Origin of the sequence: Pseudomonas sp. Z4-20 (assembly GCF_051131955.1) — a bacterium.
In the GTDB taxonomy this organism is placed as follows: domain Bacteria; phylum Pseudomonadota; class Gammaproteobacteria; order Pseudomonadales; family Pseudomonadaceae; genus Aquipseudomonas; species Aquipseudomonas marvdashtae.
In genome coordinates, this window is the sequence record NZ_CP071641.1 from 561,281 (window position 1) to 618,951 (window position 57,671).

49 protein-coding genes, 1 tRNA gene and 2 pseudogenes (2 of these 52 running past the window's edge) are annotated in these 57,671 nt (G+C 60.1%); 23 read left to right on the forward strand and 29 right to left on the reverse strand.

Annotation, left to right across the window (positions count from 1 at the left end; genetic code table 11):
* From J3P82_RS02680 to rpsU, 8 genes are all read right to left on the reverse strand, one after another.
* Positions 1-493, reverse strand: partial view of a flavin monoamine oxidase family protein gene (locus J3P82_RS02680; protein ID WP_434560548.1) — the start only. It extends 1,190 nt beyond the left edge of the window; the window shows 493 of its 1,683 coding nt (coding positions 1-493); its start codon is at positions 491-493; the stop codon falls past the left edge of the window.
* A 166-nt stretch (positions 494-659) separates the two neighbouring features.
* Complete coding sequence (locus J3P82_RS02685; protein WP_434560550.1) at positions 660-1,121, reverse strand: Lrp/AsnC family transcriptional regulator; 462 nt, start codon at positions 1,119-1,121, stop codon at positions 660-662.
* Between the two features lie 44 nt (positions 1,122-1,165).
* Positions 1,166-3,604: a sulfite exporter TauE/SafE family protein gene (locus J3P82_RS02690; RefSeq protein WP_434563672.1), complete on the reverse strand. Its 2,439-nt coding sequence runs from the start codon at positions 3,602-3,604 to the stop codon at positions 1,166-1,168.
* A 112-nt stretch (positions 3,605-3,716) separates the two neighbouring features.
* Positions 3,717-3,793: transfer RNA gene (locus tag J3P82_RS02695), tRNA-Ile, on the reverse strand.
* 15 nt (positions 3,794-3,808) lie between these two features.
* Positions 3,809-7,552 carry an EAL domain-containing protein gene (locus tag J3P82_RS02700; protein WP_434560552.1) on the reverse strand — a complete coding sequence of 1,248 codons (3,744 nt, stop codon included), beginning with the start codon at positions 7,550-7,552 and terminating at the stop codon, positions 3,809-3,811.
* A gap of 124 nt (positions 7,553-7,676) precedes the next feature.
* Positions 7,677-9,524, reverse strand: a complete 1,848-nt coding sequence (rpoD, locus tag J3P82_RS02705; RefSeq protein ID WP_434560554.1) for an RNA polymerase sigma factor RpoD — start codon at positions 9,522-9,524, stop codon at positions 7,677-7,679.
* Between the two features lie 67 nt (positions 9,525-9,591).
* Positions 9,592-11,550, reverse strand: a complete 1,959-nt coding sequence (dnaG, locus tag J3P82_RS02710; RefSeq protein ID WP_434560556.1) for a DNA primase — start codon at positions 11,548-11,550, stop codon at positions 9,592-9,594.
* Positions 11,551-12,029: 479 nt separating this feature from the next.
* The gene (rpsU, locus tag J3P82_RS02715; protein WP_002551877.1) at positions 12,030-12,245 is read right to left on the reverse strand and encodes a 30S ribosomal protein S21; all 216 of its coding nucleotides are present in this window, start codon (positions 12,243-12,245) and stop codon (positions 12,030-12,032) included.
* 199 nt (positions 12,246-12,444) lie between these two features.
* Between rpsU and tsaD the strand changes: the two genes are divergently transcribed.
* Positions 12,445-13,470 carry a tRNA (adenosine(37)-N6)-threonylcarbamoyltransferase complex transferase subunit TsaD gene (tsaD, locus tag J3P82_RS02720; RefSeq protein WP_434560558.1) on the forward strand — a complete coding sequence of 342 codons (1,026 nt, stop codon included), beginning with the start codon at positions 12,445-12,447 and terminating at the stop codon, positions 13,468-13,470.
* 8 nt (positions 13,471-13,478) lie between these two features.
* On the opposite strand, the gene plsY is transcribed toward tsaD, so the two are convergent.
* Positions 13,479-14,048 (reverse strand): glycerol-3-phosphate 1-O-acyltransferase PlsY, encoded by a 570-nt coding sequence (gene plsY / locus J3P82_RS02725; protein ID WP_434560560.1) that lies wholly within the window; start codon positions 14,046-14,048, stop codon positions 13,479-13,481.
* Positions 14,049-14,122: 74 nt separating this feature from the next.
* On the opposite strand from plsY, the gene folB reads away from it, so the two are divergent.
* Together folB and folK are read left to right on the forward strand one after the other, a co-directional pair.
* Positions 14,123-14,476 carry a dihydroneopterin aldolase gene (folB, locus tag J3P82_RS02730; protein WP_434560562.1) on the forward strand — a complete coding sequence of 118 codons (354 nt, stop codon included), beginning with the start codon at positions 14,123-14,125 and terminating at the stop codon, positions 14,474-14,476.
* A complete protein-coding gene (folK, locus tag J3P82_RS02735; RefSeq protein WP_434560564.1) occupies positions 14,467-14,985 on the forward strand; it encodes a 2-amino-4-hydroxy-6-hydroxymethyldihydropteridine diphosphokinase in 519 nt (172 codons plus the stop codon). The genes folB and folK overlap by 10 nt, the downstream gene beginning before the upstream one ends.
* Positions 14,986-15,026: 41 nt before the next feature.
* On the opposite strand, the gene J3P82_RS02740 is transcribed toward folK, so the two are convergent.
* From J3P82_RS02740 to J3P82_RS02790, 11 genes are all read right to left on the reverse strand, one after another.
* Complete coding sequence (locus J3P82_RS02740; protein ID WP_434560566.1) at positions 15,027-16,253, reverse strand: multifunctional CCA addition/repair protein; 1,227 nt, start codon at positions 16,251-16,253, stop codon at positions 15,027-15,029.
* Between the two features lie 65 nt (positions 16,254-16,318).
* Positions 16,319-17,884, reverse strand: coding sequence for a SpoVR family protein (locus J3P82_RS02745; RefSeq protein WP_434560568.1), 1,566 nt, complete (start codon positions 17,882-17,884; stop codon positions 16,319-16,321).
* Positions 17,881-19,152, reverse strand: a complete 1,272-nt coding sequence (locus J3P82_RS02750; protein WP_186614303.1) for a YeaH/YhbH family protein — start codon at positions 19,150-19,152, stop codon at positions 17,881-17,883. Before J3P82_RS02750 ends, J3P82_RS02745 begins: the two co-directional genes overlap by 4 nt.
* A 117-nt stretch (positions 19,153-19,269) precedes the next feature.
* Positions 19,270-21,192 (reverse strand): PrkA family serine protein kinase, encoded by a 1,923-nt coding sequence (locus J3P82_RS02755; protein WP_434560570.1) that lies wholly within the window; start codon positions 21,190-21,192, stop codon positions 19,270-19,272.
* Between the two features lie 299 nt (positions 21,193-21,491).
* Positions 21,492-21,821 (reverse strand): thiosulfate sulfurtransferase GlpE, encoded by a 330-nt coding sequence (gene glpE / locus J3P82_RS02760; protein ID WP_434560572.1) that lies wholly within the window; start codon positions 21,819-21,821, stop codon positions 21,492-21,494.
* Between the two features lie 33 nt (positions 21,822-21,854).
* The gene (locus J3P82_RS02765; RefSeq protein WP_434560574.1) at positions 21,855-22,730 is read right to left on the reverse strand and encodes a symmetrical bis(5'-nucleosyl)-tetraphosphatase; all 876 of its coding nucleotides are present in this window, start codon (positions 22,728-22,730) and stop codon (positions 21,855-21,857) included.
* Positions 22,730-23,110, reverse strand: a complete 381-nt coding sequence (apaG, locus tag J3P82_RS02770; protein ID WP_434560576.1) for a Co2+/Mg2+ efflux protein ApaG — start codon at positions 23,108-23,110, stop codon at positions 22,730-22,732. Before apaG ends, J3P82_RS02765 begins: the two co-directional genes overlap by 1 nt.
* A gap of 108 nt (positions 23,111-23,218) precedes the next feature.
* Positions 23,219-24,037: a 16S rRNA (adenine(1518)-N(6)/adenine(1519)-N(6))-dimethyltransferase RsmA gene (rsmA, locus tag J3P82_RS02775; RefSeq protein WP_186614315.1), complete on the reverse strand. Its 819-nt coding sequence runs from the start codon at positions 24,035-24,037 to the stop codon at positions 23,219-23,221.
* A complete protein-coding gene (gene pdxA / locus J3P82_RS02780; protein WP_434560578.1) occupies positions 24,034-25,023 on the reverse strand; it encodes a 4-hydroxythreonine-4-phosphate dehydrogenase PdxA in 990 nt (329 codons plus the stop codon). The genes rsmA and pdxA overlap by 4 nt, the downstream gene beginning before the upstream one ends.
* Positions 25,020-26,336 carry a peptidylprolyl isomerase SurA gene (surA, locus tag J3P82_RS02785; protein ID WP_434560580.1) on the reverse strand — a complete coding sequence of 439 codons (1,317 nt, stop codon included), beginning with the start codon at positions 26,334-26,336 and terminating at the stop codon, positions 25,020-25,022. The genes pdxA and surA overlap by 4 nt, the downstream gene beginning before the upstream one ends.
* Positions 26,317-29,115, reverse strand: coding sequence for an LPS-assembly protein LptD (locus J3P82_RS02790; protein WP_434560582.1), 2,799 nt, complete (start codon positions 29,113-29,115; stop codon positions 26,317-26,319). The genes surA and J3P82_RS02790 overlap by 20 nt, the downstream gene beginning before the upstream one ends.
* A 130-nt stretch (positions 29,116-29,245) precedes the next feature.
* On the opposite strand from J3P82_RS02790, the gene J3P82_RS02795 reads away from it, so the two are divergent.
* The 3 genes from J3P82_RS02795 to J3P82_RS02805 are packed head-to-tail and all read left to right on the forward strand — an operon-like array spanning position 29,246 to position 31,708.
* Positions 29,246-30,271: an aminoglycoside phosphotransferase family protein gene (locus J3P82_RS02795; RefSeq protein ID WP_434560584.1), complete on the forward strand. Its 1,026-nt coding sequence runs from the start codon at positions 29,246-29,248 to the stop codon at positions 30,269-30,271.
* Entirely contained in the window at positions 30,268-30,939 is a 672-nt protein-coding gene (gene murU / locus J3P82_RS02800) for an N-acetylmuramate alpha-1-phosphate uridylyltransferase MurU (protein WP_434560586.1), read from the forward strand. The genes J3P82_RS02795 and murU overlap by 4 nt, the downstream gene beginning before the upstream one ends.
* Before the next feature lies 1 nt (position 30,940).
* Entirely contained in the window at positions 30,941-31,708 is a 768-nt protein-coding gene (locus J3P82_RS02805) for a TerB family tellurite resistance protein (RefSeq protein WP_434560588.1), read from the forward strand.
* Positions 31,709-31,731: 23 nt separating this feature from the next.
* Here the strand turns inward: J3P82_RS02805 and J3P82_RS02810 are convergent, their stop codons facing one another.
* The gene (locus J3P82_RS02810; protein WP_434560590.1) at positions 31,732-32,727 is read right to left on the reverse strand and encodes an alpha/beta hydrolase family protein; all 996 of its coding nucleotides are present in this window, start codon (positions 32,725-32,727) and stop codon (positions 31,732-31,734) included.
* A gap of 74 nt (positions 32,728-32,801) precedes the next feature.
* On the opposite strand from J3P82_RS02810, the gene J3P82_RS02815 reads away from it, so the two are divergent.
* From J3P82_RS02815 to trpE, 10 genes are all read left to right on the forward strand, one after another.
* Positions 32,802-35,198 carry a PAS domain-containing sensor histidine kinase gene (locus J3P82_RS02815; RefSeq protein ID WP_434560592.1) on the forward strand — a complete coding sequence of 799 codons (2,397 nt, stop codon included), beginning with the start codon at positions 32,802-32,804 and terminating at the stop codon, positions 35,196-35,198.
* A 69-nt stretch (positions 35,199-35,267) separates the two neighbouring features.
* On the forward strand, positions 35,268-35,897 hold the full coding sequence (locus tag J3P82_RS02820; protein WP_434560594.1) for a response regulator: 630 nt from the start codon (positions 35,268-35,270) through the stop codon (positions 35,895-35,897).
* Between the two features lie 257 nt (positions 35,898-36,154).
* Positions 36,155-37,279, forward strand: a complete 1,125-nt coding sequence (locus tag J3P82_RS02825) for an ABC transporter ATP-binding protein (RefSeq protein ID WP_186614335.1) — start codon at positions 36,155-36,157, stop codon at positions 37,277-37,279.
* A 49-nt stretch (positions 37,280-37,328) separates the two neighbouring features.
* On the forward strand, positions 37,329-38,372 hold the full coding sequence (locus J3P82_RS02830; RefSeq protein WP_003206153.1) for an ABC transporter substrate-binding protein: 1,044 nt from the start codon (positions 37,329-37,331) through the stop codon (positions 38,370-38,372).
* A gap of 121 nt (positions 38,373-38,493) precedes the next feature.
* Positions 38,494-39,741, forward strand: a complete 1,248-nt coding sequence (locus tag J3P82_RS02835; protein WP_434560596.1) for an ABC transporter permease — start codon at positions 38,494-38,496, stop codon at positions 39,739-39,741.
* A 12-nt stretch (positions 39,742-39,753) separates the two neighbouring features.
* Positions 39,754-40,578 carry an ABC transporter permease gene (locus J3P82_RS02840; RefSeq protein ID WP_434560598.1) on the forward strand — a complete coding sequence of 275 codons (825 nt, stop codon included), beginning with the start codon at positions 39,754-39,756 and terminating at the stop codon, positions 40,576-40,578.
* 126 nt (positions 40,579-40,704) lie between these two features.
* Positions 40,705-41,853: an iron-containing alcohol dehydrogenase gene (locus J3P82_RS02845; RefSeq protein WP_434560600.1), complete on the forward strand. Its 1,149-nt coding sequence runs from the start codon at positions 40,705-40,707 to the stop codon at positions 41,851-41,853.
* A gap of 78 nt (positions 41,854-41,931) precedes the next feature.
* Positions 41,932-42,606 carry a ribulose-phosphate 3-epimerase gene (gene rpe, locus J3P82_RS02850; protein ID WP_434560602.1) on the forward strand — a complete coding sequence of 225 codons (675 nt, stop codon included), beginning with the start codon at positions 41,932-41,934 and terminating at the stop codon, positions 42,604-42,606.
* Positions 42,603-43,421 carry a phosphoglycolate phosphatase gene (locus J3P82_RS02855; RefSeq protein ID WP_434560604.1) on the forward strand — a complete coding sequence of 273 codons (819 nt, stop codon included), beginning with the start codon at positions 42,603-42,605 and terminating at the stop codon, positions 43,419-43,421. The genes rpe and J3P82_RS02855 overlap by 4 nt, the downstream gene beginning before the upstream one ends.
* Before the next feature lie 70 nt (positions 43,422-43,491).
* Positions 43,492-44,973, forward strand: a complete 1,482-nt coding sequence (gene trpE, locus J3P82_RS02860; protein WP_434560606.1) for an anthranilate synthase component I — start codon at positions 43,492-43,494, stop codon at positions 44,971-44,973.
* 83 nt (positions 44,974-45,056) lie between these two features.
* Here the strand turns inward: trpE and estP are convergent, their stop codons facing one another.
* Positions 45,057-46,964: an esterase EstP gene (gene estP / locus J3P82_RS02865; RefSeq protein WP_434560608.1), complete on the reverse strand. Its 1,908-nt coding sequence runs from the start codon at positions 46,962-46,964 to the stop codon at positions 45,057-45,059.
* Positions 46,965-47,373: 409 nt separating this feature from the next.
* Here estP and J3P82_RS02870 point away from each other — a divergent pair, with 409 nt between their 5' ends.
* Genes J3P82_RS02870 through J3P82_RS02885 form a run of 4 tightly spaced genes read left to right on the forward strand, consistent with a single transcriptional unit; the run spans position 47,374 to position 50,558 of the window.
* Positions 47,374-47,967: an aminodeoxychorismate/anthranilate synthase component II gene (locus J3P82_RS02870; RefSeq protein ID WP_434560610.1), complete on the forward strand. Its 594-nt coding sequence runs from the start codon at positions 47,374-47,376 to the stop codon at positions 47,965-47,967.
* A 9-nt stretch (positions 47,968-47,976) separates the two neighbouring features.
* On the forward strand, positions 47,977-49,026 hold the full coding sequence (gene trpD, locus J3P82_RS02875; protein WP_434560612.1) for an anthranilate phosphoribosyltransferase: 1,050 nt from the start codon (positions 47,977-47,979) through the stop codon (positions 49,024-49,026).
* The gene (gene trpC, locus J3P82_RS02880; RefSeq protein WP_434560614.1) at positions 49,023-49,859 is read left to right on the forward strand and encodes an indole-3-glycerol phosphate synthase TrpC; all 837 of its coding nucleotides are present in this window, start codon (positions 49,023-49,025) and stop codon (positions 49,857-49,859) included. Before trpD ends, trpC begins: the two co-directional genes overlap by 4 nt.
* Positions 49,860-49,865: 6 nt before the next feature.
* Positions 49,866-50,558, forward strand: a complete 693-nt coding sequence (locus J3P82_RS02885; protein ID WP_434560616.1) for a lipoate--protein ligase family protein — start codon at positions 49,866-49,868, stop codon at positions 50,556-50,558.
* On the opposite strand, the gene crp is transcribed toward J3P82_RS02885, so the two are convergent.
* Complete coding sequence (gene crp / locus J3P82_RS02890; protein ID WP_434560618.1) at positions 50,555-51,199, reverse strand: cAMP-activated global transcriptional regulator CRP; 645 nt, start codon at positions 51,197-51,199, stop codon at positions 50,555-50,557. The two genes, J3P82_RS02885 and crp, sit on opposite strands and share 4 nt — an antisense overlap.
* Before the next feature lie 232 nt (positions 51,200-51,431).
* Between crp and J3P82_RS02895 the strand changes: the two genes are divergently transcribed.
* Positions 51,432-51,854, forward strand: a complete 423-nt coding sequence (locus J3P82_RS02895) for an OsmC family protein (RefSeq protein ID WP_059407363.1) — start codon at positions 51,432-51,434, stop codon at positions 51,852-51,854.
* 237 nt (positions 51,855-52,091) lie between these two features.
* On the forward strand, positions 52,092-52,886 hold the full coding sequence (gene speD / locus J3P82_RS02900; RefSeq protein ID WP_039590886.1) for an adenosylmethionine decarboxylase: 795 nt from the start codon (positions 52,092-52,094) through the stop codon (positions 52,884-52,886).
* A 99-nt stretch (positions 52,887-52,985) separates the two neighbouring features.
* On the opposite strand, the gene coq7 is transcribed toward speD, so the two are convergent.
* The 6 genes and pseudogenes from coq7 to hemJ form a co-directional block, all read right to left on the reverse strand.
* Entirely contained in the window at positions 52,986-53,633 is a 648-nt protein-coding gene (gene coq7, locus J3P82_RS02905) for a 2-polyprenyl-3-methyl-6-methoxy-1,4-benzoquinone monooxygenase (protein WP_186614362.1), read from the reverse strand.
* A 75-nt stretch (positions 53,634-53,708) separates the two neighbouring features.
* Positions 53,709-53,798 (reverse strand): annotated as a pseudogene (locus J3P82_RS02910) (HIT domain-containing protein); the annotation flags it as partial.
* Positions 53,799-53,838: 40 nt separating this feature from the next.
* Positions 53,839-54,627 carry an SDR family NAD(P)-dependent oxidoreductase gene (locus J3P82_RS02915; RefSeq protein WP_434560620.1) on the reverse strand — a complete coding sequence of 263 codons (789 nt, stop codon included), beginning with the start codon at positions 54,625-54,627 and terminating at the stop codon, positions 53,839-53,841.
* 62 nt (positions 54,628-54,689) lie between these two features.
* Positions 54,690-55,652 (reverse strand): DUF805 domain-containing protein, encoded by a 963-nt coding sequence (locus J3P82_RS02920; protein ID WP_434560622.1) that lies wholly within the window; start codon positions 55,650-55,652, stop codon positions 54,690-54,692.
* A 44-nt stretch (positions 55,653-55,696) separates the two neighbouring features.
* A pseudogene (locus J3P82_RS02925) lies at positions 55,697-56,645 on the reverse strand (NAD(P)H-dependent flavin oxidoreductase).
* A gap of 33 nt (positions 56,646-56,678) precedes the next feature.
* The gene (gene hemJ, locus J3P82_RS02930) at positions 56,679-57,110 is read right to left on the reverse strand and encodes a protoporphyrinogen oxidase HemJ (protein WP_186614369.1); all 432 of its coding nucleotides are present in this window, start codon (positions 57,108-57,110) and stop codon (positions 56,679-56,681) included.
* Between the two features lie 133 nt (positions 57,111-57,243).
* Between hemJ and argC the strand changes: the two genes are divergently transcribed.
* Positions 57,244-57,671, forward strand: the start of a protein-coding gene (gene argC / locus J3P82_RS02935; RefSeq protein WP_047702261.1) for an N-acetyl-gamma-glutamyl-phosphate reductase. Its footprint extends 607 nt past the window's final position; only the first 428 of its 1,035 coding nucleotides appear in the window; its start codon is at positions 57,244-57,246; its stop codon lies beyond the right edge, outside the window.

Below are 57,671 nucleotides of genomic sequence, written 5' to 3' on the forward strand. Positions count from 1 at the left end.
CGGCCCAGGCATCGGCGACTTCCTGGAACAGCGCGGGGAGGTCAGCCATGCGTTCGGCGTAATAGGTCTGGCCTTCCAAATCGATCACAGTGCTGCCCGAGGCCGAGGTCAGCGGGTTGGGGAAGGGTTTTGTCTCCAGGCCCAGCTTGTCGACGTAGTGATAAAACGCCGTGGACGACACCGGGAAACGCATACCACCCAGCTCGGCTACGATGCCGTCGGCGCCGTTGAACGCCTGGGAACGCAGGCGCCCGCCCAGCTTCGAGGCCTCATAGACCACAGGCTTGAGGCCCATTTTCATCAACTCATAAGCCGCCACCAGGCCAGCGATGCCGGCCCCGACAATCGCCACTTCGGCCCCGTGGTAGTGCTCGGGAATAGCGCCGAGGCCGGCCGGGTGTTCGATCCAATCGTCAAAGGCGAACGGAAAATCCGGTCCAAAAATGGTGATGGGCTTCTTGCCATCTGCGGGGTGGCGATTGTTCTTGTTCATGGCTGACCTTGATGGGCGGCTCGACGCGGCGTGAGCGTCTGAGTATAGGAAAGATGCCAGCCATTCTAGAGAGGGTGAAACACGTTAATAAGACGCAATGTGTCGTTGTTTTTAGCGGGTTTACGTCATTATGACGTCGCGGTGATCGTTAATGACGAATCAGGCTTCAGACCGGCTGGCCCCGATCAATCTTGCTGCTGAGAATGATCGATGTGGTGGTCTTATCAACCCCGTCCACGCCGCCGATCTGGTCAAGCAACTGATCCAGTTGCTCCGGCGAGTCCGTGCGCAGCCACGCCACGTAATCGAATTCGCCGCTGACCGCACACAATTGCTGGACTTGAGCCATGGCGCTCAAGCGTCGCAGCACTTCCTTGCCGGAGCGCGGTTGAACCTTGATTCCAACGTAAGCCTGCAAGCCGCCATCGATCACTCGTTGCCCCAGGCGCACGCCATACCCGGTGATCACGTTGGTTTTTTCCAGCCGCGCCAGCCGTGACGTCACCGTCGTTCGGGCAATGCCCAATTGTCGGGCGAGCATGGCGACGCTTTCGCGAGCATTGATTTGCAGCGCCGCGATCAACTGGCGATCGATTTCGTCGAGGACGAGGGGGCGGGTGTCAGTCACGGTCGGCTCCGGCGCTAGCATCAAAGTCGGGCATGTTACAGGCTCTAGCGCTCGAAATAGCCAATGGCAGGTAAAGCCAGCGCTTGCCAGGCCGCTGCCCGCTGCGTTTGCGAAGCGTTGAGCCAGAAACCGTCCTGGCAGACCAGCTGTTCGATGGGCGCTTGCAGCAAAACGTCCAGCGAGAACGCCTGCACCGAGCCCGGGTCTTCAGTGTCTTGCGCTTCCCATTCCCGCTCGAAACAGCGTATTCGCAGCTGACTTTCATCAAAGCCCTCGAACAACGGTCGATTGCCCAGCCATTGCGGATGAACCCGCACCGTGCGGTCCTGGACATCAAGCAGCAGCAGTTGCCAGCCCCGGTAGCTTCCACACTGTTCTGTCACGTCGGTTGCCATGCGGGTCAGGGCCAGGTAACGGCCATCCGCCGACCAGATCATCGAGGGCGCCAGGTCAACCAGCGCGCAACCTGACGCCGTCAGCAGATGCCCTCCAAGACGGGGCGTACCGGCACGCACCCAACTGTCGGCGTATTCCGTCTCGCTGCCGAACAGCCAGGCGGCATCCTGATGATTTGGCGCGGGCTGAATGAAGTCGCCGTCGGCGGTGGCCGCTTGCGGGCGATCGACCAGGCGCCACGGGGCGACGAGGTTCAATTGGCAATCTTTCGGCTGCAACTGCATCGTCTCGTAAAAAAGCCGGGTTCGCTCGTCAGGACGAAAGAAAGACGAGTCGTTGCCGATCGCTGGCGCGGCGACGCTGAAGCGCTGCAACGGAGTGGTTTCCACGTCGTTATCAAGACGACCTGCGATCACCGCCAGACTCAACCGTCCATCACGAAAATCGAGTATTCGCTCTACCCACATCGCGGGACCCTGCAGAAGACGCCGGCCCTGCACGTCCGCGACCACCCCATGGGTGGCGATCTTCGACGACTCTTCAAAAGGCAGCAGCGCCAGGTAGCGCCCGCAATCAGAGACCCGGTGATCCAGGAACCAGCTCCCCGGCAAGGTCCATTCTCCGATCTGGCAGCGATAACCACCCAGCCCTTCGCGATTGTCGCAAAGCCAGGTCAGGCGAGCCCTTACTCCGTCCAGCAAAGGTTGCGTCTCGATGGACGAGTCGCCTCGCCGCCCCTGGCTGTCCAACGGCATCACAATGGCCATGCGGGTCAGTTTGAATTCGGCGACCTGCACCCGACCTTGGGCGTCATGACCGGTCTGGGCCTCGGTATCGCTGTGGATACTGTCCAGGCGGTAGCCATACCGGCCGGAACCCGGGCGCGGATAGTCGAGGTACGCGCCGATACGCACATGGCTTGCATCGAGGCTCAACACGTCATGCCAGTAGAAAGAAGGCTCGGCGGCGGCGCTTACCCAAGGTGAGGGCAGGGCGCGCCAGCCGCTGTCCAGTTGCCATAGCCAATACTGGTCGCCCTCTGCATCGTTGGCCTGCTCGCGGGCCAGGCACACCAAGGTGCGGTGATCGGTGCCCCATATCAACGGCGCATCGCCGTCCATCGCCAGCCCGGACGGTTGCCCGTTGACGCTGACGGCATAGCGCGGCGAGTACAACGGCTCCAGCGGTTGGTCCAGATCGCGAAAGGTCGAGGGCAACAAGATGTGGCCCTCTAGGCAGTGTCGCCCATCGGCAGAGGATCGCGCGAAGGTGTGCGCGATATTGTCCGGATGCCAGCCAGGCTCCAGCCAAAGGTCCGCGACGGGAATCAGGTCAGTCACCTCGGCGGTTTGTAGCAGCTCATCCAACCGGGCCTGGCGCACGCTGTTGTCCACCAGTGGGCTATGGCGGCCGCTCAACTGCTCGAGGTCCATGACGTCCAGCTCCCAGAACTCGCTGTCGGCACAGCGGTATACCTTGCGTTGCTGGCGGTCGAGGACCACCAGCCCCCATTCCTGCCGGGACGGCACGGGCGCTGCAAAGTAACGGCCGTCATTGGAAAACACCGCCGAAGCACCGAGCCCTTGCAAAAGCACGCCATCGGGAAACAGATAGTCGCAACAGACAGGGCCGCCCATGGCGATTTCGCCGTGGTTGAACACCCGGATCGGCTCGCCCTCGGGCGTCAGCTGCGGCTCGTTTCCACCCCAGGCGCTCGGACCATTCTTGGGCGCCGACGCTGGCGCCAATCCGAGGCGCCGCTCCCAGCTACTGACGCAAGCGAGCCCGGCCACGATGCCGACAATCGCCACCAAAATCCCCCACCATTCAGGCAACGCTCGACCCAGGCTGAAACCCAGGCCAAACACTGCCCCGACTGTCAGCCGGGCAACGCCTCGTCCCACCGCAGAGAAACCCAGTCGCGCAGCGAGTCCCATCATCAATCCGAGGAACACCACCGCCAGCAAAGCCAGCGGGGGCGGCAGTATCGTGACAAAAAAGGCTGGCACCACCAGGATGCTGAGTTGCCAGAACAGCTCGAGGAACAGTCGGGAAAGGCTGGGGCTGGCGATGATGGGCGTCTCGATGGGGGGCGGGAATTTTCGATTGTAAGTGAGGGGAAGCAAAAAAGACGATGGCGTGGCCTGGATTTTCCACGCCCTGGAACGACAAAAGCCGCGCAATGCGCGGCTTTCGAATTGGTGGGCCCACACGGACTCGAACCGTGGACCAAAGGATTATGAGTCCTCTGCTCTAACCAACTGAGCTATAGGCCCTCAGTAGGCCGCGGATTATAGCGACGGTTTCTCGGCTGTGCTATCCGAATAATCCGATACGGTCACATGCAGAAACGTAGCGGCGAACTCTTCGGCGCACAGGGGCAGGCTGACGATGTAGCCCTGGATTTGTTCGCAGCCTTCCTCAGCGAGGAATTGCTGTTGGGCCAAGGTTTCGACGCCTTCGGCGATGATGGTGAATTGCATGCTCCGGCCCAGGGCGATAATTGCCCGGACGATGGCCGCATCGTGAGGGTCATCGGGCAGGCCGCGGACGAAGGACTGGTCGATCTTGAGGATGTCCAGTGGCAAGCGCTTGAGGTAGCTGAGGGAGGAATAACCCGTGCCGAAGTCGTCTATGGCCAGTTGCACGCCAAGTTTTTTCAGTTGGTGCAGCACCGCCAAGGCTTCCTCGGCCTGGCTCATGATGAAGTTTTCAGTAATCTCCAGTTGCAATAAGCCAGGCTCAAGATGGTTTTCCCGCAATAGCTGCTCGATGCGGCCCAACAGATTGGGTTGGCGCAGTTGGACCCCCGCCAAATTTACGGACAGCGGGCCGAGACTGTCGTGGCTGCTGTTCCACTCATGAAGTTGCCGGCAAGCGGTTTCGAGCACCCAGTCGCCGATCTGCAGGATCATGCCGTTTTCTTCGGCCAGCGGAATGAAATGCTCAGGCGGTACATCGCCAAACGTTGGATGAGTCCAGCGAATAAGCGCTTCGGCGCCCACCAGCCGGTTGTCGATGAGGCTGATCTTCGGCTGGAAAGACAATGACAACTCGTTGCGCTCTATCGCTCGTCGCAGTTCGTGTTCCAACGCCACGCGCTCACTGGCTTGGGCGGTGAGGTCGCGGGTGTAGCTTTCCACCCGGTTGCGGCCCTTGGCCTTGGAACGGTACATCGCCGCGTCGGCATTCTTGACCAGCGTGGCGACGTCGCAGCCGTCCTGCGGATACAAGCTGGTGCCGATGCTGGCGCTGATGAAAAACTCATGTTCACCCGCCTGGAAAGGCGCGCCAAAACAGCTAAGGAGTTTTTGGGCGATATGCTCGGCATCGCTGGGCTGTTGCAGGCCGGGCAGCAGGATGATGAATTCATCGCCACCCAGGCGCGCGACGGTGTCGATATCCCGTAGCTGCTCACGCAGGCGCACGGCAATGCCCTTGAGCAGCAGGTCGCCGACCGGGTGTCCGAGACTGTCGTTGATGTGCTTGAAACGATCCAGGTCAAGGAACAATACCGCGCCCTGGCCGCCGTTCTCCTGCTGGTTGTTGAGCGCTGTCAGCAAACGACTTTCGAACAAGGTGCGATTCGGCAGGCCGGTAAGCGGGTCGTGATGCGCTTGGTAATCGAGCCGCGCCTGGGCGTGTTTGAGGCTGGAGATGTCGGCAAAAACCGCGACGAAGTGGGTGATGTGCTGTTCCTGGTTGCGCACGGCGCTGATGGTCAGCCAACTGGGATACAGCTCGCCGTTCTTGCGTCGGTTGGATATTTCTCCCTGCCAGTGGCCCTCGGCCGTCAGTTGGTGCCACATCGCGGCGTAAAACGCGCTGTCATGCAGGCCGGACGCCAGCAAACGAGGCGTATGGCCCAGGGCTTCGGTTTCGCTATAGCCGGTGATTTCGGTGAAGGCTCGGTTCACCGCGCTGATGTGCTGTTGCGTGTCGGTGATCAATACGCCCTCGGCGGTGCTCTCGAACACCGTGGCGGCCTGTTGCAGTTTTTCCTGCATGAAGTGGCGTTCGGTGATATCCCGGGCGATGGTCAGCATGCAGTCTTCGTTGCCGATGGGCAGGGGGCGACTGGACACTTCGCAGAGCCGGATCTGCCCGTCGTTGCGGCGGATATGGCAGCTGAAATCCCTCACGAAACCGTCTCGCTGCAACAGGTCGAGCATCTGTTTGCGTTCGTTGAGATCGACCCAGATGCCCAGGTCGAGGGTGGAACGGTCGACCGACAATGCGCTGTTGAAGCCGGTAATGCGGCTGAAGCCGTCGTTGACTTCAATCAGCAGCCCGTCGCTCTGCCGGGACAGCAACAGGCCATCGGGCGAAGCATGGAAAGCCTTGGCGAACTTCTCTTCGGAGGTTTGCAGCTGCTGTTGGGTTTCCTTGAGCTGGCTGATGTCTCGCACGACCACGACCAGGGCGGGCGTCGTGTCGAGATCGAAGGGTTCGGCGGAAATCAGCCCGGTGAAGACTTGGCCATTATTTCGCCGGAAGGGCATTTCAAGGTTGCGAATGCTCCCGGCCTGCAAGCGCAGCAGCAGACCAGGGCCAACGCCCTGTATACCCCAGATGTCCAGGTTGGTGGCGCTTTTGCCCACGACTTGCGCGGCAGTCAGGCCGATCTGTTCTTCAAAGGCTTTGTTGACTTCCAGCAGGCAGCCGTCATGCAGCCGTGCAATCACCAGGATGTCCGGGCATTGGCGAAACACCGAGGCGAACTTTTGCTCGGAAAGGCGCAGCGCTTCCTCGGTGTGCTTGGCTTCGCTGATGTCGATCATCAATCCGCGCATCAACGGCTCGTGGCCATGCTTGATCAGGCTGACGATGTCCCGTACCCACAAACAGCGACCGTCAGCGGTGATCACCCGGTAATCGATGCAATGGTCGCGACCGGCGAGCACTTCGTGATCGCAATAGGTCTGGGCGCGGATGAGATCGGCCGGATGAATGATGTTGCGCCAGAAGCCCGGAATGAGCCAATGGGCGAGGGGATAGCCGAGCAGCTCTTCGGCATGGGGCGACACATAGCTGTAGGTAAAGTCGCTGACCCTGGCTTCCCAAGCAATAGCCGAAAGGCTCTCGACCAATCCGCGATAATGGTATTCGCTGCTGCGCAGCTCTTGTTCGAGATCGACGCGTCGGGCGATTTCCGAGCTAAGGCGGCGATTGATGCGAATCACCACGGCCAGAATACCGACCAGCAGCAGTAGTCCTGGCAGGCCGTAGACCAGCAGGTCCGACCAGAACCGCCGATAATCGCGTACGTTGCCGATCCATTTTTCCTGGATCTCAGCGATTTCGGCTGGCGACATATCCGCCATGACCTTGTCCAGGATGCCCACCAGTATGCTGTTTTCCTGCGGGACGGCCATCGCCAGCTGATAACGATAAGGCGTTTCCCCGCTCACGTAGAGTCCGTCGAGCTTGAGTTGGCGCAGGCTCCAGACACTGGATGCCAAGTCGCCCACCACGGCATCCACTTTGTCGGTCGCCAACGCCTGCAAGGCCGAGCTGACGTTGGGCAGCGCAACCAGGTTCAGGTCGGGATGATGGTTACGCAACAGTTCATGGGGGGCATAGTTTTCCACCACGGCGATTTTCAACCCGTAAAGATCTTCCAGTCTGCGCGGTTGGGCGCCGCCGTGATGGGCAAGGATGACAATCGGAAAATCAAGGTAAGGGCGCGTGAATGCCAAGTAGTTCTGGCGTTCGGGGGTGGACATGATGCCGGGCAGCAGATCGATCTTGCCCTGCGCAACCTGTTCCAGAACCACGGTCCAACTGACAGGTTCGATGGGCGTAAGCGTAACGGCCAGCTGCTCGCGGATGATTTCAACATAATCGGCAGCCAAGCCCTGGTAGCGGCCTTGGTCGTCACGAAATTCGAACGGCGGCCATGAGGCGTCGACACCCAGGCGCAGGTCGGGATGGTCCTTGAGCCAGCGGCGTTCTTCATCGGTAAGCGTCAACGCGCCGGCCGTTGCGGTCCAGGTCATCAGTGACAGCAAAAGCGCGGCCGTCAGTCTGGGCATCTACGGTCTCGTCATGGCTTGGGGAGGATGTTTCGAGTGTAGACGGGCAATAGGGAGGGGGTGGCAGCGAAGGACGTTTTATCTGCACATAACAAAACCCCCGGCAGGGCCGGGGGTTTGAAGGTCACTCGTCGAGGAACGAACGCAAGTGTTCGCTTCGCGTCGGGTGGCGCAGTTTGCGCAACGCCTTGGCTTCGATCTGACGAATCCGTTCACGCGTCACGTCGAACTGCTTACCGACTTCCTCAAGGGTGTGGTCGGTATTCATGTCGATGCCGAAGCGCATGCGCAGTACCTTGGCTTCACGTGCTGTGAGGCCGGAGAGTACTTCGCGAGTCGCTTCCTTGAGACTCTCGACGGTGGCGACGTCGATCGGCGACTGCATGGTGGAGTCTTCGATGAAGTCGCCCAGATGGGAGTCTTCGTCATCACCGATCGGGGTTTCCATGGAGATCGGCTCTTTGGCGATCTTCAATACCTTGCGGATCTTGTCCTCAGGCATTTCCATGCGTTCGCCCAGCTCTTCCGGGGTCGGTTCACGACCCATTTCCTGCAACATCTGCCGGGAAATGCGGTTGAGCTTGTTGATCGTCTCGATCATGTGCACCGGGATACGGATGGTGCGGGCCTGGTCGGCGATCGAGCGAGTGATCGCCTGACGGATCCACCAGGTGGCATAGGTCGAGAACTTGTAGCCGCGACGGTATTCGAACTTGTCCACCGCCTTCATCAGACCGATGTTGCCTTCCTGGATCAGGTCGAGGAATTGCAGGCCGCGGTTGGTGTACTTCTTGGCGATGGAGATCACCAGGCGCAAGTTCGCTTCGACCATCTCTTTCTTCGCGCGGCGGGCCTTGGCCTCGCCGATCGACATGCGACGGTTGATGTCCTTGATCTCGGCGATGCTCAGGCCGGTCTCGGCCTCCAGCGCGCTCAACTTCTGCTGGCAACGGATGATGTCCGGCTGCAGGCGAGCAATGGCTTCGGCGTATTTGCTCTTGCCTTTGGCCAGTGCGTCGGTCCAGCTTTCGTCGATTTCATGGCCCGGGAACTGGCGCAGGAAGTCGGCACGCGGCATACGGGCATCACGAACGCAAAGCTGCATGATCGCGCGCTCTTGCTGACGCAAGCGATCCAAGGCACTGCGAACGCGCTCGACCAGGCCTTCGAACTGCTTGGGCACCAGCTTGATCGGCATGAACAGCTCGGCCAGCGCCAACAGCTCGGCGATCGCCTGCTTGTTGGAGCGGCCATGCTTTTTCAGCGCCTTGCGGGTGATTTCCATCTGGTCGGCCACGGCGCCGAAACGCTGCGCAGCGATGACCGGATCCGGACCGCTTTCGGCTTCTTCTTCGTCGTCGCTGGCTTCGGCTTCGTCGTCATCGGTCTCGTCGTCGGCCTTGACGGCTTTCGGGTCGATCGGTGGCGGAACCTCGGCGGCAGGCGGCGCGATGCCGTCGTCCGGGTCGATATAGCCGCTCAGAACGTCGGACAGGCGACCACCTTCGGTGGTGACGCGGGTGTACTCGGAGAGAATATGGTCGACCGTGCCAGGGAAGTGCGCGATTGCGCCCATCACTTCGCGGATGCCTTCTTCAATACGCTTGGCGATTTCGATTTCGCCTTCACGCGTGAGGAGCTCTACCGTACCCATTTCGCGCATGTACATGCGCACGGGGTCCGTGGTGCGACCAATGTCGGTCTCGACCGCTGCCAACGCTGCGGCCGCTTCTTCAGCGGCCGCCTCGTCGGTATCGGCGTCGGCCAGCATAAGGGCATCCTTATCTGGAGCAACCTCGAATACGTTGATCCCCATGTCATTGATCATGCGGATGATGTCTTCCACCTGTTCCGGATCTGAAATATCCTCCGGCAGGTGGTCGTTGACCTCCGCGTAAGTCAGGTAGCCCTGCTCACGACCCAATAGGATCAACTCTTTGATACGAGACTGCTGTTGCGCTTTTCCGGACATAACACCCTATCCACTGAAGGTCTTGGCGGGCAAAAAACAAGCCGAGGATTATACCTGAGCTGTGACCTCACGCGCCAGTTGAGGTCGGGTTTGATGCGCAAACATTGCGGCTGAGTAAATCACGCAGTTGATTTTTCTCTTCGCTGGTCAGCTCGCTTTGGCGAGCCTTGCGCAGAAGTTGTTCCAGGTTTCGCTCGCGTTGGCGGGCGGACAAGCTAGTAATGGTGTCGAAAAACTGTTGTTCAAGGTTCTCTCCGTCTATCAGCCATTCCTTTTCGGCCAGCGCCTTCAACAGGCGCCCCTGCTCGGTACCATGCCACCGTGCGATCAACTGGAATGAGTTTAGCTTGGGGTTCTTCTGCACAGCTTCAAGGAGTGCGATCAGCAATTGTGTGTTGCTGTGGTCCTCGGCGGCGAAGTGTCCGGCGTCCTCGACTTTTTCAGCCAGTTGCGGGTGGTGGAGCAAAGTGCGCAGGGCGGCCAGTGTTGGTGGTTCGACGGCGGCCGGCACGCGCGGGGCACGTGGCTGGTCGCGATCGCCCCGCTTGCCATTCTTGTCCCAGGGTTTCTTGTCCCATTTCTTGCCGCCGCTGCCGGGCTTCTTGGGCGTCCAATCCTGGGCGGGCGCGTAGTCCTGCTGAGGTTGATGATAGTCGGCGAAATCTGGCATCGCGTCGTAATCGACGCCCGGATCGTAGGCTGGCGGCGCCTCTTGGGGGGCGTTGTGGACCAGCTGGTTCATCGCTTCGCTGTTGAGGCCGGTGATTTCGGTCAGCCGCTGACGCATCAGCGTCCGAAGGTTGGCGCCGGGGACTTTATCGATCAGCGGTGCCGCCAGGGTCGCCATGTGGGCCTTGCCTTCTAGCGAGCGCGGGTCGGCTTCCTCGGTCAGTTGTTGGAAAAAGTAATCGGCCAGCGGTTGCGCATGTTGGTTGATTCGCGCCCGGAACGCATCGGTGCCTTCGGAGCGCACCAGGGTGTCCGGGTCTTCGCCCTCGGGCAGGAACAAGAAGCGCGCGCGTCGTCCGTCCTGCAGGCAAGGTAGCGTCGCTTCCAGTGCACGCCAGGCGGCATTGCGGCCGGCCTGGTCGCCGTCGAAGCAGAACAGCACGCTGGGCACGACCCGAAACAGGCGCTTCATATGCTCTTCGCTGGTGGCCGTGCCCAGGGTCGCGACAGCGTTGCGCAGGCCTTGTTGAGCCAGGGCGATGACGTCCATGTAGCCCTCGACGACGATGATCTCGTCGAGGTTGCGGTTGTTCTTGCGTGCCTCATAGAGGCCGTAGAGTTCCTGGCCTTTATGAAAAACCGGGGTTTCCGGGGAGTTCAGGTACTTGGGCTTGTCGTCGCCCAGCACACGGCCGCCAAAGGCGATGATTCGTCCGCGTGAATCGCGGATCGGGAACATCACTCGGTCGCGGAAGCGGTCGTAGCGCTTGCCGGTCTCGGCGTTTTCAATCAGCAGGCCGGCGTCGATCATGGCGCGCTGTTGCAAGGTGTCGCTGCTCAGATGTTTGTAGAGATTGTCCCAGCCGGGCGGGGCGAAGCCGAGGCCGAAGTCCCGGGCGATCTCGCCGGTCAGGCCGCGGCCCTTGAGGTAATCCACTGCTGCCTTGCGGGCCGGATGGCTTTTGAGTGCCTGGCGGTAAAAATCGGCTGCCGCCGTCAGCAGCGGGTAGAGCGGTGAGTCGGTGGGTTGGCGCGGCTTTTGCTGCCGGCCGCTTTCCTCACGGGGTATTTCCATGCCTGCGGCTTTGGCCAATTCTTCGACGGCCTGGGGGAAGTCCAGGTTGTCGTGGTCCATGATGAAGCCGAGAGCGTTGCCGCCAGCGCCGCAGCCAAAGCAGTAATAAAACTGTTTGTCCGGGCTGACACTGAAGGACGGGGTTTTTTCTTTGTGAAACGGGCAGCAGGCTGTGTAGTTCTTGCCTGCTTTCTTCATTTGCAGGCGAGAACTGACCACATCGACGATGTCGGTGCGGTTCAGGAGGTCGTCAATAAAGCTCTGGGGAATTAGCCCGGCCATGGCGTTCTCATCATCACTGCGCGAAATAAGGTCCGAAACAGCAGGGCGTCATCGGTTCCTGGGTCTGAGGCACGGTAAGGCGTTGGCTCGACCGGGTCGTCTGCATCATTGCTGTCGGGAAGTGTATCTGCCGATTATCCACTGACGTTAATGGCTATCAGTATTCGACCATGTGAATGTGTTGCGCTGAGTCCGGTAACGGCCGATCTGGCCTCGGATAGCTCATCAAGCGGGCACGCAAGCAGGTGCCTTGGGCTGATCGTCGTTAGAGGAATCAGGGTGTGCTCGTCAGTAGCCTTGGAAGGCTCGTCAGAAAAGACGTGCACCGCTGGCAAAAGAGCCAGGTCTGACGCGGTGAAGCGGGTTGTCTAGGTCGCGTCTGCGGCTTTGACGAGTAAAGCATCAAGCGGTTTCCGCAAATGCCATAAGCCCGGCTTGAGGGCCGGGCTAGGCAGAAGCTTGCTACGGACGTCTGTGTATTAGTACAGACGTACGGCGCGGCGCTGTTCGCGCTGAACTTTCTTGGCGTGACGCTTAACAGCGGCTGCTGCTTTGCGCTTACGCTCAGAAGTCGGCTTCTCGTAGAATTCGCGGCTACGAACTTCAGCCAGAACACCGGCTTTTTCGCAGGAGCGCTTGAAACGACGCAGAGCTACGTCGAAGGGTTCGTTCTCTTTTACTTTGACGGCTGGCATCCAGAGCTACCTTCATTCATTACCGGGGTCAACATCCTCGCGGCAAAAGAGCACTTGAAGACGTCGGTTTTTAAGGGTTGCGGATGTTAACCCCTCATCGCTCGGAATGCAAAGCCTCTGATCGAAAACCGCTGGTCGGGGCACAACGCGGCGACTATTATGCGCGCCTTCGAATTCAGCCTCTACAAGGCGCAAACCCATGCTAGTACTGGGATTAGAAACGTCCTGCGACGAAACCGGCGTCGCACTCTACGACAGTGAGCGCGGCCTGCTGGCCGATGCGCTGTTCAGCCAGATCGACTTGCATCGAGCCTACGGTGGCGTGGTGCCTGAGCTTGCCTCCCGCGACCACGTCAAGCGCATGCTGCCCTTGATCCGCCAGGTCTTGACCGAGGCGGGCTGCGTGCCGACGGAGATTGACGCCATCGCCTATACCGCCGGCCCCGGCCTGGTCGGCGCGCTGCTGGTTGGCGCGTCCTGCGCCCAGGCGCTGGCGTTTGCCTGGGGCATTCCGGCGCTGGGTGTACATCACATGGAAGGTCATTTGCTGGCGCCGATGCTGGAGCCTCAACCGCCGGAGTTTCCGTTCGTCGCTTTGTTGGTGTCAGGCGGTCACACGCAGTTGGTCCGTGTGGATGGAATCGGCCAATACGCGCTCATGGGCGAATCGCTCGACGATGCCGCCGGTGAAGCTTTCGACAAGACTGCGAAGATGATGGGCCTCAATTACCCTGGCGGACCGGAGATCGCACGGCTGGCAACCCAGGGGCTAGAAGGACGTTTCGTATTTCCACGTCCGATGTGTGATCGACCCGGCCTGGACTTCAGCTTCAGCGGCCTGAAAACCTTTGCGCTCAATACATGGCAGCAGTGCGTCAACGCCGGGGACGACAGTGAACAAGCCCGTTGCGACATCTCCCTGGCGTTCCAGCAGGCCGTGGTAGAGACTTTGACCATCAAGTGCAAGCGCGCCTTGAAACAGGCCGGGCTCAAGCGCCTGGTGATTGCCGGCGGCGTGAGTGCGAACAAGGCTTTGCGGCTATCCCTGGAAAAAATGCTCGGCGACATGAAGGGCGACGTTTACTACGCCCGGCCGGAGTTCTGCACGGATAACGGCGCGATGATCGCCTTTGCCGGTTGCCAGCGGCTGCAGGCGGGCCAACATGAAAGCTTAGCGATCAGTGTGCAGGCACGTTGGCCCATGGAGCAGTTGTCACCGCTGTGAAGCACCGTTTAGAAATGCCGTTCGCGCCCGGCGAACAGGTCGCGTAGATTGCTCCGATGACGCCAGACGATCAACGCAACCAGCGCCGTCATTGGCAGCAAGGCCGCCGGTTCCTGCCACGCCAGTAGCGGCAGGGTCAACGGCGTTGTGATCAGCGCGGCCAGGGAGCTGGTGCGGGTCAGATAGAAAGTCAGCAGCCAAGTGAGAACGGCAAGCAGTGCGGCGGGGGGATACAGGCCCAGCAGCATGCCGGCAGCGGTGGCGACACCCTTGCCGCCGCGAAAGCGAAAGTACAGTGGAAACAAATGGCCAATGACCGCGCAGACGCCGATCCAGGCCTGCTGCTGCAACGAGAGTCCTGCAAGGCTGGCGACCAGTACCGGGAACAAGCCTTTGCAGAGATCGCCCAGCAGGGTCAGGACGGCAAGTTTACGTCCGGCCAGGCGCAGCATGTTGGTGGCGCCGGCATTGCCTGAGCCACTCATTCGCGGATCCGGACGACCGGTCAGGCGGCTGAGCAAAATGGCGAAGGACAGTGAGCCGAGCAGGTAGGCGAGGATCGCCAGTAACCAAAACATGCTAACCATTCCGGGCGAGGACGCCCTGATTCTAACGGGGCAATGCGCCCTTGTCGTGCTGCGGAGAAAAGTGCTTGGACAGAGTGTTTATCGAAGGCCTGGAAGTCGACACGGTTATCGGTGCCTACGACTGGGAGCGAGGCATCCGACAGTGTTTGCGGCTTGACCTGAGCTTCGCCTGGGACAACCGCCCGGCTGCCGCGGGCGACGACCTGACCCTGGCGCTCGACTATGCCAGCGTGTCCTCGCGTATCCAGGCATTTGCCGAGCAGGCGCAGTTCCAACTGGTCGAGACGTTTGCCGAACGACTGGCCCAGGCGCTCATGGAAGAGTTCCAGATCACCTGGCTGCGCCTGAAAGTGATCAAGCCAGGCGCCGTACCGGCGGCCAACGGCGTTGGCGTGGAGATCGAGCGCGGATGTCGCTGACACAGGTTTTTCTCGGGCTCGGCAGCAATATCGAGCGTGAAACCCATTTGTGCGCGGGGCTTGAAGCGCTGGCCGGTTTTCTCGTGGATATGCGCTGTTCGGCCGTGTTCGAAAGTCAGCCAGTGGGTATCAAGAGCGGGCCGTTCTTCAATTTCGTCGTGTCGGCGTTCACCGACCTTCCGCTAATGGGGCTGGACCGTCGCCTCAAGTTCATCGAGGCCGACAATGGTCGTTACGCGCCGGATCGCAAGGGCTTGCCACTGGATATCGACGTGCTGCTGTATGGCGAGCAGGTCGGCAATTTCGATGGATTGATCCTGCCGCGCGCCGAAATTCTCAAGAACGCTTTTGTCTTGTGGCCTTTGTCATTGATCGCACCGGATCGGATTCATCCTGGCGTAGGTAAAAGCTTTGCCACCCTTTGGGATGAATCGCAGATTGACCAAGTGCTTGCGCCGGTGGCTTTCCAATGGCGAGGCCAACAGCTTACGCCAGGCCATCTGCTGTGAGGTGCCGTCCGTCATTGCGAGCGAGCTGACTCGAAAACCCGTCAGCTCACTGCTTCCTTGTAGACCTTCAACGCCCTCAGGCGCTCCCGCTTGATCGCCTCGCCCAACTGCGGCCCTTCGAAGCCTTTCTCCAGCAGTGGCTGCACTGCCACGCCTCGAGCCGCCGTTGCTGCACCTCGCAAATAATCCGCCTGTGGGTAACTTCGATCCTCCAAGCCCTTGCGCCCACGAGCATCCATCTCGCAGGCCGCGATGAATTCCTCGAAGCGCTGAGGCCGGCGGTACACATCAAAACTTTGCAGCAGCTCCAGCAGCGTAGACGCCTTCAGTTCGAGCGCGCGATGGCCATGGGTGTGATATTGGCCCACCAGCAATGCTAATTCCTGACAGTCGCGAGGCGCCTTGAAGCGCGCGTTGACGGATTTGATCAACTTCAGGCCCTTGTGCTCATGGGCAATGTGTCGTGGCCATTCATGCTCCGGGGTCAGGCCTTTGCCCAGGTCATGCAGCAGGCAAGCCCAGCGCACAGTCAACGGTTGTTGATGCAGGGCTGATTGTTCCAGCACGCTCAGCGTGTGAGCGCCGGTATCGATTTCCGGGTGGTGAGCTTCAGGTTGTGGCACGCCGAACAGTGCGTCGACCTCCGGCATCAAGATGCTCAGGGCGTTGCAGTCGCGCAAGACCTGAATGAACACTTGTGGTTGATTTTCCATCAGCGCGCGGGAAATTTCTTTCCAGCTGCGTTCCGCCGTCAACGCCTCCAGTTCGCCGGAATCACTGAGCTGGCGCATCAGTTCAAGCGTCTCGTCCGCCACCTTGAAACCCAGCGGGGCATAACGCGCAGCGAAGCGGGCAACGCGCAGCACTCGGAGGGGATCCTCTGCGAACGCGGGGGAAACGTGGCGCAGCAGGCGTGCTTCGAGGTCGCGTTGGCCGTGGTAGGGATCGGTGAGATTGCCTTGATCGTCTTCGGCCATCGCGTTGATCGTCAGGTCCCTGCGGATCAGGTCTTCTTCAAGCGTCACTTCAGGGCTGGCATGAAACACGAAGCCGCCGTAGCCCCTGCCGCTCTTGCGCTCCGTGCGGGCGAGGGCATATTCCTCGCCAGTCTCTGGATCGAGAAACACCGGGAAATCAGCCCCTACAGGGCGGAACCCCTTGGCAAGCATTTCCTCGGCGGTGGCGCCCACCACGACCCGGTCGATGTCGGTGACGGGAATGCCCAGCAGGCGATCGCGAACAGCGCCGCCGACTTTGTAGATCTGCATAAAAAACCTCCGTTGAGCCGACAGGATAAACCTTTACGTCGGCCGTTCGGAGGCGAAAGCGGAGTTCAGAGGTGAATAACGGCCAAGTCCAGGCGCCCATAGTCTCCTTCGGCTTGTTCGTTTCGCGGTGGTACATGGTGGGTTCTCATCACTTGATCGCCCTGCAAGGTTTCCAGATGAATGTCGAATCCCCAAAGACGATGCAGGTGCTTGAGTACTTCATCAGTCGATTCACCCAACGGTTTACGGTTGTGCTGTTGATGACGCAGCGTCAGGGACCGATCCCCGCGACGATCAATGCTATAGATCTGCACGTTGGGCTCGCGGTTGCCCAGGTTGTATTGCGCCGCCAAAGTCTCTCGGATGGTGCGATAACCGCCCTCATCGTGGATGGCGGGCACCAGCAGGTCGTCCTTCTGGTCATCGTCAAGGATGCTGAACAGCTTGAGGTCGCGGATTACCTTGGGTGAAAGATACTGCAGGATGAAACTCTCGTCCTTGAAGCTGCTCATGGCGAACTTGATGGTAGACAACCAATCCGAGCCGGCGATTTCCGGGAACCAGTGGCGATCCTCGTCGGTTGGGTTTTCGCACATGCGCCGGATATCGCGGTACATGGCAAAGCCCAACGCGTAAGGATTGATACCGCTGTAATACGGACTGTCGAAGCCTGGCTGGAACACCACGCTGGTATGGGACGTGAGGAACTCCATCATGAAGCCATCGGTGACCAGGCCCTCGTCATAGAGGTCGTTCATCAATGTGTAGTGCCAGAACGTCGCCCATCCCTCGTTCATGACCTGGGTTTGGCGTTGCGGATAGAAATACTGGGCGATCTTGCGCACGATGCGCACGATTTCCCGCTGCCAGGGTTCCAACAGCGGCGCGTGTTTTTCAATGAAATACAGGATATTTTCCTGGGGCTCGGCCGGGAAGCGCGCGTTGTCTTTCTCGCTGTACTTGTCGGCGCCTTTGGGAATGGTCCGCCACAGATCATTGATCTGCTTTTGCAGATGCTCCTCACGGTCCTTCTGACGGCGGCGTTCTTCCTCGGCGGAAATCGGATATGGCCGCTTGTAGCGGTCCACCCCGTAATTCATCAGGGCATGGCAGGAATCCAACAGGTCTTCCACCGCATCGATCCCGTGGCGCTCTTCGCATTGCATGATGTACTGCTTGGCGAACACCAGGTAATCGATGATCGAGCTGGCATCGGTCCAGGTGCGGAACAGGTAGTTGCCCTTGAAGAAGCTATTGTGGCCATAGCACGCGTGAGCCACTACCAGCGCTTGCATGCAGATGGTGTTTTCCTCCATCAGGTACGCGATGCACGGGTCGGAATTGATCACGATTTCATAGGCCAGCCCCATCTGGCCGCGACTGTAGGATTTCTCCGTGCTGAGAAAATGCTTGCCGTAGGACCAGTGGTGGTAACCCAGCGGCATCCCGACGGATGCATAGGCGTCCATCATTTGCTCGGCGGTGATCACTTCGATCTGGTTTGGGTAGGTGTCCAATGCATAGCGGTCCGCGATACGGCTGATTTCGCGGTCGTAGGCCTGGATCAGCTCGAATGTCCACTCGGAGCCGGTGGAAATAGGCTGGCGCTTCTGCTCTTTTTTGGCGGTCATGTCACTAACCTGCGCTGGAAGAGTTCACGGAAGACCGGGTAGATATCCCCGGCCGAGACCAGCTGCTGCTGGGCAAACGTATCGGAAAAGGCTTCGGCGATGCGTTCGTATTCGTACCACAGGGCCTGATGTTCGCGTGGGGTAATTTCCACGTAGGTGTAGTACTGGACGAACGGCATGATCTGGTTGATGAGAATGTCCCGGCAGATGGGCGAGTCATCGTTCCAGTTGTCACCGTCGGACGCCTGCGCCGCGTAGATGTTCCATTCGTTGGCCGGGTAGCGTTCAGCCATGATTTCCTGCATCAGCTTCAAGGCGCTGGAAACGATGGTGCCGCCGGTTTCCCTGGAATAAAAGAACTCTTCTTCGTCGACCTCCCGGGCGCTGGTGTGATGGCGGATGAACACCACGTCGATCTTGTCGTAGTTTCTTTTCAGGAACAGGTACAACAAGATGAAGAACCGCTTTGCGATGTCCTTGGTGGCCTGGGTCATGGAGCCGGACACGTCCATCAAGCAGAACATTACCGCCTTGGAGCTGGGATTCGGTTGCTTTACCAGCAGGTTGTATTTGAGGTCGAAGGTGTCGAGGAACGGTACGCGATGGATGCGGGCGCTGAGTTTCTCGATTTCCGCTTCCAGGTTTTGAATGTCGCCGAAATTGTCGGGTTCTTCTCTTTTAAGGCGGGCCAGTTCCTCCTTGGCCTCGCGCAGTTTTGCCCGGCTGCTGCCCGACAGCGCGATGCGTCGGGCATGGGCCGAGCGAAGGGTGCGGATTATATTGATACGCGATGGATTGCCTTCGTTGCTGATACCGGCACGCACCGTCTTGAAGGTGTCGGTGCCAGTCAGGTTGCGCTTGACCAGGTTAGGCAGCTCCAGGTCCTCGAACATGAACTCAAGGAATTCCTCCTGGGTGATCTGGAACACGAACTCGTCCATGCCTTCGCCAGAGTTGCCGGCCTTGCCAGGCCCCTTGCCACCGCCTCCACCTGGTGGCCGGGGAATGTGCTCGCCGCTGGTGAATTCCTTGTTTCCAGGATGCACGACAGTCTGTTTGCCACCGCGACCATGGTGAAGCACCGGCTCGTCGATGTCGCGGCCGGGGATGCTGATCTGTTCGCCGTGTTCCATGTCCGTAATGGAGCGCCGGCTGACCGCCTCTTCGACGGCTTTCTTGATGTGGTCACGGTAGCGCCGCAGAAAACGCTGGCGGTTTACCGTGCTCTTGTTCTTGCCATTCAGGCGTCGGTCGATCACATAGCTCATGGGGACCCTCCGGGCAGCTGCAAGTTGTGAGCTGCAAGCTGCAAGTAGAAGCAGTTACCCAGCTCCGGGGTTCACGCGCTTTCTTCTTGCAGCTTGTTGCTTGCGGCTTGTAGCTGGCTATTGTGATTTACGGACCCGCAGGTACCACTCGGAGAGCAGCCGTACCTGTTTGTCGGTGTAGCCACGTTCGACCATGCGTGTGACGAAGTCGTTGTGTTTTTGCTGGTCCTCCTTGCTGGCCTTGGCGTTGAAGCTGATGACAGGCAGCAGGTCTTCGGTGTTGGAGAACATTTTCTTCTCGATGACCACCCGCAGCTTCTCGTAGCTGAGCCACGTCGGGTTCTTGCCGTTGTTGTTGGCCCGGGCACGCAGCACGAAGTTGACGATCTCGTTGCGGAAATCCTTCGGATTGCTGATGCCGGCCGGTTTCTCGATTTTTTCCAGCTCTTCGTTGAGTGCTACGCGATTGAGGATTTCGCCGGTTTCCGGGTCCCGATATTCCTGGTCCTGGATCCAGAAATCCGCGTACAGCACATAACGATCGAAAATGTTCTGACCGTACTCGCTGTAGGACTCCAGGTAGGCCGTCTGGATTTCCTTGCCGATGAACTCGATGTAGCGGGGCGCCAGGTATTCCTTGAGGAAGCGCAGGTAGCGTTCGCGGGTTTCCGCCTGGAACTGTTCCTGCTCGATCTGCTGTTCGAGCACGTACAACAGGTGGACCGGGTTGGCGGCGATTTCATGGGGATCGAAGTTGAAGACCTTGGACAGGATCTTGAACGCAAAACGCGTCGACAGACCATTCATCCCTTCATCCACGCCGGCGTTGTCGCGGTACTCCTGAATCGACTTGGCCTTTGGATCGGTATCCTTGAGATTTTCGCCGTCGTACACGCGCATTTTTGAATAAATGTTGGAGTTTTCCGGCTCCTTGAGACGCGACAATACGGTGAACTGGGCAAGCATTTTCAGCGTGTCGGGCGCGCAATGGGCCTTGGACAGCGAGCTGTTGAACAGCAGCTTGTCGTAGATTTTTACCTCATCGGATACTCGCAGGCAGTACGGCACCTTGACGATGTAGATCCGGTCGATGAAGGCTTCGTTGTTCTTGTTGTTGCGGAAAGTGTGCCATTCCGATTCGTTGGAGTGAGCCAGCAATATGCCGGTGAACGGAATAGCCCCCAGGCCCTCGGTACTGTTGTAGTTGCCTTCCTGGGTGGCGGTTAGCAGTGGGTGCAGCACCTTGATGGGCGCCTTGAACATTTCGACGAATTCCATCAGGCCTTGGTTGGCCCTGCACAGTGCGCCGGAATAGCTATAGGCGTCGGCGTCGTTCTGCGGGAATTCCTCCAGCTTGCGAATATCGACTTTACCCACCAAGGCCGATATGTCCTGGTTGTTTTCATCCCCGGGTTCGGTCTTGGCCACCGCGATCTGATTGAGGATCGATGGATAGAGCTTGACCACGCGGAACTGGCTGATGTCACCGCCGAATTCGGCCAAGCGCTTGGTGGCCCATGGCGACATGATGGTATTGAGGTAACGACGAGGAATGCCGAAGTCCTCTTCGAGAATCTCGCCGTCTTCGGTGGCATTGAACAGCCCCAGCGGGGATTCGAAGACTGGCGAGCCCTTGATGGCGTAGAAGGGCACCTTCTCGATCAGTTGCTTGAGTTTTTCGGCCAGGGACGATTTACCACCGCCCACGGGGCCGAGCAGATAAAGGATTTGTTTCTTCTCTTCCAGGCCTTGGGCGGCATGGCGGAAATAGGACACGATCTGTTCGATGCATTCTTCCATCCCATGGAAGTCCGCAAAGGCCGGATAGCGGCGGATCACTTTGTTGGAAAAAATCCGCGAGAGCCTCGAGTTGGTCGAGGTGTCCAGCAGTTCCGGTTCTCCGATGGCCAGCAACAAACGCTCCGCGGCCGATGCGTAGGCACTGCGGTCCTGCTTGCAGAGTTCGAGGTATTCCTGCAGCGAGTACTCCTCCTGCCGCGTGGACTCGAAACGTTGCTGGAAGTGGCTAAAAATACTCATGACGTCACCTCGCTCGATACGTGGAGCCGGTGTCGGATCAATCAGTCGATGCTGGACAGCCGCTGGGAGCCCAGTTGCCGTTTACCCCCCAGAATGCTTTCAAGAATGCACACTCCTGAAAGCTGACTCCCGATGACCCGCGCGCCGGTGTACCGGCTCTCCCCTGTTTTGGATGGCCTGAGGCTAAGGATAGTTCGGAATCGGAGAGGTAAAGGTTGAATACGTAATTAGTTATGGCAGACCGTTCGTCTGCCATCGCCCAAGCCCACGGTTCTCGTGGGCTTGGCTGTCATAAAAAATTATTCGTGAGTGCTTTGCGCTGTTTCGTCAGGATAAGCCGTGCGCCACAGCTCAAAGCCGCCGTCCAGGCTGTAGACATCGCTGAAGCCCTGGCTGACCAGGTAACCCGCTGCGCTCTGGCTGGAGTTGCCGTGGTAGCAAACCACAACGGTAGGCGCATCGAGATCGGCGGCACGGATGAAATCGGCAATGGAATGGTTGTCCAGGTGTTTCGACCCCGGAATATGGTTCAGGGCGTAAGTCTGCGGGTCGCGCACATCGACGACGACAGCACCCTGTTCACGCAGGGCCTGGGCTTGTTCGGGAGGGATGCGTTTGAAATCGGTCATACAGGACTCCTGTGGCCTTAAGTGCAAAGCCGATCAAACGGCGGTGCCGGCCGGCAATAATGCAGTGAACGGTTGTTGAGGTTTGGCGTGGCCGTCGTCGGCGCAATCGCAGCGCAGCAACTCGCCGGTGTCGACATTCATCAGCGTCATCGCGCTGCCCCAGACGCAGCCCGTATCGAGGGCAAAGACCCCTGGTTCGTCGCTTTGGCCTTCAAGCGCGGCCCAATGGCCGAAGATGATCTTCAGGTTACGGGTCTTGCGCTCCTTGTGCTTGAACCAGGGCGCATAGCCGGGCGGAGCGGTTTCGATACCTTCCTTGCCCTTGAGATCAAGCTTGCCATCACGGGTGCAGAAGCGCATCCGGGTGAAATAATTGGTAATGACCCTGAGGCGGGCGGCGCCGGTGAGGTCGTTGTCCCACTTCACCGGTTCGTTGCCGTACATGCCATCCAGGTAGGGGCCGAACAGGTTGTCATCGCGCAACGCCTGCTCCACTTCGCCTGCGCACTTGAGCGCCTTGCGCAAAGACCATTGGGGCGGAATGCCGGCATGGACCAGCGCCAGGTTGCGCGCCTCGTCGTAGTGCATGAGCTTCTGCTGGCGTAGCCATTCGAGCAGCTCGACGCAATCAGGCGCGTCGAGGATTTCCTTCAGGGTATCGGACTTTTTCAGGCGCTCGATGTTCTGCCAGGCCGCCAGCAGGTGCAGGTCATGGTTACCCAGCACGCAAACCAGCGAATCGCGGATGCCGTAGAGGAAGCGCAAGGTTTCAAGCGATTGCGGCCCCCGGTTGACCAGGTCGCCCACGAGCCACAGGGTGTCTTCACGTGGGTCGAAGGCGACCCGCTCCAGCAAGCACTTGAGCGGGTCGAGGCATCCTTGCAGGTCACCGACCGCATACGTCGCCATCAGTGCAACGCTCCAGGCACCGCCAGGCGAAAGGGCTGGATGATGGCGTCGAAGTGTTTACCGTCTTCGGCCAGCATCTGGTAGGTGCCCTGCATGGTACCGACCTGGGTGGTCATCACGGTGCCGCTGCTGTAGCTGTGGCTCTGACCCGCGTCGATCAACGGTTGCTGGCCGACCACGCCTTCACCGCGTACTTCTTCGACATGACCGTCGCCATCGGTAATGACCCAATGCCGCGACAGCAACCTGGCCGGTAACGAGCCGTCGTTGCGCACGGTGATGGTGTAGGCGAAGGCGAAACGGTTGTGCTCGGGTTGCGACTGTTCTGCCAGAAAGCGGGTGGCGACGCTGACGTCGACCTTATAACGAGGATCGGACATGCAAAAAGGCCTTAGAAGCGGGACGCGGGCGTAACTGAAGAGGTCAGTCTAGGCCAAGTATCGGGTAGTAGACCAGACCGGCGTACTGCCCGATAGCGTCATGGCTTGTCAGCTGGCATCGGCCTTGGGCGCTACCTGTTCGCTGAGCGTGTCGGCCAAGCGTACGAACGCCGCCAGGTCCAATTGCTCGGGGCGCAAGCTGCCGTCGACGCCGGAGGCTTCGATCTCGGTGCTGCTGAGCAACAGCTTCAAGGTGTTGCGCAAGGTTTTGCGACGCTGATTGAAGGCTTCGCGCACAACGCGCTCCAGCAGGCGATGGTCCTTGGCTGGGTGCGGCAGGACCGCATGGGGCACCAGGCGGACGATGGCGGAGTCGACTTTCGGCGGCGGGTTGAACGCGCCAGGCCCCACGTTGAACAGGTGATCGACCCGGCAATGGTACTGGACCATGATCGACAAGCGACCCCAGTCGCCTCCGCCAGGACCGGCGGCGAGTCGCTCGACCACTTCTTTCTGCAGCATGAAGTGCATGTCTCGGATCAGGCCGGCATTGTTCAGCAGGTGGAAAATCAGCGGCGTGGAAATGTTGTACGGCAGGTTGCCGACGACTCGAAGACTGCCCGGCGCTGCATTCAGGCTGTTGAAGTCGAACTTGAGCGCGTCGCCCTGATGCAGGTTGAAATTGCTCTTGCCGGCGAACTGCTGGTTAAGGATCGGGACCAGGTCCTTGTCCAGCTCCACCACGTCCAGTTGCGCGCCGCTGTCGAGCAGACCTTCGGTCAACGCGCCCTGGCCCGGCCCGATCTCGAGCAATCGGTCATCGGGCTTGGCATTGATGGAGCGCAGGATGCGATCGATCACGCCTGCGTCATGCAGGAAGTTCTGGCCGAAGCGCTTGCGCGCGCGGTGTTGGTATTGCTCGGTCATAAATGGGTCTCGGCCATCTGGTAGGCGGTTTCCAGCGCGACTTGCAGGCTGCCGGTGTCGATCTTGCCGCTGCCGGCCAGGTCCAAGGCAGTGCCGTGATCCACTGACGTGCGGATGATCGGCAGGCCCAGGGTCACGTTGACCGCCGCGCCGAAGCCTTTGTACTTCAGCACGGGCAGGCCCTGGTCGTGGTACATCGCCAGCACTGCGTCGCAGTGCTCCAGGTATTTGGGAGTAAATAGAGTGTCGGCAGGCAGCGGGCCACGCAGGTCCATGCCCTCGCTGCGCAAGCGCTCCAATGTAGGTTCGATGATGTCGATTTCTTCACGGCCCAGGTGTCCGTTTTCGCCAGCGTGGGGGTTGAGTCCGCACACCAGGATACGAGGCCGGGCGATGCCGAATTTTTCCTGGAGGTCGGTGTGCAGGATGCGCGTGACCCGTTCCAGGCGTTCCGGGGTGATGGCATCGGCGATGTCCCGCAAGGGCAGGTGAGTGGTCACCAGGGCCACGCGCAGTCCACGGGTAGCGAGCATCATCACCACTTGCTCGGTGTGGGTCAGGTCTGCCAGGAATTCGGTGTGTCCGGAAAAGGCAATTCCGGATTCGTTGATCACGCCCTTGTGCACGGGGGCGGTGATCATGCCTGCGAACGCCCCCTCCAGGCAGCCTTGGCCGGCGCGGGTCAGGGTTTGCAGGACGAATGCGGCGTTGGCCTTGTCCAAGTGCCCGGTGACGACGGGGGCACCCAAGGGCGTATCCCAGACATACATACTGCCAGCAGGCGCCGGGGCATCCGGCCAGGCGTCTGGCGCCACCGATAGCAGGTTTATGGCCACGCCCAGCTGCGCGGCCCGCTCAAGGAGCAGGTCGCGGCTGGTGATGGCGATCAGGGGGTGCGGCTGGGCTTGCGAGGCGAGCAGCAGGCACAGGTCGGGACCAATGCCGGCAGGCTCGCCGGGTGTCAGCGCGAAACGCTTGGGTTTCACTGCGCTGCCTGGTCTGCACCAGGGAGTTTGATTTCGACGTAGGCTTCGTCGCGAATCTGACGCAGCCAGGTTTGCAGCTCTTCGTCGTACTTGCGGTTACGCAATACCGTCATCGCCTGTTGCTCGCGCGCCTGGGTGGTGCTGTCGGTGGCGCGGCGGCCAAGAACTTCCAGTACGTGCCAGCCATAAGGACTCTTGAATGGCTTGGACAACTGGCCTTGCGGTGTTTGCGCCATGACCTGGCGGAACTCGGGAACCAGCGCGTTTGGGTCGACCCAGTTCAGGTCGCCGCCGTTCAGGGCTGATCCGGGATCTTCCGAGAAGCTCTTCGCCAGTTCCGCGAAGTCTTCGCCCGAGGTGATGCGCTCGTACAGCTTCTCGGCCAGACGCTGGGTCTCGGCTTCGCTGCGGATTTCGCTTGGTTTGATCAGGATATGGCGAACATGCACTTCGTCACGCACCTGGGTACCGCCACCGCGTTTTTCCAACAGTTTCAGAATGATGAAGCCGCCGGGGGTGCGGGCCGGCTGGGTAATGTCGCCCACAGCCATGGTGCTGAGCTCGCGGTCGAACGGAGGTGGCAACTGGGCAGCCTTGCGCCAGCCCATGTCGCCGCCTTCCAAGGCGTTTTCACTGGCCGAGCGGGCTACCGCCATCTGGCCAAAGTCAGCGCCTTGCTTGAGCTGCTGGTAAACGTCCATTGCCTGACGGTAAGCACTCTGAATGGCTTCGGAGTTGGCACTTTCCGGCGTAGGAATCAGGATATTCGCCAGGTGCAGTTCTTCAGACAGCTGCATCTTGCCGAGGTCGGAAGCCAGGAAGTTCTTCACTTCCTGCTCGGATACCTGGATGCGTTCTGCCACGCGGCGCTGACGTACCCGGCTGATGATCATCTCGCGACGGATCTGGTCGCGGGCATCTTCAAAGGACAAGCCGTCGCGGGCCAGGGCGGCGCGGAACTGGTCGATGGTCATATTGTTGCGCTGGGCAATGGTGCCAACGGCCTGGTTCAGTTCTTCATCGGTGATGCGGATGCCGGAACGTTCGCCGATCTGCAGTTGCAGGTTTTCGACGATCAGGCGCTCGAGCACCTGCTGGTCCAGCACGCCCGGTGGTGGCAGTCCACCGCCACGCTTGGCGATGGTTTGCTGCACTTCATGGACCCGCTGGTCCAGTTGGCTCTGCATGACCACGTCGTTGTCGACGATGGCCACTACCTTGTCGATGGACTGTATCGCGGCGTTCGCCGCGGTACCCAGGAACAGCGCGCCCAGCATCAGCGGGCGCAGACAATCAGAAAGCTTGATCTTCACGTTCACGATAACCTTGGATGCCTTTGTCGAGGAAGGTCTCTACCTTGGCGCCGGTCAGGCCGCCGAGTCCCTTCAGAACAATTTGGAGGAAGACGCCGCGGTCACCTTTTTCGTTTTCCGGGGCGGCTTGACTGAACTCTTCATAGTCGACCCAGTAACGTTGGATCAGGCGCAGTTTCCAGCAGCAGTTGTCGTATTCGAAACCACCAAAGGCTTCCAGGGTACGGTTGCGGTTGTAGTCATACTGCCAGCGGCTGATTGCGCTCCACTGCGGCACGATCGGCCAGATGACCGAGAAATCGTGCTGCTTGATCTTGTAGTAGTCCTTCACGTAGCCAGGCTGGCCGGGGGTGCCGTAGTCGCCGCCACCCACTTGCCATTGGCCGGTGGTTTGGTCGTAACGAATCTGGTCGTTGCGATAGCGATAACCGGCGTTGATAACCTTGTTCGGGTTGTCTTCCGGCTGGTAGTGGAACATCGCGCTGCCCGAGCGAGGGCTGTGGGTGTCCGGGTCCCAGTTGTACTCGGCCGTGGTGCGCCAGTCGCGGTTCCAACGATATTCGTATTCCAGCGCATAGGGCGAAACGTCGGAATGTGCATCGTCCCGAGTTCGGGCATCGATACCTGGCAACTGGACCTCACGATCCTTGAAGTACAGGGCCTGGCCAACACTGATGCGTTGACGCTCGAAGCCGTTTTCTTCGATCCAGCGGTTGGTGACGCCCAAGGACAGCTTGTTCTCGTCGCCGACACGGTCGGAGCCGGTGAAGCGGTTATCCCGGAATAGCGAGGAGTAGTTGAAAGTCGATTCACTGGTGTCAAATACTGGAATATCGCTCTGGTCCTTCTCTGGTACATACAGATAGAACAGGCGGGGTTCCAGTGTCTGACGGTAGTTTTTGCCGAACCACTGGGTATCACGATCGAAATACAGACCGCTGTCGATGCTGGCGATTGGAACGCCACGGTTCTGGCTGCTGCTATAGGTGCCGTTCAGGCGGTCGCCCTCTGGGCCTTGTGTGGCAATATCAGCTTTGCCCTGGCTATCAAGGTCCAGATCGTACTGAGTGTACTGGTACTTGAGCGATGGCTTGATGAAGCCATAACTTGCGTTCATTGGGAGGCTGACCACAGGCGCCAGATTCATCCGGTCGCCGGTGGCACGGGCCAAGCCGAAGACGTTGGTGTCAAGGAATCGCTCGGCGTTGTCGTTTTCGTCAATGTAGTTGCCGGTCCGCAGATCACGATCAAACCGCACGAACTCAGTGCTATAGGCAAAGTCCAAGCCCCCCGGGTGTTGCGGCAGCGCACCGTTGAAAGTGATCTGCGGCAAACGGTCGTAAGGCGTGATGTTCGAAATCGTGGCCATCTGATAGGCCTGAACGTTCAAGCGTGCGGTGTACGTGTCACCGCGATAGCTGACCGCACCTTGCTGATTCACATGGTCCCGTGACTCGACGCCAATCTGATCGGTCTGCAGATCCTGGAAATAATACGGATCGCTGATCTTGGTGTAGTCGACTTCCGTCAGCACGCGCGAATCCAGGCCGCCCTTGTGCTGCCAGTTGTACATATAGCGGGTCTTGTCGTAATCGGTCTGCCCGCTACGGTCATCATTTTCATCGTTGAGGTACGCGGCGCCGAACTGACCTTCGCTGGTCGGGGTCAGGTAACGGAACTCGCCTTCCATCAACAGGCCGCGCTTGCTCATGTAGCGCGGGTACAACGTGGCGTCGTAGTTAGGTGCCAGGTTGAAGTAGTACGGAGTGACCAGCAGGAAGCCGGTATCGCTGCCGCTGCCGATGGTCGGCGGCAGGAAGCCGGACTGGCGGCGGTCGTCGATCGGGAAGTAGATGTAAGGCGTGTACAGGACCGGAATGTCCTTGACGCGCAGCGTCACGTTGGTCGCGGTACCGAAGCCTGTGGCCGGGTTCAAGGTGATGTTGTTGCCCTTGAGCGTCCACGCGTTGCTGCCCGGTTCGCACGTGGTGTACGTACCGTCCTTGAGACGAATGATCGCGTTTTCGGCGCGCTTGGCGTACAGCGCATTACCGCGGATGCGCGATTTGTGCATCACGTATTCGGCGTTGTCGACCTTGGCTTCACCGGTGTCCAGCTGCACATCGGCGTGGTCGCCGACAATCAGCGCACCGTTGTCGCGGACTCGCACGTTGCCGCTCAGCTCGCCGCGGTTCTCGGCCTGGTACAGGCTGGCCTCGTCGGCCTCGACCTGCATGCTGCCCTGGCGCATGACGACGTCACCGGCCAGGGTTGCCACCTGCTGTTCCTGCTCGTAGCGCGAAGCCTTGGCGCCCAGGAACGTCGGGGCGTCGCTTTTGGCCGTCTTGTCGTTCATGCCAGGACGCGTCGGTTCGATATACGCGCCGGCGCAGTAAGGGCCGGTTTCAGCCAGTTGCGCAGGCGTGAGGTTTTCGCGCGGAACCCAGTCCAGGTGACTGTAGTCTGCACTGCGCGACTTCAGGCCTCGGCCCTTGGCTTCGGTGACGAGCATCGGCTTTTCGCCGGCTTCTTCACCGGGACCGCTCTCGGCCGGGGCGCTGTGACTGTCGGCGACCGCGCTGCCTTCATGCACGGGGCGCGGCGGCAATGCGGCGGCCGGAGTCTTGGGTGAACAGTCCCAGGCACCCGAAGCGGAGACGGAGCAGTCATACTGCTGCGCCGCGACGACGAATGAAGAGGCCAGGGGTTGCAGGGCCAGCAGACTGCCGGTGACCAGCAACGGAAATTTTTTACGAAACGCGGGGGATTTCAATGCCATCTTATTAGTCCGGGCTTCCTGCGTGCCATCTGCCCGCGGTGTGGGCCGCACGCCTCTCGATGGTCTGAAAAAGATGCTGGATAATAAAGCATGACCCGCTTGACGGCTAGCGCCGTCGGAGACCCTTGCAATGCCCGACCAAGATGTACGCCTGCAACACCTGAAAGTTTGGCTCGATGAGCAACTGCCGACCCTTTTTAATCAACAGGGTTGGGGTGCCGTACCCCCGGCCACATTGACCGCGGCCAGCAGCGACGCGAGTTTTCGGCGATATTTTCGCTGGGAAGGCGAGGGGCGCAGTTTGATCGTCATGGACGCGCCACCGCCCCAGGAAAACTGCAAACCCTTCGTGGACGTCGCTTTTTTGCTGGCAAAATCCGGCATCAACGTGCCAAAAATTTATGCCGAGGACCTCGAGCGCGGTTTTCTTTTGCTCAATGACTTGGGCAACCAGACCTATCTGGATGTAATCAACGGCGCAAATGCCGACGATTTATTCCGCGATGCCCTGCAAGCCTTGCTGGCTTTTCAGCAACTGCCGAAGGTAGCCCCGTTGCCCAGCTATGACGTCGCGTTGCTGCGTCGCGAGCTGGAACTGTTTCCTGAGTGGTACGTCAAGCGCGAGCTCGGCATCGAGTTCGATGGAGCACAGCAACAGCTTTGGCAACAGGCCAGTGATCTACTGATCGACAGCGCCCTGGCACAGCCCAAAGTGCTGGTGCACCGCGACTACATGCCGCGCAACCTGATGCTCAGTGAACCGAATCCTGGCGTGCTGGATTTTCAGGATGCGGTCTATGGCCCGGTAACCTACGACGTGACCTGCCTGTTCAAGGACGCCTTCCTCAGTTGGCCCGAAGAACGTGTGCGCGGCTGGCTGGAGGATTACTGGCAGCAGGCCGGCGCCCTCGGCATTCCCGTCCAGCCGGATCTCGAGGATTTCTTTCGAGCCAGCGACTTGATGGGGGTGCAGCGCCATCTGAAGGTTATCGGGATCTTCGCGCGTATCTGTCATCGTGATGGCAAGCCGCGTTACCTGGGTGATGTGCCGCGCTTCCTTGCTTATATAGGAGCGGTCATCGCTCGTCGCCCGGAACTGGCGCCGCTCGATGAGCTGCTTTGCAGCCTGCGGCAATCGCCTGGAGCGACCGCATGAAGGCGATGATCCTGGCGGCGGGCAAGGGCGAGCGCATGCGCCCCTTGACGCTTACCACGCCCAAGCCGTTGATCCGCGTCGCCGGCATCCCCTTGATTGAATATCACCTGCGGTCGCTGGCCGTCGCCGGGTTCAGCGAGATCGTGATCAATCACGCCTGGCTCGGCCAGCAGATCGAAGACCATCTTGGGGAGGGTTCGCGGTTTGGCCTGCGCATAACGTATTCCCCGGAAGGCGAGCCGTTGGAAACCGGTGGCGGAATTTTCCGTGCGCTTGGGCTGCTGGGCGATGAAGCGTTCCTGGTGGTCAATGGCGACATATGGACCGATTTCGATTTCAACGCCTTGCGCCGGCCGCTCGACGGCTTGGCTCACCTGGTGTTGGTGGATAATCCTGCGCATCACCCCGGGGGCGATTTCGCCCTGGCCGATGGAACGGTTCATGAAGGGGCGTCCACTGCCGACAAACTGACCTATAGCGGCATCGCTGTCTTGCATCCACGGTTGTTCGATGGTTGCGTGGACGGCGCGTTCAAGCTGGCGCCGTTGCTGCGCAACGCCATCGCGCAAGGGCAGGTCAGCGGCGAGCGCCTGGAAGGGCATTGGATAGATGTCGGAACCCATGAACGTTTGACGCAGGTTGAAACATTGATAGAAGCGAGCCGTTGATATGTGGTGGCCAGGGACTCTGATCGGAGCGGGAGCGGGCTATGCCATAGCCAGCATCCCGGGGGCCATGCTCGGCGCGTTGTTGGGTCAGGCGCTGGACCGGCGCTTGGACCTGCACAGCTGGGCGCAACTGCGTGAACGCCTGGGCGGGCGCCCGGCGTTACGCAACGATGAATTGTTGTTTGTATTGTTGGGGCGCCTGGCGAAGAGCGACGGACGGGTCGTCGATGGGCACATCCAGCAGGCTCGCCAGGAGATGCGCGCGCTCGATCTGAGCGAGCCGGCGCAACGTCGCGCCATTGCGGCGTTCAACCGAGGCAAGTCGGAGAATGATCGTTTGCGCGGTTATCTGCGTCGCCTCGCCACTCAGCCCCACGCGGCGGAAGGCGTACTAAGGGCTTGCTGGCGGATGGTCTGGGCCGATGGCCGCGCAGGCGTCAGTGAGCGCGAGTTGCTTGCCCGGTGGGGCAAGTGGCTGGGCTGGACGCCGCAGCAGGTCCAGGCGCTGGCCATGGATTACGAACCGCAGAGACTGTCTCAGCCCAGCAGCGGCGTGACCTATCAGCAAGCGCTGCGGTTGCTCGGGGTTTGCGCCACCAGCGAACCCTCGCAAATCAAGCGGGCTTACCGTCGCCTGCTCAGTCGCCATCACCCGGACAAGATCGCCGGCAGCGGGGCGACGCCCTTGCAGGTGCGTGAAGCGACCGACAGGACCAGGGAACTGCACAACGCCTATCGGTTGATTCGCGAACGGCGGGATTTCCGTTAGCCTCTGCGGCGGAGAACCAGCCCTTATTCCCCTGGACTTTGCGGATTCAACCAACCCCGAACCCGGCGAAACAGCTGCTCCTGCTCCGCCGACGGGTTCGGCAAGGCCTTGAGGGAGACCTGGCTGAAGTTTGCCCCCTTCAACCGCTTGCTCGCCTGCAAACGTTCCAGCGCCGCGTTGCGGTCCAGCGGCTTGTCCATATAGAAGATATCGGCGGTCGCCAACTTCAGGGTTGGCGTCAGTTCAGCCAGGCCGGGTATGGCGGCGACGGGTGTCTGGGCCGCAACCATCACGAAGCGTTCGATTTGCGCCGGCTGCTTTTCGCTAAGGTAGCGGGCTGCCCAATAGGCCCCGGTACCGTGGCCCAGCAGCACAATACGGCGCGAGCTCTGTAGTTCGGCGTAGGCCAATGCCGCATCAATGCGCGCGAAAATACGCTCGGCGTCGGCGTTGGCGGGTTCTTCACCGGTTTCGGCGACGGCCGGATCTACCGCATCGGCTTCGCCTCCTGCAACTTGCTCGATTGGCGCTGCGGTGGTGGCGTCCGGCGCGGCGGCAACCACATCGGCTGGCTTGGTCTGCGGCGAAGCTTCTACCGTGCGGGGGGCGATGACGTCGCTTTGCAGGTCCGGCAGCGTGATAGCCAGGCTGCTCCACTCGGCGTCGGGCAGTTTTTTGCGCAACGGGCCGATTGCCTGAGGCCAGTCTGCGGTTTCGCCGGCGCCTGGAATAATGATGACGGCGCCCTTGGGGTCGCTGGTGTTGGCCGGTTTCCACAGGGCGAGAAAAGAATCGCTGCCGGTTTGTAGCTGCTGCTGTTCCTGCGGCGGGACTTTTCGTGCAAGCGCCAGCGCTTCTTCCTGGCTACGCTCGAGCAAGGGCTGGCGTTCGACCGGTTTCGCCTCGGTGGATTGTTCCGCCGCGACGGGCGCTGGTTCGCCAGCCTGTACAGAAAATGCACTCGGCAGGATCAACGACAGGCACAATGCTGGCAATGCCAGGCGATAAACAGAGGGCATCGGATATTCCATGACCAGAAGTATTTCCGGCAGCCTAATGGGTTGGTCAGTATTTGTCAGTGCATGAGACTTCGATGATGCGTTTTTGCTGCCTGTGGGTTATCGGCTGTTTATGGCTTCCCTTGATGGCGTGGGCTGCCCCCGCGCCGCAGACCCACGGCGTGCAATTGAGTGCTGAGCAGCGCCAGTGGTTGACGCAGCATCCACAGCTGCGGGTCGGCCTGGTGTTGCAGGCGCCCTACGCGCAATACGACCGGCGCCTGCAGCGTCTATCCGGTACCCATGTCGAATTGATGCAGTGGTTGGGCAAGGCCCTGAATATTGAACTGACCTGGCGCAATTTTCAGGACGTGACGCAACTGGAAGCTGCGGTGCGCGACGGCGAAGTGGATATCGCACCAGGCCTGACCCAGACCCCGGTCGGGCTCAGGCTTTGGCAGTTCTCCGACCCTTATATGCGCGTGCCGCAATTGATCGTCGGTGCGCAGAAAGGCGCCGAGGGCGTGGAGCTGGAAAAGCTTGATCCTCAGGCCCGCGTTGCCGTGCGCATGCCCAGTGCCACGGCAGACTACCTGCGCAGCAACTTCCCAATGCTCAACCTCCAGGGCGTGCCGATGGAGCGGGAGGCCTTGCAATTGCTGCTGACCCAGCAGACTCGATATGCAGTGGTCGATGAGGCACAGCTCGGGCGGCTGATGGTCGAGCCCGAATTCGCCGAACTGGTGGTAGTGGGCGACATCGGCGTGCCGCAGTTGCTCCGTGTTGCCACGCGTCGAGACTGGCCGGAGCTGGCCGGGATTATCGACGCTACCCTGCAGGCCATTCCGGCCAAGGACTTGGAGCAACTGCACAGCCGTTGGCTGAAGCCAAAATACCCGCGCCTGACCGAGACCCCGGGCTTTTGGCAGAACCTGACCCTGTTGCTGCTGGCCCTGCTATTGAGTAGCGTGGCCATTGTGTTCTGGCAGCGCCGCCAGCAACGTGGCCTGGAGCGGCGCCTGCGTGCCGCGCGGGAGGACATCGTCCAGCGAACCGCCAGTGAAGAGGCCTTGCGCCTGACACAATTTTCCATCGACCAAAGCACCGTGGGCATTCTCTGGGTCAACTGGGACAGCCACGTGCGCTACGCCAATCGCGCTGCCGAAACCATGCTGGGTTATGCACCGGGCGCGATCATCGACCGGCCGTTGATCGACTTCGAGCCGGGGCTGCACATGGATCGCTGGCTGAACCTGTGGAAGCGCGCTCGGGCCAGCGAAGACGGGCCGCAGAGTTTCGAGACCGAGTGCATGCGTGCCGATGGCAGTATCCTGCCGGCCGACGTTTCCCTGAGTTTCCTGCGTTTTCGCGACGCCGAGTACCTGGTGGTCTACCTCAATGACGTGACCGAGCGCCGTCGTGCACTGGCGGCGCTGCGCGAAAGCGAGGCGCGGTTGCAGGGCATTGCCGCCAACGTCCCAGGCCTGGTCTTTCGCCTGGAGCGGGCGCCGGTTACCGGCCAGATCGACTTTGCCTACATCAGTGAAGGTAGCGAAAGCCTGGTGGGTTATTCCCCCGCCACCCTGGCCCGCAGCGACACCGGGTTGCGCAGCCTGGTGCACCCGCAGGACAAGGCCAATTATCACCGCACCCAGGACCTGGCGCTGGACAGTGACAGTGACTGGTCGTGGCAAGGTCGTATCCTGACCCGTGAAGGCCAGGAACGCTGGGCCGAGATCAAGGCGATCACGCGTCGCCTGGAAGATGGCGCCTACGTCTGGGACGGCATCGTCTGGGACATCACTGAAAGCAAGCGTATCGAACTGGAGCTGGCCAGTTCCCGGGAACAATTGCGCGAGTTGTCGGCACACCTGGAAAGCGTTCGGGAAGAGGAAAAGGCCCGCATAGCGCGCGAAGTCCATGACGAGCTGGGACAGATGCTGACGGTGCTGAAACTGGAAACCTCCATGTGCGAGCTGGCCTACGCCCAACTGGATCCTGGCCTGCAGGAGCGGCTCAACAGCATGAAGCGCTTGATCGCCCAGTTGTTCCAACTGGTACGGGACGTGGCGACAGCGTTGCGCCCGCCGATTCTGGACGCCGGTATCGCCTCGGCCATCGAATGGCAGGCTCGGCGTTTCGAGGCGCGCACGCAGATTCCGTGCCTGGTGCAGGTGCCGGACAATTTGCCGCCCCTGAGCGACGCCAAGGCCATCGGCCTGTTCCGGATCCTCCAGGAGGCGCTGACCAATGTCATGCGCCATGCCCAGGCGCATACCGTGGAGCTGACGCTGGAGCAGCAAGGCGACCAGTTGTGCCTGACGGTAAGCGATGACGGTGTAGGATTTATTGCCTGCGCAGACCGGCCGACGTCCTTTGGCCTGGTCGGCATGCGCGAGCGCGTGTTGATCATGGGCGGACAGTTGTCACTGGAAAGCGAGCCGGGGGAGGGGACGACCTTGTCCGTGCGGGTGCCATCGCATGGGGCCTGATGGGCTTGCCGAGCGTAAAGTAGCCATTGCGAACCCGTTCGCGACGAAATCCTGAATCTGGAGAACACTGTGATCCGTGTACTGGTAGCCGAAGACCACACCATCGTCCGTGAGGGCATCAAGCAGCTGATCGGCCTGGCCAAGGATCTGGTTGTCGTCGGGGAGGCCAGCAATGGCGAGCAATTGCTTGAGACCCTGCGACACGTGCCCTGCGAAGTGGTGCTGCTGGATATTTCGATGCCCGGCGTCAACGGCCTGGAGGCGATTCCTCGGATTCGTGCATTGAATAATCCGCCCGCGATCCTGGTGTTGTCGATGCATGACGAGGCGCAAATGGCCGCACGCGCGCTTAAGGTCGGCGCCGCGGGCTACGCGACCAAGGACAGCGATCCGGCTTTGTTGCTGATGGCGATTCGCAAGGTCGCGGCCGGCGGTCGATATATCGATCCGGACCTGGCCGACCGTATGGTCTTCGAAGTGGGCCTGACTGACTCGCGGCCGTTGCACTCGCTGTTGTCGGAGCGCGAATTCTCGGTCTTCGAACGCTTGGCCCAAGGCGCCAACGTCAACGAAATTGCCCAGCAACTGGCCCTCAGCAGCAAGACCATCAGTACCCATAAGGCGCGGCTGATGCAAAAGCTCAACATCACTTCATTGGCCGAGTTGGTGAAATACGCGATGGAGCACAAGCTGCTTTAACGCCGACGCAGGTCCCAGAGGAAGGTGTGCCGGCATATCCATTTACGACACGCCCCAACAGCGCTTTTGCCCCTGCTTGCGGCTTGCCGCTTGAAACTCGCCACTGCATTTATCCAATCCCGCCATCCGTGTAGGGCAATCCCTACCCCTACGCTTCCATCCGGCTGAGGCGATTCTCTCCTACGGCCCGATTTGCGTGGAGGCCCGGCTCCACTAGGCTTGACTCACAAGCAGTCATCAATACAAAAGGTGCGGGTATGAGCCAGGTTGATTCAAGCGCGGGGGCCAGTGATGTGCTGGTCAGCTTTCGTGGTGTGCAGAAGAGCTACGATGGCGAGAACCTGATCGTCAAAGACCTCAACCTGGATATTCGCAAAGGTGAATTCCTGACCTTGCTCGGGCCATCCGGCTCCGGCAAGACCACCAGCCTGATGATGCTCGCCGGGTTCGAGACCCCGACCGCCGGGGAAATCCTGTTGGCAGGGCGCTCCATCAACAACGTGCCGCCGCACAAGCGCGACATCGGCATGGTGTTCCAGAACTACGCTTTGTTCCCGCACATGACGGTCTCCGAAAACCTGGCGTTCCCGCTGACCGTGCGCGGCCTGAACAAGAGCGACGTGGGTGATCGCGTAAAGCGCGTCCTGAGCATGGTCCAACTGGACACCTTCGCCCAGCGTTATCCCGCGCAGTTGTCCGGCGGCCAGCAACAGCGGGTGGCCCTGGCCCGGGCGTTGGTGTTCGAACCGCAGCTGGTGCTGATGGACGAACCCCTCGGCGCGTTGGATAAACAGTTGCGCGAACACATGCAAATGGAGATCAAGCACTTGCACCAGCGCCTTGGCGTGACCGTGGTCTACGTGACCCACGACCAGGGCGAAGCCTTGACCATGTCCGACCGCGTGGCGGTGTTCCACCAGGGCGAAATCCAGCAGATCGCTCCGCCACGCACCTTGTATGAAGAGCCGAAGAACACCTTCGTCGCCAATTTCATCGGTGAAAACAACCGCCTCAACGGGCGCCTGCACAGTCAAACCGGCGATCGTTGCCTGGTGGAGCTGGGGCGGGGCGAGAAGGTCGAGGCCTTGGCGGTCAATGTCGGCAAGCCCGGCGAGCCGGTCACCCTGTCGATCCGTCCGGAACGGATCAGCCTCAACAGCGCAAGCGAACAATGCGTCAACCGTTTCTCAGGGAGGGTGGCGGAATTCATCTATCTGGGCGACCACGTCCGGGTTCGACTGGAGGTCTGCGGCAAGCAGGACTTCTTCGTGAAACAACCGATTGCCGAGCTCGATCCCGGGCTCGCCGTCGGGGACGTGGTTCCGCTTGGCTGGCAGGTCGAGCACGTCCGCGCGCTCGATCCCCTTCTAGAGGCGAATTGATCGCCCCCTGCTGTACCAACACCAACCCTGCACGTGGAGAGAACAATAAATGTTGAGATCCCTGAAGTTCACAGCCCTGACACTGGGCATGATGGGTGCGGCAAGCGCGATGGCGGCGGGCCCGGACCTGACCGTGGTGTCTTTCGGCGGGGCGAACAAGGCGGCTCAGGTCAAAGCCTTCTACGCACCGTGGGAAGCGGCCGGTAATGGCAAGATCGTGGCGGGCGAGTACAACGGCGAAATGGCCAAGGTCAAGGCCATGGTCGATACCAAGAGCGTCTCCTGGGACTTGGTTGAAGTCGAATCGCCGGAGTTGTCCCGTGGTTGCGACGAAGACATGTTCGAGCAACTCGATCCAGCCCTGTTCGGCAAGGCCGAAGACTACGTCAAAGGTGCGATCCAGCCTTGCGGCGTCGGTTTCTTCGTGTGGTCGACTGTGTTGGCCTATAACGCCGACAAACTGAAAACCGCGCCAACCAGTTGGGCGGATTTCTGGGACACCAAGCAATTCCCAGGCAAGCGCGGCCTGCGCAAGGGCGCCAAATACACCCTCGAATTCGCCCTGATGGCCGACGGCGTGGCGCCGAAAGATGTCTACAAAGTGCTGGCCGGCAAGGATGGCCAGGATCGCGCTTTCAAGAAACTCGACGAACTCAAGCCGAACATTCAGTGGTGGGAAGCGGGCGCCCAGCCGCCGCAATACCTCGCTTCCGGTGACGTGGTCATGAGCTCGGCCTACAACGGCCGTATCGCTGCGGTACAAAAAGAAAGCAATCTGAAAGTGGTGTGGAACGGCGGCATCTACGACTTCGACGCCTGGGCCATCCCGCGTGGCCTGGACAAGACGCGCGCCGAAGCGGCGAAAAAATTCATCGCCTTCTCGGTGGCGCCGCAGCAGCAGAAGACCTACTCGGAAAACATCGCCTACGGCCCGGCCAACACCCAGGCAGTTCCACTGCTGGCCAAGGATGTCTTGAAAGACATGCCGACCACCCCGGAAAACATCGCCAACCAGGTGCAGATCGACGTCAGCTTCTGGGCTGACAACGGCGAGCAACTGGAGCAGCGCTTCAATTCCTGGGCAGCGAAGTAACCGCTGACAGAGATCGTTCCCACGCGGAGCGTGGGAACGATCGGCTCAAAGGCCAGCGTTTTAAAAGAACAGAGGCGGCTCGCCGCCCCTGTAACGATAAAAAAGATTTGCGGAGTTCGCCATGGCCATCGCCGTTCCACTGAACGAAGGCACCAGCCCCACCCTGAAACAGCGGCTCAAGCGTGCCGAGCGGGTCAACCGCTGGAAGGCCCAGGCCTTGATCGCGCCGCTGGTTCTATTCCTGTTGCTGGTGTTCCTGGTGCCGATCGTCGCTCTGCTGTTCAAAAGCGTCAGCAACCCGGAAGTGGTCGGCGCCATGCCGCGCACCGTGGCTGCCGTTTCTGCATGGGACGGACGCGGATTGCCGGGCGAACCGGTGTACAAGGCTGCCAGTGAAGACCTGGCCGAAGCCCGCAAGAATCAAACCTTGGGCGATTTGTCCAAGCGACTGAACATGGAACTGGCCGGCTATCGCAGCCTGCTGACCAAGACAGCCCGGGCGCTGCCATTCGCCACCGAGCCTGCCTCATATAAAGAGGCGCTGGAAGGCCTCGACGAGCGCTGGGGCGATCCGGCGTATTGGCAAGTGATCCGCCGCAACACCAGCGAGGTGACCCCGTATTACCTGCTGGCGGCTGTCGACCACCGCATCGACGACCTCGGCGAACTGGCCCCGGCCACTCCTGACCAGGCGATCTACCTGGACATTTTCACCCGCACCTTCTGGATGGGCCTGGTGATCACCGCGATCTGCCTGGTCCTGGCCTATCCATTGGCGTACCTGTTGGCGAATCTGCCGTCGCGCCAGAGCAACCTGCTGATGATCCTGGTGCTGTTGCCATTCTGGACCTCGATCCTGGTGCGCGTTGCCGCGTGGATCGTGTTGCTGCAATCAGGCGGCTTGATCAACAGCGGCCTGATGGCCATGGGCATCATCGATAAACCCCTGGAGCTGGTGTTCAATCGCGTCGGGGTCTACATCTCCATGGTGCACATTCTGTTGCCGTTCATGATCTTGCCGATCTACAGCGTGATGAAGGGCATCTCGCCCACCTATATGCGCGCGGCGATTTCCCTGGGCTGCCACCCGTTCGCGAGCTTCTGGCGAGTCTATTTCCCGCAGACGTATGCCGGCGTCGGCGCCGGGTGTCTGCTGGTCTTCATCCTTGCGATCGGCTACTACATCACGCCGGCATTGCTGGGTAGCCCGAACGATCAGATGGTCAGCTACTTCGTCGCGTTCTATACCAACACCAGCATCAACTGGGGCATGGCCACGGCGCTCGGCGGGCTGCTATTGCTGGCAACCATCGTGCTTTATCTGATTTACAGCTGGCTGGTGGGCGCCAGTCGCCTGCGCCTGAGCTAAGGGGAGATCGAAATGCTGAGTCCTTACATGTCCCCCGTCGAACGGGTGTGGTTCTACAGCTTGCGCATACTCTGCGGGCTGATCCTGCTGTTCCTGATCCTGCCGGTGCTGGTGATCATTCCGTTGTCGTTCAACTCCGGCAGTTTCCTGGTCTACCCGCTCCAGGGCTTTTCGTTGCAGTGGTACCACGACTTCTTTGCCTCGGCTGAATGGATGCGCGCATTGAAGAACAGCATCATCGTCGCCCCGGCGGCGACCGTGCTGGCGATGATCTTCGGCACGCTGGCGGCCATCGGCCTGACCCGTGGCGATTTCCCAGGCAAGGCGCTGGTCATGGCCCTGGTGATTTCGCCCATGGTGGTACCGGTGGTCATCATCGGCGTGGCCAGCTATCTGTTTTTTGCACCGCTGGGGATGGGCAACAGCTTCTTCTCGCTGATCGTGGTGCATGCGGTGCTGGGCGTTCCCTTCGTCATCATCACCGTCTCGGCGACCTTGCAGGGATTCAACCACAACCTGGTCCGGGCAGCTGCCAGCCTGGGGGCGTCGCCGTTGACCGCGTTCCGTCGGGTGACCTTGCCGTTGATCGCTCCGGGCGTGATCTCCGGAGCGCTGTTCGCCTTCGCCACGTCGTTCGACGAAGTGGTCGTGACCCTGTTCTTGGCCGGCCCCGAGCAGGCCACGTTGCCACGGCAGATGTTCAGCGGCATTCGCGAGAACCTCAGCCCCACCATTGCCGCGGCGGCGACGCTGCTGATTGCATTTTCGGTGGTCCTGTTGCTGACGCTGGAGTGGTTGCGTGGGCGTAGCGAGAAGCTGCGCACGAGCCAGGTGTAACGTCACACGCCCAGGAGTGAGCTTGCTCCTGGGCGTGAGTCAGCGCATTCACGAGCTGAATAGCAGACAACCCGCCAGACCGAGCTATCCTTGTGCCAGCCCATACTCGAACAAGAGGCCGCGCACATGAGTCTTTCCTCATTCAAGATCGCCCACAAACTGATCACCGGGGCCGCTGCCATCGAGCAACTGGCGGCGGAACTGACACGGCTGGATGTCGATAATCCGTTGATTGTCACGGACGCCGCTCTGGTCAAGTCCGGCACCGTGGAGTTGGCCCTGCAGCATTTGGGCGGGCGCGCCTATGAAATTTTCGACCGGGTCATGCCAGACCCGGAAATCGCCATCGTCGAAGACTGCATGCAGGCCTACCGCGACGGCGCCCATGATTGCCTGATCGGCCTGGGCGGCGGCAGTGCCATCGACATCGCCAAGAGCGTGGCCGCCTACGCCGGTTATCACGGCGAGCTGCAAGACCTGTTCGGCGTCGACCAGGTGCCGCGCAAGGGCCCGCCATTGATTGCCATCCCTACCACGGCCGGCACCGGTTCGGAAGTCACCAACGTGGCGATCCTCTCCGACAAGGCCGCACAGCTGAAAAAGGGCATCGTCAGCGATTTCCTGCTGCCGGACGTGGCGCTGGTCAGCCCGCAGATGACCCTCACGTGCCCGCGCAGCGTGACAGCCGCCAGTGGTGTCGACGCGCTGGTGCACGCCATCGAGTCCTATCTGTCGTTGAATGCCTCGCCGATCACCGATGCCCTGGCCATCGGCGCGATCAAACTGATCACCCGCGCGTTGCCCAAGGCCTACGCCAATCCTTCTCACCTGCAAGCCCGTGAAGACATGGCCACCGCCAGTCTGATGGCCGGCATGGCGTTCGGTAATGCAGGGGTCGGTGCCGTGCACGCGCTGGCCTATCCGCTGGGTGGACGCTTTCATGTCTCCCACGGCGTCGCCAACGCGCTGCTGCTGCCTTATGTCATGGCGTGGAACAAAATGGCCTGCGTCGAACGCATGCGCGACATCGCCGAAGCCATGGGCATCAAGACTGCGCACCTGAGTGACCTCGAAGCCGCCGACGAAGCCGTGGAAGCCATGACTGCACTGTGCGCCGCTGTCGAGATACCCCGAGGCCTGAGCGGTTTCGGCGTGACCGAGGAGGTGATTCCCTCCATGGCGGCGGAAGCGGCGGGCATCGAGCGGTTGATGCGCAACAACCCACGCCAACTGAGCGTGGGCGATATCGAGAAGATCTACCGCGCGGCGTATTGAGCGTGTGTCACGGTGGGCGCGCCAAATCTTGAGGTATACAATGCGCGCCATCGTGATTTCGCTCAAAACAGGTGCGTCATGCAGCCCTTCGCTATTGCTCCGTCGATTCTCTCCGCCGACTTCGCCCGCCTGGGTGAGGAAGTGGACAACGTTCTGGCCGCCGGCGCCGACATCGTGCACTTCGATGTCATGGACAACCACTACGTACCCAACCTGACCATTGGCCCAATGGTTTGCGCGGCGCTGCGCAAGTACGGCGTCACTGCGCCGATCGACGCGCACCTGATGGTCAGCCCGGTGGATCGCATCGTCGGCGACTTCATCGAGGCGGGCGCCACCTACATCACCTTCCACCCCGAAGCCACCCTGCACGTCGACCGCTCCTTGCAGCTGATCCGTGAAGGCGGTTGCAAGGCGGGCCTGGTGTTCAACCCGGCAACGCCCCTGGACGTGCTCAAGTACGTGATGGATAAGGTCGACATGGTCCTGCTGATGAGCGTCAACCCCGGCTTCGGCGGGCAGAAGTTCATCCCCGGCACGCTCGACAAGCTGCGCGAGGCGCGGGCGCTGATCGATGCCTCGGGCCGTGATATCCGCCTGGAAATCGACGGCGGCGTGAACGTGAACAATATCCGTGAAATCGCCGCGGCCGGCGCCGATACCTTTGTCGCTGGTTCGGCGATCTTCAACGCACCGGACTACCAAGAGGTGATCGAAAAAATGCGCGCCGAACTGGCCCTGGCGCGTTCATGAGCGGCTTCGAGCAGCTGTTTCCCGGCAGCCTGCCACGTCTGGTGATGTTCGACCTCGACGGCACGTTGGTCGACTCGGTCCCGGACCTTGCGGCTGCCGTGGACGCCATGCTGCTCAAGCTCGGACGCCCAACCGCCGGCATCGACGCGGTGCGCCAGTGGGTCGGCAATGGCGCGCCGATGCTGGTGCGCCGGGCCCTGGCCAATCACATTGATGCCCAGGGCGTCGATGATGCGCAGGCCGAGCGGGCGCTGGAGCTGTTCAACGAAGCCTATGAAGGCCATCACGAGTTGACGGTGGTTTACCCCGGCGTGCGCTCCACCCTCAAGTGGCTCCACAAGCAAGGCGTGGAGATGGCGCTGATCACCAACAAGCCGGAGCGTTTCGTTGCGCCGCTGTTGGACCAGATGAAAATTGGACGTTATTTCCGCTGGATCATCGGCGGAGACACCTTGCCGCAAAAAAAGCCCGATCCGGCCGCGCTGTTCTTCGTGATGAAAATGGCCAATATCCCGGCGTCCCAATCGTTGTTTGTCGGCGACTCGCGCAGTGACGTACTGGCGGCGAAAGCGGCGGGGGTCAAGTGCGTGGCGCTGAGCTACGGCTATAACCATGGCCGGCCGATTGCCGAAGAGTTTCCGGCATTGGTGATCGATGATTTACGACTGTTAATTCCCGGTTGCCTGGACCCGGCGGCTGAGATAACGTTGCCCGACGCTGTTCAATCCTCTTCTGGAAACGCCATCGTGGTGGTCACTCGCAAACTCTGGATGAAAGTCATCAAGGCCCTGGCCCGCTGGCGTTGGCGCGCCTGACGTGATCCTGGCCGGTTTTCCGGCGCGTTTGCATACCTGACTGTCAGCTCCTCTTGCCACGAGGCACCCCATGATCCGCGAAGAATTCCTGCGTCTAGCCGCTGCCGGCTACAACCGCATCCCGCTCGCCTGCGAAACCCTGGCCGACTTCGACACGCCGCTGTCGATCTACCTCAAGCTGGCCGACCAGCCCAACTCCTACCTGCTCGAATCGGTGCAGGGCGGGGAAAAGTGGGGCCGTTATTCCATCATCGGTTTGCCGTGTCGTACGGTACTGCGGGTCCATGACCATCGCGTCAGCGTGACCCACGACGGCGTCGAAATCGAAAGCCTCGAGGTCGAAGATCCGCTGGCCTTCGTTGAAACCTTCAAGGCCCGCTACAACGTGCCGACCATCCCCGGCCTGCCGCGCTTCAACGGTGGCCTGGTGGGGTATTTCGGCTACGACTGCGTGCGCTACGTGGAAAAGCGCCTGGGCACCTGTCCGAATCCCGATCCGCTGGGTGTGCCGGACATTCTGCTGATGGTCTCCGATGCGGTCGTGGTCTTCGATAATCTGGCTGGCAAGATGCACGCTATCGTCCTGGTCGATCCGTCCCAGGAAGATGCCTACGAGCAAGGTCAGAAAGGCCTGCAGGCACTCCTGGAAAAACTCCGTCAGCCGATCACGCCGCGTCCCGGCCTGGACTTCAGCAAGCAGTCGGCAGCCGACCCGGTATTCCGTTCCAGTTTCACCCAGGACGATTACGAACGGGCCGTCGATTCCATCAAGGAATACATCCTCGCCGGCGACTGCATGCAGGTTGTGCCGTCGCAACGGATGTCCATCGACTTCAAGGCCGCGCCGATCGATCTCTATCGCGCGCTGCGCTGTTTCAACCCGACGCCCTACATGTACTTCTTCAACTTCGGCGACTTCCATGTCGTGGGCAGTTCACCCGAGGTGCTGGTGCGGGTCGAAGACAACCTGATCACCGTGCGGCCGATTGCCGGCACGCGTCCTCGTGGCGCCACGGAAGAAGCCGACCGGGCATTGGAAGAAGACCTGCTCTCGGACGACAAGGAAATCGCCGAGCACCTGATGCTGATCGACCTGGGGCGCAACGACACCGGACGGGTTTCCGAGGTGGGATCGGTGAAGCTCACCGAGAAAATGGTCATCGAGCGCTACTCCAACGTGATGCACATCGTCTCCAACGTCACCGGCCAGCTGAAGGCCGGGTTGACCGCGATGGACGCGCTGCGGGCGATCCTGCCGGCGGGCACCTTGTCCGGTGCGCCGAAAATCCGCGCGATGGAAATCATCGACGAGCTGGAGCCGGTCAAGCGTGGTGTCTACGGCGGAGCCGTCGGCTACTTTGCCTGGAACGGCAACATGGACACGGCCATTGCCATCCGCACCGCCGTGATCAAGAACGGTGAACTGCACGTGCAGGCCGGCGGCGGCATCGTCGCCGACTCGGTGCCGGCGCTGGAATGGGAGGAAACCCTGAACAAGCGCCGGGCTATGTTCCGCGCCGTGGCGTTGGCCGAGCAGACTCCCGGCGACTGAATCCCGCAACAAACAACTGTGGCGAGGGAGCAAGTCCCTCGCCACAGTCGCTCAGGCAGTTTGGTCCTGCACGTTTCCCTCGGTCAGAAATCCAGGCTGACTCCCAGGCTCACCCCTTGCTGGGTCTGGTCATCATCCTTGCGCAGCGTATAACCGCCCCGCAATGCCAAGTCGTTGGTCAATTTGTGGCTGAGCCCCAGGTTCAGCCGATTCAGATGGCTCTGTGGCGTGTACCCGACAAGGGTGAAGTCATTGGCCGGCAAGCTGTTGAGGGCAATGTTCACTTTTTGCGTGTCGTCTTCATACTCGCGCTCGTGGGCATATTCCCCGAATATCTGGGTCCGGCGAGTGAAGTTGTATTTGCCCTGCAAGCCGATACCCAGGCGTTTCGAGTCGCGAGTCTGATCATTGAATGTCAAGGCCGTGGAGCGGCTGCCCTGTTCTGAATAGCCGTCGACCTCGACTTTCGCATAATCGGCGCTGACAAACGGTGACAGGTGCCATTCGCTGCCCGGCTGGGCGATGTCATAGCCGATGCGAGTGCTCAATGCCCATAGATGACCGTCGGTGTCACCTTTCTCCTGAGCTTCGTTGACGCCAAGGTCGAATTTGCGTTTCAAGTTGTCGTAGTCGAGCTTGCCGCCGGTCAGCGCGGCGTCGGCCCACCAGCGATTCTGCTGGAACTGAGCGAAACCGGTGGCCAGGTAGCTGTTGAGTTTGTAGTCCGAATCGTTGCTGCCTGCCTCCATGTCCTGCCGGTAGAAACCGGCGGCGACACCCACGCGCCAGGCCTCGTTGAGGCGATAGCTGCCGCCGATATTGAGACTGTAGCCGCTGCCGTCGGCCCTGGCGCTGCCGCTCTGGCTGTCCATGTCCAGGTGCTGGCCTCCGCCTGCGACGATAGCTCGCCACTGACCGACCGCCTGCCAATTCTCCCAGTCCGATTGCCACTGGCTGCGCAACTCATCCTGATGGGCGCGCAGGGTCGAGTGGGCCATTTCCGGCAGCAATGTCAGTTCCCACGGCGCCGATAGCAGGGAGTAGGCGTAGTCGGCAATCAGCTTCTGCCCGGCCTCGGTGGGATGGACCGCGTCGTTATAGATCAGCTTGGTCGGATCTGGCGTGGCGCTATTGATACCGTAGGTAGGATTTTCCGTGCAGCCGTTGCCGCTGAAGCATGTGGCGGTAAGATTTTCGCCAGTGGCGAGGCCGAATCGCGCCGGATCGGCAAAGCTTTCCTTCAACAATAGCGGGACGTTCAGCGGGATGACTTCTGCGTCGATGCCTTGCAAACGTGTGACGAGTTGCTGGTTGAACTGGTTGCCGAGTTGCGAGAAAGCACCCTGCAGCGGGGTGCCGTTGAGGGCTGGTGTCAGCCCAAGATCGGGTAACAGCCATACCATTACATAGCGGGCACCGGCGCTTTGCAGCACCTGGACGCTGTCGGCCAGGCGGTCGGCGGCGGCGTTCGCTTGCGCGGGAGTCAGTACCAGGCCTTGAAGGAAATCGTTGCCGCCCCCGGAGATGTAATACAGCGCATCTGGATCGGCGCGCAGGCCATTGGACTGCAAATAGCCGGGACGGCTTCGCTCGCCAGTGTCGGAAGTGCCGGTAATCGATTCGAGAATCTGATCGGTACGATAACCCCCCACCGCCCAGTTATTGCCGTCTGCCAACCCTTGGTCGGCACGCACCGCCGACGTGGAAGCGGCGGTCTCGTCGCTGGAGTAACCCAGGCGTCCGCCGAGCAGTTGGGTGGAGTTGGCGGAATAGGCCTCGCCGCTGCCGTTCGTGTAGAACGGACCGGTTCGGTTGGTATAGCGCTCAGTCGCGCCGGGCGGACCGTTGGGGTCGGCGAATTGGCCGGCGTCGTTGAGGCTGTCGCCAAACACGATGAACTTCGAATAAGGGTTGGGGGCGGCACTCGCCTGGGCGCAGGCCATCGCCAGCAGGCAGCCGGCAATCGGTGCAAACAGCGTCTGTTTGATCATGAGAAGGTCCTTTTCAATCTTGTTTTTATGGTGAAACGAAACGACAGTACCAAAAGCTTCCGGCGGTTTGCCACCCGTCAGGAAACATCGCGATCGTTTTACAAGCCCTTCGGGTCCGTCTTATTGCGTGCTCCGCCCAGCTAAGTTACTGTGCCGGAACGTATGAACGAGACCTTTCCCGTGTCGATTGTCAGCAAACTTCTGAATCAATTGATCAAGGCTCACGCCCGTTGGCGTTGGCGCGCCTGAACGTTCCATGCCGGCTTGGCCGGACCTGTACCGATTTGCCTTCTTTACCCGTTTGACAACCGCTTCGCAGGCGCATCGCTCTCCTGCCCAGCGCAGTACCGTGCGGGTCATCTTCGAAGGCTGTATTCCAAGTCAGTGTATTCAATAGGTTGTTTACGCCATGTTGCTGATGATCGATAACTACGACTCCTTTACTTACAACGTTGTGCAATACCTCGGCGAGCTGGGCGCTCAGGTCAAGGTGGTGCGCAACGACGAGCTGACCATCGCCGAAATCGAGGCCCTGAAGCCTGAGCGTATCGTGGTCTCTCCCGGCCCTTGCACGCCGACCGAAGCGGGCATTTCCATCGAAGCGATCAAGTATTTTTCCGGTAAGCTGCCGATTCTCGGCGTCTGCCTGGGCCATCAATCGATTGGCCAGGCGTTTGGTGGCGAGGTCGTGCGCGCCCGACAGGTCATGCATGGCAAGACCAGCCCGGTGTTCCACGAAGACAAGGGCGTGTTCGAAGGCCTGAATCACCCGCTCACCGTCACCCGCTACCACTCGCTGATCGTCAAGCGCGATACTTTGCCCGACTGCCTGGAGCTGACGGCCTGGACCCAGCTCGAAGACGGCTCGGTGGATGAGATCATGGGGCTGCGACACAAGACGTTAAATATCGAGGGTGTGCAATTTCACCCCGAGTCTATCCTCACTGAACAGGGCCACGAGCTGTTCGCCAACTTCCTCAAACAAACCGGCGGCACGCGCTAAGGACTTTTCATGGATATCAAGGCAGCCCTGAACCGTATCGTCGGCCAGCTCGACCTGAGCACCGAAGAAATGCGCGACGTGATGCGTGAAATCATGACGGGCCAGTGCACGGATGCGCAGATTGGCGCGTTCATGATGGCCATGCGCATGAAGAGCGAGAGCATCGACGAAATCGTCGGTGCGGTCACGACCATGCGAGAGTTGGCGGACAAGGTCGAACTCAAGACCCTGGATGGTGTGGTGGATGTCGTTGGGACCGGCGGCGATGGCGCCAACATCTTCAACGTTTCCACAGCCTCGGCGTTTGTCGTCGCGGCGGCTGGCTGTACCGTCGCCAAGCATGGCAACCGTGCGGTTTCGGGCAAGAGCGGCAGTGCCGATCTGTTGGAGGCCGCCGGTGTCTACCTGAACCTGACACCGGTCCAGGTGGCGCGCTGTATCGACAACGTAGGCATCGGCTTCATGTTTGCCCAGACCCACCACAGCGCGATGAAGCATGCCGCGGCCCCCCGTCGTGAGCTGGGCCTGCGCACGCTGTTCAACATGCTCGGCCCGCTTACGAATCCGGCCGGTGTGAAGCATCAAGTGGTCGGTGTGTTCAGCCAGGCATTGTGCCGGCCGTTGGCCGAGGTCCTGCAGCGCCTGGGCAGCAAGCATGTGCTGGTGGTTCATTCCAAGGACGGGTTGGATGAATTCAGCCTCGCAGCTCCCACCTTCGTGGCGGAGCTGAAAAATGATCAGATCACTGAATATTGGGTCGAACCTGAAGACCTGGGCATGAAGAGCGAGAGCCTGCACGGGCTCGCGGTAGACGGGCCGGCCCAGTCGCTGGAATTGATCCGCGATGCCCTGGGGCGTCGTAAAACCGAAAATGGCCAGAAGGCTGCGCAAATGATCGTGCTCAACGCGGGTGCCGCGTTATACGCCGCCGATCATGCCAGCAGCCTCAAGCAAGGCGTGGAGCTCGCTCACGACGCCCTACACACCGGCCTGGCCAGAGAAAAACTGGAAGAATTGGGCGCGTTTACCGCCGTATTCAAAGTGGAGAATGAAGGATGAGCGTGCCAACGGTTCTGGAAAACATTCTGGCTCGAAAGGCCGAAGAAGTGGCCGAGCGCCGTGCGCGGGTCAGCCTGCCCGAATTGGAAAATGTCGCACGTTCAGCCGATGCACCTCGTGGCTTTGCCCAGGCGTTGATTGACCAGGCGAAGAGAAAGCAGCCAGCAGTCATTGCCGAAATCAAGAAGGCCTCTCCCAGCAAAGGTGTGATTCGGGAGCACTTCGTCCCGGCCGACATCGCCAAGAGCTACGAGAAGGGCGGTGCGACCTGCCTTTCGGTGCTGACAGACGTCGATTTCTTCCAAGGCGCCGACGACTACCTCAAGCAGGCGCGGGCAGCGTGCAAACTGCCGGTGATCCGCAAGGATTTCATGATCGACCCCTACCAGATCGTCGAGGCCCGAGCCCTGGGTGCCGACTGTGTGCTGCTGATCGTTTCCGCCCTGGACGATGTGAAAATGGCCGAGTTGGCGGCAGTCGCCAAGGATGTTGGCCTGGATGTGTTGGTGGAGGTCCACGACGGAGACGAATTGGAGCGGGCGCTGAAAGTCCTGGATACCAAGCTGGTCGGCGTGAACAACCGTAACCTGCACACGTTTGAAGTCAGCCTGGAAACGACTCTGGATTTGTTGCCACGGATTCCGCGGGATCGGCTGGTCATCACCGAGAGCGGCATTCTCAACCGGGCCGATGTCGAGCTGATGGAAGTCAGCGACGTATACGCCTTCTTGGTAGGTGAAGCGTTCATGCGGGCTGAAAACCCCGGTGTGGAGTTGCAGCGTCTGTTTTTCCCCGAGCGCGGCGTTCCGGTGAGCGGTTCGACGTTGGACTGATTCTTCATGCCTCCAGCCATATCCTTCACAGTCGAAAACGGCCTGCAAGCCGAGCAGGACTTGCTGGCCAGCGTGTGCGCTGGCGATGCTGACTCGGGCTTGCTGTTCTGGCAGCCTCGTGACCGTGCGTTGGTCATGCCGCGTCGCTTGAGTCGCTTGCCGGGGTTCGAACTTGCCTGCGAGGTATCCGCCGCCAATGGCTGGCCGGTGCTGTTGCGTGAGACCGGGGGCGAACCGGTGCCCCAGTCAGCCGCTACCGTCAATATCGCGCTGGTCTACGCACCGCCGCGAAGCGAGGGCGATCACGGTCGAATCGAAACCGCCTACCGTCGGCTGTGCGATCCGATCTGCCAATTGCTCGATGAGCTGGGCGGGGTGGCTTCGCTGGGTGAAGTGGAGGGTGCGTTCTGTGACGGGCGCTTCAACGTCAATCTCGACGGCCGGAAAATGGTCGGGACAGCGCAGCGTTGGCGGCAGAGCAAGGGCGGCCAGCGCCCGGTAGGGCTTGTGCACGGCGCGCTGCTGCTGGAGGACGAACGCGAATCCATGGTCGCGACGGTCAATCGTTTCAATGAGGCTTGTGGCCTGGAGCAGCGCGTGCGTGCCGAAAGCCACATCGCCCTCCATGAAAAATTCCCCGCGCCCCACGCCCTGGAGCGACTTGAGACCTTGTACCGGGAATTGCTGGATAGCTTCTAGCGGGTGCCGAACACCACCATGGTCTTGCCTTTGACGTTGACCAGATTGCGCTCTTCCAGGTCCTTGAGCACACGGCCGACCATCTCCCGGGAACAACCCACGATCCGGCCGATTTCCTGGCGGGTCACTTTGATCTGCATGCCGTCCGGGTGGGTCATGGCGTCTGGCTGCTTGCACAGATCCAGCAGGCAGCGAGCCACGCGACCTGTTACGTCAAAGAAGGCGAGGTCACCCACTTTGCGGGTGGTATTACGCAACCGCTGTGCGATTTGTCCGCTGAGGACGTAAAGAATGTCCGGATCTTGTTGGGACAGCTCTCGGAATTTGCTGTAACTGATCTCGGCGACTTCACATTCGACTTTTGCCCGCACCCAGGCGCTGCGTTCCTGTTCCTTGCCCGCCTGTTCAAACAAACCCAGCTCGCCAAAGAAATCCCCGGAGTTCAGGTAGGCGATGATCATCTCCCGACCGTCATCGTCTTCGATCAGGATAGTGACCGAGCCCTTGATGATGAAAAACAGCGTGTCGGAACGATCGCCGGCACAAATGATGTTGTGCTTGGCGGGGTAGCGGCGACGCTGGCAATGCATCAAGAGCTTGTCGAGGTTCTTGATCTTGGACGTGGGAGTAATGGCAACCATGGTTGTATCCCGAAAACTGCGCGGTGTGGTGGTTTGGTTTTGATAGGGGCTAATGGCTATCGCCAAAAGCTGGCCATACGCCAGCGGCTGGGCGCCAGCTTAACAGAGGCGTTACAAATTAATTCGAGAATTTACGTACGCGCAACGGCTCCAGGCGTCCTTACGCAGGGGCCGCCATCGCGAGGGGCTGTGCTAAGCTGGCGCCCCCTTTTTTAACAGTGGAGTCTTGGCGATGAAGGCACGCATCCAATGGGCTGGCGAAGCCATGTTCCTCGGTGAGTCAGGCAGCGGTCATGTGGTCGTCATGGATGGCCCTCCTGAGTCCGGAGGTCGGAACCTGGGTGTCCGGCCGATGGAAATGCTGCTGCTGGGCGTAGGTGGTTGCAGCAACTTCGATGTGGTCAGCATCCTGAAGAAGTCGCGCCAAGCCGTTGAGAGTTGCGAGGCCTTCCTGGAAGCCGAGCGCGCCACCGAGGATCCGAAGGTATTTACCAAGATCCACATGCATTTCGTGGTGAAGGGCCGAGGCCTTAAGGAAGCCCAGGTCAAGCGCGCAATCGAGTTGTCGGCGGAGAAATATTGCTCGGCCTCGATCATGCTCGGTGCCGCCGGTGTTGAAATCACCCACGATTATGAAATCATCGAATTGGGTTGAATCGACATCCAACCATCACAAAAGCGGTGCAAGCTCTGGCGATCAGAAGCCGACGTCTGCATAATGCGCCACTTTTTTCAGGGCAGTGATCGGCTTGCGTCCGATTGCTTGCCTGGACAGACAACCAAAATCGCCATCGCGAAGAGGTGTTAACCGTCCTACGCAGGTGCGTCTTCGCATCTGACGGGCATGCTTGATCACGCGGCCGGGCCGCAATACACAGAGAGTTTTTAAACGGTGAAAAGCAAACTCAAGCTCCATGGGTTCAATAACCTGACAAAGACCTTGAGCTTCAACATCTATGACATCTGCTATGCGGAAACCCCGCAAGACCAGCAGGCCTACGTCGAGTACATCAATAAAGAGTACAACGCCAAGCGCCTCACGCAGATCCTCACGGAAGTTGTCGATATCATTGGTGCCAACATCCTGAACATCGCCAGTCAGGACTATGAACCCCAGGGCGCCAGCGTGACCATTTTGATCTCGGAAGAGCCGGTGACACCGACCGACAGCCAGATCGAAGAGTCCCCAGGTCCGTTGCCTGAAATTATCCTGGCCCACCTCGACAAGAGCCACATCACGGTTCACACCTATCCGGAAATCCACCCGGTGGACGGTATCGCGACGTTCCGTGTGGACATCGATGTGTCGACCTGTGGTGTCATTTCACCGCTCAAGGCGCTCAACTTCCTGATTCACCAGTTCGATTCCGACATCGTGACCGTGGATTACCGCGTGCGCGGGTTCACCCGGGACGTGGAAGGCCACAAGCATTTCATCGATCACGAGATCAATTCGATCCAGAACTATCTCTCCGAAGACACTCGCGACGCGTATCAGATGACCGACGTGAACGTGTACCAGGAGAACCTGTTCCACACCAAAATGCTCCTCAAAGACTTCGAACTGGATAACTACCTGTTCGGCGATGCCACCAGCAACCTGTCTATTGAACAGCGTGGCCAAGTGGAAGAGCGTGTGAAGCACGAAATGCTGGAGATTTTCTACGCGCGCAACATGCCGCGCTAAAGTTTTTCGGCTACAAAAAAGGCGACTGCCCTGGGGGTAGTCGCCTTTTTTTGTTTTGGAAGCCGCTGGCTCTATAAGGGCCTGATGCCGATTTTGCTGTCAGATCCGATAAGTACTCTTCGTCATGACTTTAGCCAGCAGGCTCATGCCGAATTTGACCGGGGCCGGAAACCGAAAACCACCTGCTTCAAGTGCGCTTTCGGCATGGTGCTCTTCGTCCTTACGCATCTGCTCGAGAATTGCCCTGGATTTTTCATCCTCGGCCGGCAACTGCTGCAGATGCTCATTCAAATGCTTGCACACTTGATGTTCGGTCGCGGCGACAAAGCCCAGGCTGACCTTGTCACTGATCAGCCCGGCAACTGCACCGATGCCGAATGACATACCGTAGAACAGCGGGTTTAGCACGCTGGTGTGGCTGCCCAACTGGTGGATGCGTTGCTCGCACCAGACCAGGTGATCGATCTCTTCCTCGGCGGCATGTTCCATTGCCTCGCGGACCTGGGGCAGTTTTGCTGTCAATGCCTGGCCTTGATAGAGCGCCTGGGCGCAGACTTCACCGGTATGGTTGATGCGCATCAATCCTGCGACATGGCGAGTCTCTTCATCGCTCATCTTGACGTCTGGTTGCACGATCGCCGGTGACGGGCGATACGGCTGGCCGCTGAAAGGCAGCAGTGTTCGCATCGCGGTATCGGCTTGCAGGAGCAGGCGGTCAATGGGCGAGTAGTGACGTTGGGTAGTCATGCTTACCTCCGGGGAAAATCACGGCGGCCAGTTTAACCCAATCGGCCGTTGAAGATTTGCGTTGGGTCAGCGGTATCAACCCGGTGGCCAATTCATTTGGCGCTGTCCCAGCACATGCATATGAATGTGATAGACGGTCTGTCCACCAAGTTCACTGCAGTTCACGGCGAACAGGGCGGGCGTGGCTTTTCAAACAGAAAGATGTTCAACGCGGGCAGTAGGCCTTGTTGATCATGCCAGTGATGGTTCGCACCAACCATCGCGACCCAAGCCGCGGCAGCGCGGCCAGCCAGCGATTTCGACGTCCGGGAATGATGATCGCGCGGTTCCGGTCCAGTGCGCGTACGGCATACAGCGCCACTTCCTCCGGGCTCATCAACAGTCCAGTCGCGTTGAGTTTGTTTTCATCCATCTGCGCCTTGGCGAAAAAGCCGGTCCGGGTCGGGCCTGGGCAGAGCACTGATACCTTGATCGCGCATTTCTTCAGTTCGACCCGCAGAGCTTCGGAGAAGTGCAGCACATAGGCCTTGCTTGCGTAATAGGTACTCATCCAAGGACCTGGCTGGAACGCGGCAATCGAGGCGACGTTTAGAATCTGACCGCCCCCATGCAACGCCATGCTGTTGCCTACCGCATGGCACAGGCGTGTCAGGGCGAGGATGTTGATTTCGATCAGGTCCTGTTCGGTCATCCAGTCCTGGCCGAGGAAGGGACCGCTGCTACCGATGCCGGCGCAGTTGACCAGCAGGTCGATCTGGCGCTCGCCTTCCTCCAGCTCCAGCAGAAAACCGGAAAGCCTCAGTGGCTCGCCCAGATCACAAGCCCGGAACAGCACTTCCACGCCAAATCGCTGCGTCAGTTCGAGGGCGATACTTTCCAATCGGTCACGCTGCCGAGCCACCAATATCAGGTTGCGACCGCGCCGGGCCAGTGCTTCAGCCATCGCCAGGCCGATGCCACTGGAGGCGCCAGTTATGAGGGCGTAACGGGTCATGCAGTTCTCCATCGCAACAGCCCGCCGCGGGTGGACAGGGCTGTCACCGGTACGAAGCGCGCTTATTGTTCCTCTTCTTCATAGTCTACAGAAGGCGCAGCGGGCTCGGCTGCCTCGGCGGCGGGTTCTTCAGTGGTTTCGCCGCTGGATTCGCTGCTTTCATAGCTGCTTGAGGCACCGCTGCCATAGTCCTCTTGGAGAGCACCAAAGATGCCGGCGAACGTGGCGACGAAAATCAGCACGATCATCACCAGCCATAGCGACGCCAACAGCTTTACTGCCGTGGTGTTGCGCGGTGGTGGTGGCCCGTACTGGTTCGCACCGGTATTGCCCGGAGCGATGATGAGGATGAACGGGAAGATGCTGCCTACAAATGGGACGAGGTTGATCAGCCACAACCACCCCGACCAGCCGAGGTCATGCAGACGCTGGACGTTAAACTGGATGCTGACGAAGGCAAAGGCAATCAGGACGACTGCGCCGAGCAGGCCGCCGACGACGAGCCCAGTCACCGAGTCGGAAGCCAATAGCCAAGTCGTGGCGAACCAGAAGCCCAGGCCGACCAGCGGCAGTACCGCGAGCGTCAGCACCATGGTCCAGGCCAGGTAACGCAGGCGCCCGATGCGACCATCGAAGCTGAAGGGTTTGAGTGTGCTGTATTCGGCAAGTGTTTCGCCGACTGGCGCGCGGGGGGGAGCATAGGGAGACACTGGATCGACGATCGAATCCGAATGGCGTGAGCCGGGTTGGTGCGTCGACTCCTGCACCTCGCCGAGGCTCAGCTGGAGGGACGGTTCGGCTTCGATTCGTGCATCGATCCCGCTCTTGTGAAGCGCTTCCAGATACTGCTGTGCTTCACCTTGTGACAGGTTGTTTTTAAGAGACACCTTGCGACCACTGAACAACCGTTCGATGGCGCTGACGTCGCTTTTGAACAACTCGGCGAGGTTGAGCTTGGCGGTAGTAGTATCGACGCCTGGCAGCAAGGCTCCGTCGAATACGATGTTGAAACGGTTTTCACTCATGCCGGGCATCCCTGTCTTTCCAAGTTGAATTCGTATTAGTGGGTTCAGCGGGGCCATTGGCCGCCAAGTTGTGCCGCCCGGGCTTGCGCCTGGCGGTATTCCTTATCCAAGCGCGCGATCAATTGGTCGACGCTTGGCAAATCATCAATGTCGCCTACACCCTGGCCTGCGGACCATACGGTCTTCCAGGCCTTGGCTTCATCGTGCAGCGGTTTGAGTTTCGAGCCGGAGTCGGCCCCACCCTTGCCTTGAAGGGTGATCAGGTCGAAGCCGGCGTTTTCCAGGCTTTGACGCATAAAACTCGCCGGTATGCACGATGTCCGCAGCTCTGGATGTGAGCAACATCTCTTTATAAGCGTCAGACGCATGACTTTCTCTCGTACCGATAAAGCGCGTCCCAAAGTAGGCCAGGTCGGCACCGAGTAACTGTGCCGCCAGGATCTGATGGCCATGGTTCAGGGACCCTGCAAGTAGCAGGGTTTTATCGAAGAACTGGCGGATCTCGGCAATCAGTGCGAACGGGCTCCAGGTCCCGGCATGTCCACCCGCACCGGCTGCGACGGCGATCAAGCCATCGACACCGGCCTCGGCGGCTTTTTCAGCATGGCGGCGGGTGGTCACGTCGTGGAACACCAGGCCGCCATAGCCATGAACCGCGTCAACCAGTTCCTTTACTGCGCCCAGGCTGGTAATGATGATTGGCACCTTGTGTTCGATGCAGATCGCCAGGTCAGCCTGAAGCCGCGGATTGCTGTTGTGAACAATCAGGTTGACCGCGTAGGGCGCCGGCTTTTCCAAGGTCGCCAGGCCCGCTTCTATTTCTTCCACCCAGGCCTTGAAGCCACTGGTTTCGCGCTGATTCAGCGCCGGAAAGCTCCCTACGACGCCGTTGCGGCAGCAGGCCAGTACCAACTGTGGATTGGAAATGAGGAACATCGGTGCCGCCACGACGGGCAGTCGAAGGCGTTGTTCAAGCAGAGCGGGCAGCGACATTGGAAGTACCCCGGGTGAATGATGGGATCGGAATCAGAACGGCCGGACCACCACCAGGATTACGATAGCCAGCAATATCAGCACCGGCACTTCGTTGAACCAGCGATAAAAGACATGGCTGCGGGTGTTTTCGCCACGGGCGAAGCGCTTCACCTGAGCGCCGCACATATGGTGGTAGCCGATCAACAGCACCACAAGGGTCAGCTTCGCGTGCATCCAGCCCCCTTGAGTAAAGTAAGCGCTGGCATTGAGGCTGAGCAACGCGATCCCGAACACCAGGGTAGCGATCATTGCCGGGCCCATGATACCGCGATACAGCTTGCGCTCCATGACGCAGAAGCGTTCCTTGCTGACGCTGTCCTCACTTTGTGCGTGATAGACGAACAGGCGAGGCAGGTAGAACAGGCCAGCGAACCAGCAGACCATGCTGACGATGTGAAGTGCTTTGAGCCATAGATAGAGCATTTTGATTATTCCCAGGTTCACGGTAGCCCCGATAGTAGAGGTTGTAGCGGCCACACGTCACCTTGGCGGTTGTCGCCGCAGCGCGTGCCCCCTATCATCGACGGCTTTCCAGTGGTTCGTTGAGGGCAGGTTTATGGTCAAGGTCGGTATCGTCGGCGGCACGGGTTACACCGGTGTCGAACTGCTGCGTCTGCTGGCACAGCATCCGCAGGCTGAGGTGGTCGTCATTACCTCTCGATCCGAGGCCGGCCTGGCCGTTGCCGATATGTACCCGAACCTGCGAGGGCATTACGACGGCCTGGCATTCAGCGTTCCGGACATCAAGACCCTGGGCGCCTGCGATGTGGTGTTTTTCGCTACGCCTCACGGCGTTGCGCACGCTCTGGCGGGTGAGCTGTTGGCCGCCGGGACGAAGGTCATCGATCTGTCGGCGGACTTTCGCCTGCAGGACGCGGACGAGTGGGCCAAGTGGTACGGCCAGCCTCACGGTGCGCCGGAACTGCTTGATGAAGCGGTCTACGGCTTGCCGGAAGTCAATCGTGAAAAAATCAGGCAGGCACG

Coding starts and splice junctions, on each gene's coding strand:
- J3P82_RS02700 (WP_434560552.1), bottom strand. CDS start 7,552: ATGCCCAGACTGACGGCCGCGCTTTTGCTGTCACTGATGACCTGGACC.
- J3P82_RS02745 (WP_434560568.1), bottom strand. CDS start 17,884: ATGACCGCCAAAAAAGAGCAGAAGCGCCAGCCTATTTCCACCGGCTCC.
- J3P82_RS02740 (WP_434560566.1), bottom strand. CDS start 16,253: ATGCAGATCTACAAAGTCGGCGGCGCTGTTCGCGATCGCCTGCTGGGC.
- J3P82_RS02835 (WP_434560596.1), top strand. CDS start 38,494: ATGGCCATCGCCGTTCCACTGAACGAAGGCACCAGCCCCACCCTGAAA.
- plsY (WP_434560560.1), bottom strand. CDS start 14,048: ATGTTTTGGTTACTGGCGATCCTCGCCTACCTGCTCGGCTCACTGTCC.
- J3P82_RS02895 (WP_059407363.1), top strand. CDS start 51,432: ATGAAGGCACGCATCCAATGGGCTGGCGAAGCCATGTTCCTCGGTGAG.
- J3P82_RS02830 (WP_003206153.1), top strand. CDS start 37,329: ATGTTGAGATCCCTGAAGTTCACAGCCCTGACACTGGGCATGATGGGT.
- J3P82_RS02750 (WP_186614303.1), bottom strand. CDS start 19,152: ATGAGCTATGTGATCGACCGACGCCTGAATGGCAAGAACAAGAGCACG.
- glpE (WP_434560572.1), bottom strand. CDS start 21,821: ATGACCGATTTCAAACGCATCCCTCCCGAACAAGCCCAGGCCCTGCGT.
- J3P82_RS02920 (WP_434560622.1), bottom strand. CDS start 55,652: ATGAGTGAAAACCGTTTCAACATCGTATTCGACGGAGCCTTGCTGCCA.
- J3P82_RS02795 (WP_434560584.1), top strand. CDS start 29,246: ATGCCCGACCAAGATGTACGCCTGCAACACCTGAAAGTTTGGCTCGAT.
- rpsU (WP_002551877.1), bottom strand. CDS start 12,245: ATGCCAGCCGTCAAAGTAAAAGAGAACGAACCCTTCGACGTAGCTCTG.
- crp (WP_434560618.1), bottom strand. CDS start 51,199: ATGGTTGCCATTACTCCCACGTCCAAGATCAAGAACCTCGACAAGCTC.
- trpD (WP_434560612.1), top strand. CDS start 47,977: ATGGATATCAAGGCAGCCCTGAACCGTATCGTCGGCCAGCTCGACCTG.
- J3P82_RS02805 (WP_434560588.1), top strand. CDS start 30,941: ATGTGGTGGCCAGGGACTCTGATCGGAGCGGGAGCGGGCTATGCCATA.
- J3P82_RS02815 (WP_434560592.1), top strand. CDS start 32,802: ATGATGCGTTTTTGCTGCCTGTGGGTTATCGGCTGTTTATGGCTTCCC.
- J3P82_RS02870 (WP_434560610.1), top strand. CDS start 47,374: ATGTTGCTGATGATCGATAACTACGACTCCTTTACTTACAACGTTGTG.
- trpC (WP_434560614.1), top strand. CDS start 49,023: ATGAGCGTGCCAACGGTTCTGGAAAACATTCTGGCTCGAAAGGCCGAA.
- rpe (WP_434560602.1), top strand. CDS start 41,932: ATGCAGCCCTTCGCTATTGCTCCGTCGATTCTCTCCGCCGACTTCGCC.
- estP (WP_434560608.1), bottom strand. CDS start 46,964: ATGATCAAACAGACGCTGTTTGCACCGATTGCCGGCTGCCTGCTGGCG.
- dnaG (WP_434560556.1), bottom strand. CDS start 11,550: ATGGCCGGGCTAATTCCCCAGAGCTTTATTGACGACCTCCTGAACCGC.
- J3P82_RS02840 (WP_434560598.1), top strand. CDS start 39,754: ATGCTGAGTCCTTACATGTCCCCCGTCGAACGGGTGTGGTTCTACAGC.
- J3P82_RS02885 (WP_434560616.1), top strand. CDS start 49,866: ATGCCTCCAGCCATATCCTTCACAGTCGAAAACGGCCTGCAAGCCGAG.
- murU (WP_434560586.1), top strand. CDS start 30,268: ATGAAGGCGATGATCCTGGCGGCGGGCAAGGGCGAGCGCATGCGCCCC.
- J3P82_RS02790 (WP_434560582.1), bottom strand. CDS start 29,115: ATGGCATTGAAATCCCCCGCGTTTCGTAAAAAATTTCCGTTGCTGGTC.
- J3P82_RS02855 (WP_434560604.1), top strand. CDS start 42,603: ATGAGCGGCTTCGAGCAGCTGTTTCCCGGCAGCCTGCCACGTCTGGTG.
- J3P82_RS02915 (WP_434560620.1), bottom strand. CDS start 54,627: ATGACCCGTTACGCCCTCATAACTGGCGCCTCCAGTGGCATCGGCCTG.
- J3P82_RS02845 (WP_434560600.1), top strand. CDS start 40,705: ATGAGTCTTTCCTCATTCAAGATCGCCCACAAACTGATCACCGGGGCC.
- folK (WP_434560564.1), top strand. CDS start 14,467: ATGTCGCTGACACAGGTTTTTCTCGGGCTCGGCAGCAATATCGAGCGT.
- J3P82_RS02825 (WP_186614335.1), top strand. CDS start 36,155: ATGAGCCAGGTTGATTCAAGCGCGGGGGCCAGTGATGTGCTGGTCAGC.
- J3P82_RS02765 (WP_434560574.1), bottom strand. CDS start 22,730: ATGGCGACGTATGCGGTCGGTGACCTGCAAGGATGCCTCGACCCGCTC.
- hemJ (WP_186614369.1), bottom strand. CDS start 57,110: ATGCTCTATCTATGGCTCAAAGCACTTCACATCGTCAGCATGGTCTGC.
- apaG (WP_434560576.1), bottom strand. CDS start 23,110: ATGTCCGATCCTCGTTATAAGGTCGACGTCAGCGTCGCCACCCGCTTT.
- tsaD (WP_434560558.1), top strand. CDS start 12,445: ATGCTAGTACTGGGATTAGAAACGTCCTGCGACGAAACCGGCGTCGCA.
- trpE (WP_434560606.1), top strand. CDS start 43,492: ATGATCCGCGAAGAATTCCTGCGTCTAGCCGCTGCCGGCTACAACCGC.
- rpoD (WP_434560554.1), bottom strand. CDS start 9,524: ATGTCCGGAAAAGCGCAACAGCAGTCTCGTATCAAAGAGTTGATCCTA.
- J3P82_RS02755 (WP_434560570.1), bottom strand. CDS start 21,192: ATGAGTATTTTTAGCCACTTCCAGCAACGTTTCGAGTCCACGCGGCAG.
- J3P82_RS02810 (WP_434560590.1), bottom strand. CDS start 32,727: ATGCCCTCTGTTTATCGCCTGGCATTGCCAGCATTGTGCCTGTCGTTG.
- coq7 (WP_186614362.1), bottom strand. CDS start 53,633: ATGACTACCCAACGTCACTACTCGCCCATTGACCGCCTGCTCCTGCAA.
- rsmA (WP_186614315.1), bottom strand. CDS start 24,037: ATGACCGAGCAATACCAACACCGCGCGCGCAAGCGCTTCGGCCAGAAC.